Annotated in this window: 59 protein-coding genes, 5 tRNA genes, 1 rRNA gene, 1 pseudogene and 1 other annotated feature (1 of these 67 running past the window's edge); of the genes and pseudogenes, 9 read left to right on the top strand and 57 right to left on the bottom strand. The window is 35.4% G+C overall.

Features of this window, described 5'->3' with window-relative positions; all coding sequences use genetic code 11:
* From BM203_RS06310 to BM203_RS06290, 5 genes are all read right to left on the bottom strand, one after another.
* Positions 1-330: the 5' portion of a GNAT family N-acetyltransferase gene (locus BM203_RS06310; RefSeq protein WP_090093605.1), read on the bottom strand. Its footprint begins 108 nt before the window's first position; the window shows 330 of its 438 coding nt (coding positions 1-330); its start codon is at positions 328-330; its stop codon lies off the left edge, out of view.
* 28 nt (positions 331-358) lie between these two features.
* On the bottom strand, positions 359-1189 hold the full coding sequence (gene nadE / locus BM203_RS06305; RefSeq protein ID WP_090093603.1) for an ammonia-dependent NAD(+) synthetase: 831 nt from the start codon (positions 1187-1189) through the stop codon (positions 359-361).
* Positions 1186-2664, bottom strand: coding sequence for a nicotinate phosphoribosyltransferase (locus tag BM203_RS06300; protein WP_090093602.1), 1479 nt, complete (start codon positions 2662-2664; stop codon positions 1186-1188). The genes nadE and BM203_RS06300 overlap by 4 nt, the downstream gene beginning before the upstream one ends.
* 65 nt (positions 2665-2729) lie before the next feature.
* A complete protein-coding gene (locus BM203_RS06295; RefSeq protein WP_090093600.1) occupies positions 2730-3827 on the bottom strand; it encodes a glycosyltransferase in 1098 nt (365 codons plus the stop codon).
* On the bottom strand, positions 3824-4561 hold the full coding sequence (locus BM203_RS06290; protein ID WP_090093599.1) for a WecB/TagA/CpsF family glycosyltransferase: 738 nt from the start codon (positions 4559-4561) through the stop codon (positions 3824-3826). Before BM203_RS06290 ends, BM203_RS06295 begins: the two co-directional genes overlap by 4 nt.
* A gap of 120 nt (positions 4562-4681) precedes the next feature.
* On the opposite strand from BM203_RS06290, the gene tagD reads away from it, so the two are divergent.
* Complete coding sequence (tagD, locus tag BM203_RS06285; protein ID WP_090093597.1) at positions 4682-5068, top strand: glycerol-3-phosphate cytidylyltransferase; 387 nt, start codon at positions 4682-4684, stop codon at positions 5066-5068.
* Positions 5069-5104: 36 nt separating this feature from the next.
* On the opposite strand, the gene BM203_RS06280 is transcribed toward tagD, so the two are convergent.
* The 19 genes and pseudogenes from BM203_RS06280 to pfkB form a co-directional block, all read right to left on the bottom strand.
* A complete protein-coding gene (locus BM203_RS06280) occupies positions 5105-5803 on the bottom strand; it encodes a GntR family transcriptional regulator (RefSeq protein WP_090093596.1) in 699 nt (232 codons plus the stop codon).
* A gap of 60 nt (positions 5804-5863) precedes the next feature.
* On the bottom strand, positions 5864-6982 hold the full coding sequence (locus tag BM203_RS06275) for a hypothetical protein (RefSeq protein ID WP_090093594.1): 1119 nt from the start codon (positions 6980-6982) through the stop codon (positions 5864-5866).
* Positions 6983-7146: 164 nt separating this feature from the next.
* A tRNA-Gln gene (locus tag BM203_RS06270) sits at positions 7147-7218 on the bottom strand.
* A 7-nt stretch (positions 7219-7225) separates the two neighbouring features.
* Positions 7226-7307 (bottom strand) — tRNA-Tyr (locus BM203_RS06265).
* Between the two features lie 57 nt (positions 7308-7364).
* Positions 7365-8546, bottom strand: coding sequence for an aminotransferase class I/II-fold pyridoxal phosphate-dependent enzyme (locus tag BM203_RS06260; RefSeq protein WP_090093592.1), 1182 nt, complete (start codon positions 8544-8546; stop codon positions 7365-7367).
* Positions 8547-8696: 150 nt separating this feature from the next.
* Positions 8697-8768, bottom strand: a tRNA-Gln gene (locus BM203_RS06255).
* Between the two features lie 207 nt (positions 8769-8975).
* The gene (locus BM203_RS06250) at positions 8976-9494 is read right to left on the bottom strand and encodes a GNAT family N-acetyltransferase (protein WP_090093590.1); all 519 of its coding nucleotides are present in this window, start codon (positions 9492-9494) and stop codon (positions 8976-8978) included.
* 118 nt (positions 9495-9612) lie between these two features.
* Complete coding sequence (locus tag BM203_RS06245; protein ID WP_090093588.1) at positions 9613-10671, bottom strand: SEC10/PgrA surface exclusion domain-containing protein; 1059 nt, start codon at positions 10669-10671, stop codon at positions 9613-9615.
* Between the two features lie 224 nt (positions 10672-10895).
* Complete coding sequence (locus tag BM203_RS06240) at positions 10896-11600, bottom strand: GntR family transcriptional regulator (RefSeq protein ID WP_118896646.1); 705 nt, start codon at positions 11598-11600, stop codon at positions 10896-10898.
* 299 nt (positions 11601-11899) lie between these two features.
* Positions 11900-12877, bottom strand: coding sequence for an SIS domain-containing protein (locus BM203_RS06235; RefSeq protein ID WP_090093586.1), 978 nt, complete (start codon positions 12875-12877; stop codon positions 11900-11902).
* A 55-nt stretch (positions 12878-12932) separates the two neighbouring features.
* Positions 12933-13769 carry a PTS system mannose/fructose/sorbose family transporter subunit IID gene (locus BM203_RS06230; RefSeq protein WP_090093584.1) on the bottom strand — a complete coding sequence of 279 codons (837 nt, stop codon included), beginning with the start codon at positions 13767-13769 and terminating at the stop codon, positions 12933-12935.
* An 11-nt stretch (positions 13770-13780) separates the two neighbouring features.
* Positions 13781-14572 (bottom strand): PTS mannose/fructose/sorbose/N-acetylgalactosamine transporter subunit IIC, encoded by a 792-nt coding sequence (locus BM203_RS06225; protein WP_090093583.1) that lies wholly within the window; start codon positions 14570-14572, stop codon positions 13781-13783.
* 17 nt (positions 14573-14589) lie between these two features.
* Entirely contained in the window at positions 14590-15060 is a 471-nt protein-coding gene (locus BM203_RS06220) for a PTS sugar transporter subunit IIB (protein ID WP_090093581.1), read from the bottom strand.
* Complete coding sequence (locus BM203_RS06215) at positions 15057-15482, bottom strand: PTS sugar transporter subunit IIA (RefSeq protein ID WP_090093579.1); 426 nt, start codon at positions 15480-15482, stop codon at positions 15057-15059. Before BM203_RS06215 ends, BM203_RS06220 begins: the two co-directional genes overlap by 4 nt.
* A 259-nt stretch (positions 15483-15741) precedes the next feature.
* Positions 15742-16494: a phosphoheptose isomerase family protein gene (locus BM203_RS06210; protein WP_228150116.1), complete on the bottom strand. Its 753-nt coding sequence runs from the start codon at positions 16492-16494 to the stop codon at positions 15742-15744.
* Positions 16495-16538: 44 nt separating this feature from the next.
* Positions 16539-16772 carry a phosphoheptose isomerase family protein gene (locus BM203_RS08605; protein ID WP_228150117.1) on the bottom strand — a complete coding sequence of 78 codons (234 nt, stop codon included), beginning with the start codon at positions 16770-16772 and terminating at the stop codon, positions 16539-16541.
* 93 nt (positions 16773-16865) lie between these two features.
* Positions 16866-17534 carry an aggregation-promoting factor gene (gene apf, locus BM203_RS06205; protein ID WP_090093648.1) on the bottom strand — a complete coding sequence of 223 codons (669 nt, stop codon included), beginning with the start codon at positions 17532-17534 and terminating at the stop codon, positions 16866-16868.
* Between the two features lie 659 nt (positions 17535-18193).
* Positions 18194-20113, bottom strand: a pseudogene (locus BM203_RS06195) (fructose-specific PTS transporter subunit EIIC).
* 1 nt (position 20114) lies between these two features.
* Positions 20115-21044: a 1-phosphofructokinase gene (gene pfkB, locus BM203_RS06190; RefSeq protein ID WP_090093576.1), complete on the bottom strand. Its 930-nt coding sequence runs from the start codon at positions 21042-21044 to the stop codon at positions 20115-20117.
* 120 nt (positions 21045-21164) lie between these two features.
* Between pfkB and BM203_RS06185 the strand changes: the two genes are divergently transcribed.
* Complete coding sequence (locus BM203_RS06185; RefSeq protein ID WP_090093575.1) at positions 21165-21926, top strand: MurR/RpiR family transcriptional regulator; 762 nt, start codon at positions 21165-21167, stop codon at positions 21924-21926.
* Positions 21927-21969: 43 nt separating this feature from the next.
* Here the strand turns inward: BM203_RS06185 and BM203_RS06180 are convergent, their stop codons facing one another.
* Positions 21970-22962, bottom strand: coding sequence for a tagatose 1,6-diphosphate aldolase (locus BM203_RS06180; protein WP_090093573.1), 993 nt, complete (start codon positions 22960-22962; stop codon positions 21970-21972).
* A 255-nt stretch (positions 22963-23217) separates the two neighbouring features.
* On the opposite strand from BM203_RS06180, the gene BM203_RS06175 reads away from it, so the two are divergent.
* Positions 23218-25236, top strand: coding sequence for a hypothetical protein (locus tag BM203_RS06175; RefSeq protein WP_090093571.1), 2019 nt, complete (start codon positions 23218-23220; stop codon positions 25234-25236).
* Positions 25237-25296: 60 nt separating this feature from the next.
* Here the strand turns inward: BM203_RS06175 and BM203_RS06170 are convergent, their stop codons facing one another.
* The 13 genes from BM203_RS06170 to BM203_RS06110 all read right to left on the bottom strand — a co-directional run bounded on the left by BM203_RS06170 (position 25297) and on the right by BM203_RS06110 (position 34826).
* Positions 25297-25698 (bottom strand): PTS sugar transporter subunit IIA, encoded by a 402-nt coding sequence (locus BM203_RS06170; RefSeq protein WP_090093569.1) that lies wholly within the window; start codon positions 25696-25698, stop codon positions 25297-25299.
* Positions 25699-25733: 35 nt separating this feature from the next.
* A complete protein-coding gene (locus tag BM203_RS06165; protein WP_090093568.1) occupies positions 25734-26552 on the bottom strand; it encodes a PTS system mannose/fructose/sorbose family transporter subunit IID in 819 nt (272 codons plus the stop codon).
* A complete protein-coding gene (locus BM203_RS06160; RefSeq protein WP_090093566.1) occupies positions 26539-27456 on the bottom strand; it encodes a PTS mannose/fructose/sorbose/N-acetylgalactosamine transporter subunit IIC in 918 nt (305 codons plus the stop codon). The genes BM203_RS06165 and BM203_RS06160 overlap by 14 nt, the downstream gene beginning before the upstream one ends.
* An 11-nt stretch (positions 27457-27467) precedes the next feature.
* Positions 27468-27956 (bottom strand): PTS sugar transporter subunit IIB, encoded by a 489-nt coding sequence (locus BM203_RS06155; RefSeq protein ID WP_090093565.1) that lies wholly within the window; start codon positions 27954-27956, stop codon positions 27468-27470.
* A 163-nt stretch (positions 27957-28119) separates the two neighbouring features.
* Positions 28120-29283 (bottom strand): SIS domain-containing protein, encoded by a 1164-nt coding sequence (locus tag BM203_RS06150; RefSeq protein WP_090093563.1) that lies wholly within the window; start codon positions 29281-29283, stop codon positions 28120-28122.
* 23 nt (positions 29284-29306) lie between these two features.
* Entirely contained in the window at positions 29307-30023 is a 717-nt protein-coding gene (locus BM203_RS06145) for a GntR family transcriptional regulator (protein ID WP_090093561.1), read from the bottom strand.
* Between the two features lie 206 nt (positions 30024-30229).
* Positions 30230-30466, bottom strand: coding sequence for a hypothetical protein (locus BM203_RS06140; RefSeq protein WP_090093559.1), 237 nt, complete (start codon positions 30464-30466; stop codon positions 30230-30232).
* Between the two features lie 33 nt (positions 30467-30499).
* A complete protein-coding gene (locus BM203_RS06135; protein ID WP_090093557.1) occupies positions 30500-31915 on the bottom strand; it encodes a PTS transporter subunit IIC in 1416 nt (471 codons plus the stop codon).
* Between the two features lie 22 nt (positions 31916-31937).
* On the bottom strand, positions 31938-32252 hold the full coding sequence (locus tag BM203_RS06130; protein ID WP_090093555.1) for a PTS sugar transporter subunit IIB: 315 nt from the start codon (positions 32250-32252) through the stop codon (positions 31938-31940).
* 12 nt (positions 32253-32264) lie between these two features.
* Positions 32265-32750 carry a PTS sugar transporter subunit IIA gene (locus BM203_RS06125; protein ID WP_090093553.1) on the bottom strand — a complete coding sequence of 162 codons (486 nt, stop codon included), beginning with the start codon at positions 32748-32750 and terminating at the stop codon, positions 32265-32267.
* 279 nt (positions 32751-33029) lie between these two features.
* A complete protein-coding gene (gene lacB, locus BM203_RS06120; RefSeq protein ID WP_090093551.1) occupies positions 33030-33605 on the bottom strand; it encodes a galactose-6-phosphate isomerase subunit LacB in 576 nt (191 codons plus the stop codon).
* A 13-nt stretch (positions 33606-33618) separates the two neighbouring features.
* On the bottom strand, positions 33619-34047 hold the full coding sequence (gene lacA, locus BM203_RS06115) for a galactose-6-phosphate isomerase subunit LacA (RefSeq protein ID WP_090093549.1): 429 nt from the start codon (positions 34045-34047) through the stop codon (positions 33619-33621).
* A 23-nt stretch (positions 34048-34070) separates the two neighbouring features.
* Positions 34071-34826 carry a DeoR/GlpR family DNA-binding transcription regulator gene (locus BM203_RS06110; RefSeq protein ID WP_090093547.1) on the bottom strand — a complete coding sequence of 252 codons (756 nt, stop codon included), beginning with the start codon at positions 34824-34826 and terminating at the stop codon, positions 34071-34073.
* Between the two features lie 728 nt (positions 34827-35554).
* On the opposite strand from BM203_RS06110, the gene BM203_RS06105 reads away from it, so the two are divergent.
* Together BM203_RS06105 and BM203_RS06100 are read left to right on the top strand one after the other, a co-directional pair.
* Positions 35555-37141, top strand: a complete 1587-nt coding sequence (locus BM203_RS06105; protein ID WP_090093546.1) for an ATP-binding protein — start codon at positions 35555-35557, stop codon at positions 37139-37141.
* Positions 37142-37143: 2 nt separating this feature from the next.
* On the top strand, positions 37144-37830 hold the full coding sequence (locus tag BM203_RS06100; RefSeq protein ID WP_090093544.1) for a response regulator: 687 nt from the start codon (positions 37144-37146) through the stop codon (positions 37828-37830).
* Between the two features lie 43 nt (positions 37831-37873).
* Here the strand turns inward: BM203_RS06100 and BM203_RS06095 are convergent, their stop codons facing one another.
* From BM203_RS06095 to BM203_RS06080, 6 genes are all read right to left on the bottom strand, one after another.
* Positions 37874-38872, bottom strand: a complete 999-nt coding sequence (locus BM203_RS06095) for an NAD(P)-dependent oxidoreductase (RefSeq protein WP_090093543.1) — start codon at positions 38870-38872, stop codon at positions 37874-37876.
* Between the two features lie 14 nt (positions 38873-38886).
* Positions 38887-39966 carry an AEC family transporter gene (locus BM203_RS06090; RefSeq protein WP_090093541.1) on the bottom strand — a complete coding sequence of 360 codons (1080 nt, stop codon included), beginning with the start codon at positions 39964-39966 and terminating at the stop codon, positions 38887-38889.
* 268 nt (positions 39967-40234) lie between these two features.
* Positions 40235-40384 carry a hypothetical protein gene (locus BM203_RS08435; protein WP_159428291.1) on the bottom strand — a complete coding sequence of 50 codons (150 nt, stop codon included), beginning with the start codon at positions 40382-40384 and terminating at the stop codon, positions 40235-40237.
* 126 nt (positions 40385-40510) lie between these two features.
* On the bottom strand, positions 40511-40666 hold the full coding sequence (locus BM203_RS08430) for a hypothetical protein (protein ID WP_159428290.1): 156 nt from the start codon (positions 40664-40666) through the stop codon (positions 40511-40513).
* A gap of 145 nt (positions 40667-40811) precedes the next feature.
* The gene (locus BM203_RS06085; protein ID WP_090093539.1) at positions 40812-42185 is read right to left on the bottom strand and encodes a zinc ribbon domain-containing protein; all 1374 of its coding nucleotides are present in this window, start codon (positions 42183-42185) and stop codon (positions 40812-40814) included.
* 11 nt (positions 42186-42196) lie between these two features.
* The gene (locus BM203_RS06080; RefSeq protein WP_090093538.1) at positions 42197-43027 is read right to left on the bottom strand and encodes a zinc ribbon domain-containing protein; all 831 of its coding nucleotides are present in this window, start codon (positions 43025-43027) and stop codon (positions 42197-42199) included.
* 293 nt (positions 43028-43320) lie between these two features.
* Here BM203_RS06080 and BM203_RS06075 point away from each other — a divergent pair, with 293 nt between their 5' ends.
* Complete coding sequence (locus tag BM203_RS06075; protein ID WP_090093536.1) at positions 43321-44283, top strand: D-2-hydroxyacid dehydrogenase; 963 nt, start codon at positions 43321-43323, stop codon at positions 44281-44283.
* 37 nt (positions 44284-44320) lie between these two features.
* On the opposite strand, the gene BM203_RS06070 is transcribed toward BM203_RS06075, so the two are convergent.
* On the bottom strand, positions 44321-44626 hold the full coding sequence (locus BM203_RS06070) for a dihydrofolate reductase family protein (protein WP_143453049.1): 306 nt from the start codon (positions 44624-44626) through the stop codon (positions 44321-44323).
* A gap of 139 nt (positions 44627-44765) precedes the next feature.
* Here BM203_RS06070 and BM203_RS06065 point away from each other — a divergent pair, with 139 nt between their 5' ends.
* Complete coding sequence (locus BM203_RS06065; protein ID WP_090093532.1) at positions 44766-45815, top strand: IS30 family transposase; 1050 nt, start codon at positions 44766-44768, stop codon at positions 45813-45815.
* Positions 45816-45846: 31 nt separating this feature from the next.
* On the opposite strand, the gene BM203_RS06060 is transcribed toward BM203_RS06065, so the two are convergent.
* The 5 genes from BM203_RS06060 to BM203_RS06040 all read right to left on the bottom strand — a co-directional run bounded on the left by BM203_RS06060 (position 45847) and on the right by BM203_RS06040 (position 50758).
* On the bottom strand, positions 45847-46008 hold the full coding sequence (locus tag BM203_RS06060; RefSeq protein WP_090093530.1) for a CPBP family glutamic-type intramembrane protease: 162 nt from the start codon (positions 46006-46008) through the stop codon (positions 45847-45849).
* Between the two features lie 973 nt (positions 46009-46981).
* A complete protein-coding gene (locus tag BM203_RS06055) occupies positions 46982-47644 on the bottom strand; it encodes a CPBP family intramembrane glutamic endopeptidase (protein WP_090093529.1) in 663 nt (220 codons plus the stop codon).
* Positions 47645-48267: 623 nt separating this feature from the next.
* Entirely contained in the window at positions 48268-49428 is a 1161-nt protein-coding gene (locus BM203_RS06050) for a cation:proton antiporter (protein ID WP_090093527.1), read from the bottom strand.
* A gap of 39 nt (positions 49429-49467) precedes the next feature.
* Positions 49468-49516 (bottom strand) — a sequence feature (sodium ion sensor (DUF1646 type); this cis-regulatory element may regulate processes involved in with the transportation of sodium ions).
* A gap of 341 nt (positions 49517-49857) precedes the next feature.
* Positions 49858-49930 (bottom strand) — tRNA-Thr (locus BM203_RS06045).
* Between the two features lie 69 nt (positions 49931-49999).
* Positions 50000-50758, bottom strand: coding sequence for an NADPH-dependent oxidoreductase (locus BM203_RS06040; protein ID WP_090093525.1), 759 nt, complete (start codon positions 50756-50758; stop codon positions 50000-50002).
* A gap of 142 nt (positions 50759-50900) precedes the next feature.
* On the opposite strand from BM203_RS06040, the gene galE reads away from it, so the two are divergent.
* A complete protein-coding gene (gene galE, locus BM203_RS06035) occupies positions 50901-51890 on the top strand; it encodes a UDP-glucose 4-epimerase GalE (protein WP_090093524.1) in 990 nt (329 codons plus the stop codon).
* 39 nt (positions 51891-51929) lie between these two features.
* Here galE and BM203_RS06030 read toward each other — a convergent pair whose 3' ends face one another.
* Positions 51930-52478 (bottom strand): GNAT family N-acetyltransferase, encoded by a 549-nt coding sequence (locus BM203_RS06030; protein ID WP_090093522.1) that lies wholly within the window; start codon positions 52476-52478, stop codon positions 51930-51932.
* A 164-nt stretch (positions 52479-52642) separates the two neighbouring features.
* Between BM203_RS06030 and BM203_RS06025 the strand changes: the two genes are divergently transcribed.
* Positions 52643-54007 carry an amino acid permease gene (locus tag BM203_RS06025; protein WP_090093521.1) on the top strand — a complete coding sequence of 455 codons (1365 nt, stop codon included), beginning with the start codon at positions 52643-52645 and terminating at the stop codon, positions 54005-54007.
* 43 nt (positions 54008-54050) lie between these two features.
* On the opposite strand, the gene BM203_RS06020 is transcribed toward BM203_RS06025, so the two are convergent.
* The 6 genes from BM203_RS06020 to rrf all read right to left on the bottom strand — a co-directional run bounded on the left by BM203_RS06020 (position 54051) and on the right by rrf (position 57540).
* Positions 54051-54413 carry a DUF956 family protein gene (locus BM203_RS06020; RefSeq protein ID WP_090093519.1) on the bottom strand — a complete coding sequence of 121 codons (363 nt, stop codon included), beginning with the start codon at positions 54411-54413 and terminating at the stop codon, positions 54051-54053.
* Between the two features lie 4 nt (positions 54414-54417).
* Positions 54418-55332: a PTS system mannose/fructose/sorbose family transporter subunit IID gene (locus BM203_RS06015; protein ID WP_090093517.1), complete on the bottom strand. Its 915-nt coding sequence runs from the start codon at positions 55330-55332 to the stop codon at positions 54418-54420.
* A 29-nt stretch (positions 55333-55361) separates the two neighbouring features.
* A complete protein-coding gene (locus BM203_RS06010; RefSeq protein ID WP_090093515.1) occupies positions 55362-56168 on the bottom strand; it encodes a PTS mannose/fructose/sorbose transporter subunit IIC in 807 nt (268 codons plus the stop codon).
* A gap of 11 nt (positions 56169-56179) precedes the next feature.
* A complete protein-coding gene (locus BM203_RS06005; RefSeq protein WP_090093513.1) occupies positions 56180-57190 on the bottom strand; it encodes a mannose/fructose/sorbose PTS transporter subunit IIA in 1011 nt (336 codons plus the stop codon).
* Between the two features lie 149 nt (positions 57191-57339).
* Positions 57340-57412, bottom strand: a tRNA-Asn gene (locus tag BM203_RS06000).
* A gap of 11 nt (positions 57413-57423) precedes the next feature.
* A 5S ribosomal RNA gene (gene rrf, locus BM203_RS05995) occupies positions 57424-57540 on the bottom strand.
* Between the last annotated feature and the right edge of the window lie 131 nt (positions 57541-57671).

Below are 57671 nucleotides of genomic sequence, written 5' to 3'. Positions count from 1 at the left end.
TTCATTAATACCGTGACTAATTGCCCTTTTCTCAAGCTCACCCATCAGTTTAGTCCCGATGCCCTGTTGCTGATAGGAGTGGCTAACCGCTAGTGCTAGAATGTTATACATTGGATCAAAATAAATTTCTTCATATAATTCAGCATGTAAGTAAGCAACAACTTTTTTAGTAGCATTGTCTTCAAAAACCAATAGTAAGTGATGCTTAGCGTCCGACAGCAGTTTCTTTAAATTAGCCGCTGTTTTCTCTATAGCATAATCATACCCTAACTCGGCTTGATTTAATTTTTGAATAGCATCTGCATCAGTCACTTTAGCATTTCTTATCATTATTAATAAAGCTTTCCTTCAATTCAAACTACTCTTTAAAAAAGTTATCAAATATTGTAACTGGTAAATGCCTTTTATGCTCACTTTTACGCCACAATGCTTCGATTTTTTCTGCCACTTCAGTAGAAACTTCGCGTCCTTCTAAATAATCATCTATTTCCTCATAAGTCACACCTAAAGCTATTTCATCAGGTAAACTAGGTCTATTTTCCTCTAAATCAGCAGTTGGTGCTTTTAAATATAAATGCTTCGGACATCCAAGTTCTTTTAATAATTGTTTACCTTGCCGCTTATCTAAGCGAAATAACGGTGTTATATCTGCAGCACCGTCACCATATTTAGTATAAAAACCACTAAAGTTTTCAGCAGCATGATCTGTCCCCACTACAGCACCATGATTGGCCCCGGCAATAGCATATTGAATAGCCATTCGCTGACGTGCTTTAATATTGCCTTTGTTAAAATCAGTAATTTTTTGACCAGTAGCAACTAAACTAGCGACCATTGCATCAACGGCTGGTTTAATATTAACAATTAAATCTTGATCTGGATTTTGAAAAGCAACCGCATCAGCTGCATCTTGAGCATCAGCCTGCACGCCGTAAGGCAGACGTACAGCAATAAACTGATAGGAGTCATCCCCTGTTTCCTGCCGCATTTCGGTAATTGCTATTTGGCATAATTTACCAGTTAAAGTTGAATCTTGGCCTCCAGAAATTCCTAATACATAAGCTTTTAAAAAAGGATTAGCTTTTAGATATTCTTTTAAAAAATCAACTGATCGCCGTATTTCCCTTTCCGGTTCAATCTTTGGTAAAACATGCTCATAGTCAACTATCTCTTTTTGTAAGGGTCTCATTTATTTGCATCTCCTTTAGCAATTTGATGGCGAATATCTTGAATTAAATTCATTTTACTATCGTAAAGTTCTTGCGACAAATCAACGGGATATTCTTGTGGATTCAAGCTACGTTTGTATTCATCCCATAAACCATCCAAATTTGCTGCACAGAACGCCTTAATTTCATTTAATTGTGGCTGTTGATAAATTAGTTTGCCATCAATATAAATCTCTTTTAAAAGTGGCTCAGCTGTATAATCTGTTACCACTTTATTAATATAAGTATATTCTGGATGAAACATAAATAATGAATCAAATTGGCGAGGATCAACCCCGGCACGACAAACCCAGTCACCTTCATTCTTTTTCTGAGTATTAGCCGAAATACGCCATACTTGTTTTTTACCTGGAGTTGACACTTTAATTGCATTAGATGAAATTTTTATGGTATCACGCATTTGCTGATTTTCATCTTCAATTGATACTAGTTTATAAACCGCTCCTAAAGCTGGTTGATCATAAGCGGTAATATACTTCGTACCAATTCCCCAAACGTCAATCTTTGCCCCCTGCATCTTTAAACTAGTAATCGTATTTTCATCAAGGTCATTTGAAGCATATATTTTTGCATCTTTATAGCCAGCATTATCTAATTCTCGTCGCACTTGCTTAGAAATATATGCCATATCACCTGAATCAATGCGAACCCCTTGAAAATTAATTTTGCTACCCATTTCATCAGCTACACGAATCGCCGTAGGAACTCCACTTCTTACAGTATCATAGGTATCAACTAGGAATACACAATCGGTATGCGTTTCAGCGTAAGCTTTAAACGCTTCATATTCATTACCAAAAGCTTCCACCAATGAATGTGCGTGGGTACCAGAAATCGGAATACCAAATAATTTACCAGCTCGCACATTACTGGTTGAATCAAAGCCGCCAATATATGCAGCACGTGTTCCCCAAAGAGCGGCATCTGTTTCTTGGGCCCGTCTCGTCCCAAATTCCATTACCCCATCACCTTGGACAGCTAATTTAACTCGCGCTGCTTTAGTGGCTAACAAAGTTTGATAATTTATAATATTTAATATGGCTGTTTCAACTAATTGACATTGTGCTAAAGGACCTTCAATTTGCATAAGAGGTTCATTAGCAAATACGATTTCACCTTCACGCATTGAACGTAAGGTTAATTTCATTTCGAAGTGACGTAAATAATCAATAAAATCATCATCATAGCCAACTTCTTCTTTTAAATATTGTAAATCGCTTGCTTTAAATTTTAAATTTTGCAAGTATAAAATCACGTGTTCTAAACCAGCAAAGACACAATAGCCGTTACCAAAAGGCTCTTGCCGATAATAAACCTCGAAAACGGCTTTTCGCTGTGCAATTCCTTTTTTAAAATACGTATACATCATATTTAATTCATACAAATCTGTATGCAGGGTCAAAGAATCGTCTTGCCCTAGTTCTTGATAAAACATTATTTCCTCTAATTCCAACTAATTTTTGCTTTATTATAAACATTTCTAGCTTTTTAAACAATTAGTTATTCTGCCAAAAGTACTTCATAAACCTTTAAAATACTTTCAAGTTGTTTTTTTAATGAGAATCTACTGGCCGCATATTCTTTTTCGCTTAGCGCCATTTGCGATAACTGTTCTTTTGATAATTCAATTGCCTTTTTTAAATTAGCAGCAATTGAATTAATATTACCCACAGTAGCAATAAAACCATGTTGCTTATCTGGAATCATCATTTTAATATCACCAACAGCCGTCGAAAGTAGTGGTAAAAGGTTATCACTAGCTTCCAATAAAACCAAAGGGAAGCTCTCAGAATAAGAAGTTAAAACAGCTAAGTCCATTTTGCGATATAAATTTTCCAACTGTTTTTGTGAGATAAATCCCAAAAAAGTAACTTGCTTTGTCAACTCTAACTTTTGCGCCAATTTTTTCAAACTTGCAAGTTGGGTACCATTACCAGCAATATATAAATGAACATTAGGATTATTAATTATTTTTAGTGCTTTTAATAATAAATCTTGCCCCTTTACTTTTTCTGTGCGGGCAACATTTACAAGATTAAAGCACTGATGTTCTTCTTTAACAGGAATTGCACTATTAGCATGAAATTTTGTTCCGTTATATATAGCGTGTACTTTATTCGCGTCTAAGTTGGCTCTTGTTACTAAAAGTTGGGCAAATTTTTGGGTCACTGCAAAAACACATTCTGCTTGTCTAAGGGCGTATAAGTTGGCTGTTGTAAATACATGACCTAATATACCGTGATCTGCAAAATCGAGATATGGATCTGAATGGACTGTTACACACCACTTGGCCTTAATTTTATGCTTAATCAAGGCAACAAATAAATTAGCGCGCGCACCATGGGTATGCACAATGTCAAATTCTCCTTGATTAATAAAGGTACGCAAACGCTTAAGTCCAGTTAAATCATAACGATTATTCACCCCTAAAACATGCACATTTAGTTGGGCATTTACTGCAGCACTAGCTACAGGTCCTGGAGCCAAGCATAATAAGGTGAAATCTTGCCCCGCCGCTTTAGCCTGCCTAAGTAGATTAACAATATGGGTTAGCCCACCGCCATTTTCAAGACCTGCATTTACATGCAAAATTTTCATAACACTTTCTGTTCCTTTTTAGATTGGTATATTTTTTGGACAAATTTAGGTAAAACTAGCATCCGTTTAAAGCGGCTAGGATTTTTTAACAAACGATATAACCATTCTAGGTGTAACTTTTGCCAAGATTGCGGTGCTCTTTTGACTTTGCCTGAAAAGACATCAAAGCTTCCTCCCACCCCCATCATCAAAGCTGGTAACAAATTTTTGCGCAAAAGGGCTAAAAGCTGTTCCTGTTTAGGTGAGCCTAAAGCCGCAAAAACAAGGTCTGGCTCTGTTCGTTCAATTTGATAAGCAACTAACTCTAAGTCTTCTTTAAAATAGCCATCCCTTGCACCAACTAACTGAATATCAGAGTATTCTTGAATAATTTTTGCTTTAGTTGCTTCAATCACACTAGGTTCAGCCCCAATTAGGTAAACTCGTAAGTTGCGTTCATTGGCAAATGACATTAACCAAGTAAATAAGTCATAGCCAGTAACTCGTTCAATAATTGGGTTACCTAAATACTTTGCTGCCTTAACAATTCCGATCCCATCAGCCGTAATGTAATCTGCATCGTATTTTAAAATTTTCATAAATTCTGGATTTTCATTAGTAGCCATAACAATTTCCGGATTAGCAGTCACGACCAAAGTCGATTGATGAGCATTAATTTTGCCAATAAATTCATTTTGGAATTGTTGAAAAGATTTATTATCAAAGTCAACACCTAGAACATTCACTTTATCCATGACAAATTCCTCCATGTTCCATTTATTATATTTTAGCAAACTATCAAACTTTACGTGACATGTTTTACCTTTTCTATAAATATGATAATATTAATTCGTCAATTAATAGGAGCACTAAATATGAAAAAAGTTATCACCTATGGAACATTTGATTTATTGCATTATGGTCATATTCGCCTACTTCAACGAGCCAAAGAAATGGGCGATTACCTTATCGTTGGCCTTTCAACAGATAAATTTAACGAACTACAGAAGCATAAAGAATCATACAACAATTTTGCTGAACGAAAATATATTTTAGAAGCAATTCGCTACGTTGATGAAGTCATTCCCGAACAAGATTGGAATCAAAAAATTGCTGATATTCAAAAATACGATATTAGTTTATTTGTTATGGGAAGTGACTGGCAGGGTAAATTTGATTTTTTAAAGCCATACTGTCAAGTAACTTATCTATCACGAACACCGGGTATTTCAACGACCAAAATCAAAAATGACTTAAAATAAAAAGCTTTAATTACCTACGGGTTAATTAAAGCTTTTTTATTTAGAAAATGTAAATTCAAAACGATCGGCTACATAACTTGCTCTTGTATATTCAAATGGCTCTCCAGATGAAAGTTCTGTTACTTGTAAACGGGTAATTAAAGCTTCTCCTTTTTTAGCATTAAGTAAGCGCGCCGCATTTTCATTCGCAATTGCGGCAGAAATATGTTCGGTTACGCGACCAATTTCATAGCCATTTTGCTCTAACGTACGATATAAATGCGTTGATATATTTTCTTTAGACATGCCTAAAATCAATTTATGGGGAATTGTAACAACTTCATAGCAAATTGGCACATTATCGGCATAACGAATTCGTTCCATGCGTAAAATTGTTTGATCTTTAGCCAAATGTAATCGTTCCATTTCTGATAAAGAAGGCTTACCAACACGATATGAAATTAACTTACTAGAAGGAATTTGACCATTGGCATGAGTAATATCCGTAAAAGACATAATACCCGACATTTTTTCTTGCACTTTTTGATTTGCCACATAGGTGCCACTACCCAGTCTTTGTTCTAAAATTCCTTCATCCTCTAAAGTTTTTATTGCTTGGCGTAAAGTCATCCGAGAAACGCCAAATTTAAGAGCAAGTTGACGTTCAGATGGTATCCTGCTGCCAACCTTATAAATATGACTTTCAATTTCACGCTTAATTTGATTATGAATTTTAATGTACATTGGCTCTTCCATTTTGCACCCCCAACTATACCAGTATTATAAGCTAAATTAAAAATAATATAATTATTATTTTTAATTATTTTCTTTAGTAATCCACTTCATTCCCAAAAGCTTGAATTTAGCTTCATAACTACGCTCTACTGTAATTTCTTCATCACTAGTTGCAATTACACTAGCACTTAATTTGGCAGAATCTTTTACCGCTAAATGAGCTCCATTAGAATTAAAAATCAAATCTCGCCCCTCAAACTCTGCATCATCGCCCAATGCTAAAAAATACTGATATTCAAGTCCACCATTAAAGGTCGTTTGGCGTGCACTACATTTTGCTTTATCTTGAAAATCAGTATGACTAAGTATAAGTGAATTAATAATCGTTAGTTGGACCTCGTTAACACCAATTAAACGATCTATTTGACTATTTTGAATAATCACGTGTGGTTTAGAATCTAGATAAACGCAGCCCTTAAAATTGCAACCAACAATGTTAACCCAAGTTCTATCTGTAATATACAGGCAAGTATCATCTTGAAAAGAAAGTTCGCTATTTAGCATGTTTAACCAAACTTCGCCTTGAACTAATAATGAATTTGCTTGTGAATTATTAAAATTAATTTCTATATTGGAATTAGCATATGTTTCAATACTACCATTTATTTGTGAATTATTGATAATTGCCGTACCACGACCTTCAAGAGCCAAAGCCGCAACGTCTTTTACAACATTTTCAATTGTAGAATCATTCATTTCTAAACGAAAATCGGCATCAGCAAATAGAGAAACCGATCCATTTAAAATAATTGTTGAGTATAACTCTAACGTTACTTTGCCATTGCAAGCTATTACCGCTGTATCATCCCCATATCCTTTGATTATGCAATTACGTAAAGTCAAATATGTATTAGCTTTAGGAGGAATATACAAACTATTTGCTTCATCATTAGTATTGAGACAAAGATTTTCTAAATTAACAAATCGACTGTCATTGGCTACATTGATGCAGCCTAAAATAGTTGTATCTTCAGGCAAAGTTCCCGTACCTTTAATTGTAATATCAGAAAATAATATCCCCTGTGGTAAATCATAAAATCCAGGTTCCAAAAGGAGAACATCATCTGTTCTGAGATCCTTTAAAGCCTCATGCCAATTAGTTTCTTCAATACTAGCACCAACTTTAACTAGTCTAGCCATAAAAATTCTCCTTTTGATAAAAAAATCAACGTCCACTTCCTGCTATTTATGCTTACTTTATAAATTATAGTAAGTACAAGTAGTCCTTAACCTATTGCCGCATATTTTTGCATAAAAGCAAGTAAAAAGGCAACTATCACAGCTGCCTTAAATCAATTATCTTATTGGGTTAGCTGGATTCGAACCAGCGCATACTAGTACCAAAAACTAGTGCCTTACCACTTGGCTATAACCCAGTGACAATGGAGGAGGGTGGATTCGAACCGCCGAACTCAGAGAGAGCGGTTTTACAGACCGCCGCGTTTAGCCACTTCGCTACTCCTCCGTTACGCACGTAAATTATATTACCGAAAAACGTGCATAATTGCAAGCAATTTTTTGCTTAATTTTTATTTTCATTTATATATTTTTCAAGACGCTTTAGACCTTCATCAATTTGTGCCATCGAAACCGCATAAGAGAATCTAATATAACCCGCTCCTGCTTGGGCAAAACAGGAACCGCCTGTAACTGCAACATGAGCCTTGTCAACTAAATCATAGATAAATTTATTGTCATCTTGCTCAAAACTAGCAGGAATTTTAGCAAAAATATAAAAGGCTCCTTGAGGTTTAACACAAGTAAAACCTAACTTAGTCAATCCGTTATATAAAACATCGCGTCGCTTTTTAAACTCTGTCTTCATTAATTGCGCATCATTCATCCCATTTTTAAAGGCTTCTTCAGCTGCATCCTGCATTGGTGTAGGCTCAGTAGTAGCTATAAATTGATGAACTTTTGCAATTTGTGCCACAATATTTTTTGGTGCACAAATAATACCAATACGATAACCAGTCATTGCCCAAGATTTAGAAACACCATTTAGTAAAATAACTTGATCATGTAAAGTTTTTTCCATTGATGCATGATCTTGATCATAACAAAGTTCACTATAAATTTCATCACATAAGGCAAAGATTGGCTTATCGCGAATCACATTGGCTAAAGAATCTAGTTCCGCTTGACTATAAGTCACACCAGTTGGATTATTTGGATAATTCATTATTAATAAGCGCACGCGATCCCCATATTGATCAAGTACCGCTTGTAATTTATTGGGCGTCAATTTAAAGTTATCCGCTGAAGTATCGATTTCAACAATTTTAATTTGCTGACTAATCATTCTGGCATCACTCATATATAATGGAAATATTGGAGTAGGAACAACCATAATATCGCCTGGATTTAGAGTTGCAATTACTGTATCAAAAATTGCCTCAGTTACCCCATTAGTAACCAAAATTTCAGTTTCAGGATCATATTTTTGCCCATACTTTTGAGCTAAAAATGCACCCGCTGCTTGTCGTAAACCTATTGTCCCGTTTGATGGCGCATAATGTGAGTGATTTTGTACAATTGCTTTTTGGGCAGCTTCTTTAATATGCACAGGAGTGTCAAAGTCAGGTTCACCAATAGTAAACTTAACTACATCAGGAATTTTACTGGCATAATCTGAAAATTTTAAAATTAAATTTTGGGGAATATCAGTTAAACCAGACTTCATGTATTTTATCAAATCAACCATTTTTTCACCTATCCTCTTTATATTTTCATCAATTATACATTTAATTGCAATTATTTTCTACCTATTTTTTCATAATAATACCAATTATTTAAAAGCAAAAAAAATAGACAGCTAGCTGTCTATTTTCGGGTTGGGTGTTCGTATGAACAATTGGGTTAGCTGGATTCGAACCAGCGCATACTAGTACCAAAAACTAGTGCCTTACCACTTGGCTATAACCCAATTCATTTGAGCTTTTACTTGGCCGCTCAACATTTAATAGTATAGAAAAATGTCGTGCGCAAGTCAAGAGAAAAATTTATTTTTTCTGATTTGAGCTCACATGCGGTCGCATAAGCAAATATTGCATTTCCTTAATTAGTTAAAACAAAGTCCTATTTTGCCCTAATTAATTAGCGCAAATTTCTACGTAGCACGATAACTAGACTTTTAAACTAAGTTTAGCTCGTAGGCATTTCTGAGCCCATCTTTTGTTTGATCAATGCGAATAACGCCGCGATATTTAAAGCCGGTGGATTTAATCAGCGCCTGCATCCGGAGATTGACTGCATGAGTGTCAATGCGGAAATTTGATATTCCTAAAAACAGGCCACGAGAAATTAAGTTAGAAATAAATATTTGTCCTAAATGCTGTCCGCGAAATTTAGCCGAAATTGCAATCCGATGGATAGTAGCATACTGAGTGGTTTCATTTTGCCACTCGCCGTCTATCGCAGCATAGCTAGGCTCAATACTAGTTTGCAAAACAGCAATGCCGGCAACTGCTTGATCAATCATTAAACAATATGCTCGCTTTTTGACAATGTCATCCAGTAAAATTTTCTCATTCGGGCGACCATTTTGCCATTGCGGGATACCATCGCTTTTCAGCAATTGCTTTGCTTCATTAATAATTGCCATTATTTGCGTTAAATCACTTTCTTGCGCTAATCGAATATAAATTGCCATGCATAAATCCTCACTTTAATAATAAGGTTAATTTTAGCGCAATTATTTCTTTTTAGCAGTAAAAAATAGGACAAAAAAGACAGCCTCTTGCAGCTGTCTCAAAACCAAAATTATTTAATTAAGGTTTAAAACCAGTATTATACTTTTTATTCTTAGCAATATAAGTCGGTACGCTAATAAAATGCATTGAACAAATGTCATCAGTATGCGAGATACTGAAACCATAGTAATTATAATCGCCATCGTAAAGCGAATCTTGCGTATTAAACAGGTCGCCGGCATGTTCCCATTCCTGGTAATTACTGCGTTGCTTTCGTCCTTGCTCGCCACTGCCAGTATACCCGAACATCATTTGCTTTAAGCCAAAATAGACGCTCTTTTTAAGTTCAGTCATTGTCATCGTATTATTTTGATTATAAAAGCCGGCCATGTCTTCAACATAATTATCATTTAAATCTAGGCCATTAGCTTTACATGCACGAACGATGCCTGGGACATAATGACTATCGCGAATGGTCTTCTTATTTACCACATATTCAGTCGCAATATCCTGAGCCAATTTACGCACACCGATACTATCGCGCCAAGGATCTAACCCCAAGTTATTGCGAGCCTGATTGATCAGACGCAGAGAAAAGGTCGTTAAAGTATCGGTTTGTTCTGGTGTAAGCTGGCTTAAATCAATGATAGTTTGATCATCGGCCTTGGTTTCACCGTTTTTAATCCGACTAAAATCATTAGTATTCATCCCGCTCATCGAGGCATTGATAAACTTCTTAGATGGATTTCCCTGATAAGCCTGCAGCAATTCAGCTCTGGTATAACCCGCTGGCAATTTCATTGTAGCCTGAACATTGACATTTGGCTTAATCGTTTTAATAACTTTAGCATCCTTAGCTAAAAGCCAATGTGAGTTATTACCTATCTTATAAGCTGTTAGTCTCTTTTTACCAATCTTCTTTTTACTACTATATGGGTATTGAGACTTAGGACTGGCATAATAATTGGAATGCTTTCCAGAAAGCTTATAAAGCCGGACTTTTTTATTTTTCTTTGTTTTGACAAAACCTTTAACTGTAGCAGCGGAAACTGGAGTAGGTTCGTGCAGTACAAGCGCAGGAATAGTTGTCAAAAAAATAACATTAATAATAGCAATAGCTAATTTGCTTTTTTTCATTTATCTTCCCTCAAGAGTATTTACTGATTGGCTCTGATGGCTTTATATTTCATTCTAAATCTATTTAGAATTTAATGCCAATTAATTTTTCCACTCAAAATAACAAAATTAGACAATTCAACCGTTAAAGCAAATAAATTAGGTGTAGTACCAGAAACATTTGTTAGAATTTAATCATTGCTTACAATACACCCTTTAACCATATTGGTCGATTAACAAACTAATTATACGTGAAATTCATATCTGTCGGAAATAATATACTGTTCCCCAGCATGAACAACATTATTATGCTCATCTTCAATACAGACTTGCAAAAGAAGTAGCGGGAAGCCAATCGATTTCTTTAAAAATTTAGCTTCGCTTAAACTGGCTAGTGCAACACTAATAATCAAGTCGCGAGAATTCAACTTGGCAATTTGGTATTTATCTTGCAAAATTTGGTACAAAGACTGACTTAGGTCTTCTTTTGCTAACCCAGCAAAACGTGGTAATGGGAAATAATTGCATTCCAACATAATTGGTCCGTCATTGACAGAATGAACTCTTTCAATAAACAACGAATGCTTAGTTTCCAGAATTTTGCGTAACTTAGGTGGCGTTTCTACTTCCTTAACCTTGATTACCTCAACGCTTGCCTTAAAACCCTCTTTTTTGGCAATCTGAGAAAAACTTTCAGCTGCCGGTGAACTAATAATTCTTTTTACTTTTTGCGGTTTGCGGACAAACGTCCCAACTCCCTGGATTTTTTCGACTAAGCCGTCTTCAGCTAATCCCTTAATTGCTTTACGCAAAGTAACCCGACTAACTGCAAATTGTTCACTTAGCTCAAACTCATTTGGCAGTTTACTGTTAACGGGGTATTCACCAGTAATAATTTTTTGTCTGATTTTCTCCATTACCTGAGAATATAACGAACCTGTCTCTTTCAAAAGTCACCACTACCTATATCATTCTTTACTTTGCCCCAACGGCATTAGTTATCCAAAAACTTTTCTATCTATCCAGTTAAATTGTTTCTTTCTATTATGAACAGTATAAAACAAAATCAAATTAAAGTACGCTACAACTTTATGCGCAAATAGATTTCATACTAACCTTAATAGCATAGAAACTAACAATTCAGCTATTAAACTAGCGAGCCATTCCTTCATTATCAGTTAAAATAAAAAAGGATTCTACTTTTCATAGGATCCTTTTCTAATCACTTAAAATTGCTCAATTAACTTAATTAATAAGTCAACTTCCACATATAACGACGCTTAGTTAATGGATGCTTTCTTGCCTTAGCTAATTCTTCAGCAAAGACACGCATTACACCGGTATGAATCATTGGGTTGAAGTAGTCAATCACATTCTCACTAGCCACTTCATTTAAGCCGTAATCTTTGGCATCAATATTAGTGATTTGTGCATCAAATCTTTGCAAGAAGGTCAATGCGCGGGCATCTAAATGACGGGTTTTGCCATCATTCATGAACAACAAGTATGGTGCGTCTTTTTCTGTAAGTTCAAATGGTCCGTGGAAATATTCACCAGTATGAACTGTTGGGGCAGAAATCCACTGCATTTCCATGAATAAGAACGAAGCAGTTGAGTATGCTACACCAAGTGATGCACCGCTACTTAAAACATAAATTGTTTTTTCGTTTCGGTATTTTTCACCAAATTCTTTTGCCATTGGTCCAACTGACTTAACTGCATTTTCAATCAAATCTGGCATCCCTTTGAATGCGTCCAAAGCTTCATCGTAGAATTCATAGCCTTCAAATTCTTGTACAATCTCGACTGCCAAAGCCAAGCAATAGGTCATCTTTTCAGTTTTAGCAGCATAGTTTTCGTGGAAACCGTGGACTACCTTATATTCAGTTTCCTTAATAATAGGTGAATCTTCTGCCATTGATAAAGTTACGACATGGGTACCAAGCTCTCTGGCCTTCTTAGTAGCAGCAACTGATTCTGGTGTAGTACCACCAAGTGATGCTGTGATGACAATGGTATTTTCACCAACACCCTTTGGCGTATCATAGTTAAATTCGTTGGCAGTATAAATCGCAGACAACAACTTAGTGCTTTCATGAGAAATAAAGTAGTAGCCTGGATACAAATCAGCCATTGAAGCACCACAGCCAACAAACAAAACTCGGTCAATGTTAGGTTGTTTTGACTTGATATCACTAACAATTGCCTTAACTTTTTCAAAATCCATAATAATTTTTTCTCCTATCAATAAAATCAAATTTTAAATAACTGGTTACCAATATTTAGTTAAAAATTCCTAATACACTCAGCAAAATACCGCCGACAATACAGATCACCATAATCCAAGCGGTATTAACCTTTTTCTTGATTAGGTAAAACATGCCAAAGGTAAAGGCCAATGACAGCATCTGTGGGAAAATCGAATCCAACGTCGTTTGTAAAACAAAAGTCTTACCAAATTTAATTGGCGTCGTAATTCCAATCATTGTGGCAATCATGGCCCCAATTACCATCAAACCAACCACATTCATCAATGACATAATGCGGTTAATCATTCCGTTGCCAATCAGCTTTTGGATATTCTTCTTTCCTTGCAGATAACCCCATTTGCCACCCCAATAAGTAACAGCAGCAGACGGAATGATGGAAATTATCATTGCCAGGATTGGACCAAAGATATTGCCTTGCTGGGCCATATTAACTCCTAACCCAAAGGCAATAATCTTTATTGTTCCTTGGAAAAAGGAATCACCAATTCCTGACAATGGCCCCATCAATGAAGTCTTTACACTGTTGATTGACTCCGGATCAAAGGTATCAGGATTTTCCGCATATTCTTCTTCCATTGCCGAAGATAAACCTAAAATAAACGAGGTTAACTGCGGAGTACAGTTGAAGAATTCCATATGCCGGTGATAGGACTCTTTTTTCTTCTGTAATTTTTCTGGGCTATCCGGTTTTTCACCGTAAATCTCATCAATTGTTGGTGCCATGCCATACATAAAGCCCATGTTCATCTGCCGCTCATAGTTCCACGAAGTTTGAATGGCCCATGACCGCCAGAAGAATTGCCAAAATTTATGACGTAATTGCTTATTTGTATGTTTTTGTTCAGCCATAATTTTTACTCCTATAATTCTTCCAAATCATCTAGGCTGTCATCTTTGGCAGAAGAGCCAGAATCGTTATTGCCATTATTATTCATAAACTTATTCAGGATAATTACTAAAATTACTGCAAAAATAGCAACACTGATTACCGACATCTTGCCGTATGCCGCAATAAAAAAACCTAAGAATAAGTAAACAGCATTTTTCTTATCAATCATGGTTGACATTAGTAACGCAAATCCGTATGCTGGCAAAATTTTACTTGCTAAGGTCAAACCATTTGTCAACCAAGCAGGAATCATTTTTACCAATGCGGTAACTGCATCGGTTCCCAGGTAGATTGCAAAAAAGATTGGGATGAAATAAAGCAAGCCATAAATAATTGGACCATAGACGATATGGTAACTACAGGCCTTTCTAAATTTGCCATCATCAATTGCTTTTTCAACTAACGAGTTAAATGAAGAAAACAGCATTCTGACAACAATAGCAACCAATTGACCTAAAACCGCAACTGGCAAAGCCACAGTTAGTGCCGCTTGAGCACTTGTATGCGATAAAATCGCAAAAGCTGAAGCTACAACTGAGCCCAGAACCATGTCAGGAGGAGCAGCGGCTCCAACAGCCACAATCCCCATTGATACTAATTGCAGTGTGGCACCAACCATTAGTCCTTTGGCAGGATCTCCTAATGCCAACCCCACTAGGGTACTGATGATTAATGGTTGTTCAAAATTTTCACGTCCAAGAAGTCTTGAGTCGAACATGGCAAAAACACCAATTAGTCCGACGATTAATGCTTTCCAAAACATTTTTCTAGCCTTTCTTTCTAAATAACGTTATTTAGAAGCTCTTTATTGAATGAAGGAACCTGTTGCATTGAAATCTTTATTCCTTGATCACACATCTTTTTTGATAATTTAACCTCTTCAGGCGTCAAGTAAACAGCATTGCTAAAGCGCTGCGCATCAGGCTTTGCTGGAATTAAGCCATAGTTAATTTCTTCAACTGGTCCAAATTGATCAATAAATTTACTCAATTCAGTGACATTTTCAAAGATCAACATAATGTTATCTTTTAAGGCCTTGATTTGATCGATTTTAGCAATTGCAGCATCAACACTAAAAACGTTTAAGCGAACATCTTCTGGTTTAGCTAACTTTAACGACATTTTCTTAAAATCATCTTTAGCAGTGGCCGTGTCAATTACGATTAAGCGCTCAATATTTGCAAACTTGGTCCACGAAAATATTACCTGTCCGTGCAATAAACGGTGATCAACCCTAATTACCTTTATCATAATAAATCTCCTCCATCATCATCATCTTCACTCATTAACTTATTAACTGATAAAACTCCCTTCTGTCCTTCGGCAATTGCCTCCAAAATAGCATCTTCACTATCCTGCGCATTCACTGTGGTAACTAAAGTAATAATCAGAGGTAAATTCATGCCAGTCAAAAGCGTTAAGTTATGGTGGTCTTTTAACAACTGGATCATTTCATTATTAACAGATCCACCCAATACATCCGTCACAACAATAACCTTATCCTCTTTACTTGCAGCAACAGATTGTTTGACGTCGGTAATAAAACTTTCGTCTTCGGAACCACTGCCATAAGCTTCAAACGCCTCAAGATTGTCCTGCTTACCAGCAATCATCTCAACTGTATCCTTCATGCCCTTTGCAAGCTTGCCATGACTAACTAAAATTATTTTCACTTCTTTTCACCCCTAATCAAAAATCAAATATCCTAAAATGTCTTTTTTAAAAGTATAATGTATTAACACGTATACCTAAATAATATTATAATGCCTAAATTCTGTAAAGCTTTTATTTGAAAATAATTAAATTATTTTTGCATTATTATCATTTTAAAGCGGTATCATTGCTTTTTGATGAAATTTTTACTTATTGATCATCTTAAGGGTATTCTGCCAAAAGCTGCGCTCTTATTAAGGGCTACAGTAATTAGCAACATTACTTATACTCTTCTTTCCACATATAGCGCCGAGTCAGATAACTTTCATGTGTTGTATATGATAGTTCCCTCGTATAAACGTTATTTAAGATAGAAGAAAAAATTGAATGGTTAAAATATGGGGCAATCTCTTCTGGGAGATCATCTAGGCCAATTTCTTTACCATCTAATACGTATAATTTCTCCCCAGCAAATCTTTGTTCAAATCTTAAAGCACGTTCATCCTCTGGACGAGTTTTTCCTGTAGCGAGCAATTGAAAAATTGATTTTCCCTTATCGGTCACTTCAAATGGTCCGTTGAAGTACTCGTAGCTGTGAATGGTGGGTGAATTCAACTGTAGCATTTCTTCCAAATTACAAATCGAAAAGATATAAGCGGCTCCATAGGCGGGCCCGCTAGCAATAACGTAGATTATCTTTTGCTTTTTATTTAATTCTGCCCATTTTTTGGCCAAAGGAGGCGTGTATTCGACTGCCCTGTGATAAATTGGATCTAAATCGGCAAAAGCCGCCATCGCAGCAGCATAATTATCATAGCCTTCTACTTCATTTAATACATTCATAGCAATACATAGACTAATACTGCTATTAACTCGTTCAATCCTACTTTCATCAAGTGCCAAACTCTCATACTTAATTTGGTAGTCAGAGTAGTCTAATAGTGCTGATTTTTCCACATATAAGGAGACTGTGGTTGCGCCCGCATTTTGTGCAATTTGGGAAGCGACAATTGTTTCTTTGGTACCTCTCATTGAACACAAAACTACTAAGGTATTTTGGTCCAGATGTTTCGGGGCTACATAAATAAATTCACCACTGGTATACATTGCGGTAAAAATGTTTTTGCTTCTTGTTGCAAAAAATAATTAGCTACATAAAAGCCACCAAAGGAGCCACCAGCTCCTACCCACAAAATTTGTTTAATCTTGCCGTGCTTTGCTATCTTTGCTATCGCCTGCTTGACTACCTTTTTCACTTCCTCTCGCAACAAGTTTTGCGCAGTGACAAATTCACTTATGCCATTGATCATTAAAATTAACTACCAAAAAAAGGCCTAGTCGAATTGACTAGACTCTTTTTACTTATTAAGTTGTTATTTATATTTATTATCTATTTCAGGCGATTAGTACCAACCATTTGCTTGCCAAAATTGTTTAGCCGCTGCCCATGAGCCATAACGACTAGCAACATATTGATTGGCAACACGTTCTTGATTAGCAGCGGAATAATCACCATTTAAATATGCAGCTGCTAGTTGATACTTGCCAATATATTGACCATTTTGTGCACTATATGAGCTACCTGATTCACGATTAGCAATCCAAGCCTTGGCACTAGATTCTACATCATTTCCAACCATTGTCTCATTCTGTGTATTGGTAGGATTATTATTTGTAGTAACAGTAGAACTATCAGACTCTACTGCTACTTGAGATTGAGTTTCGGTTTCATTTATATTTGCTGGATAATAGCCTGAATTTACGTATTCAGCTTTTACCCATTGATTTTTGCCTAAATCATACCATTTTTCTCCATTATGGTCATAGGCAGTTTTTATGACTTTCCAAGATGAATTACTTGGTAAAATTTGTCCAGTAGCTTCAGGCTGCTCGTAACTATTCCAAACGTGAATACCATTACCTTCAACATAGTTCACAGTTACAACTGCTGCATCATTTTCAACGGTAGCCGCATGAACAGTATTAGTTTTAGTGCTGTTCATCAGCGCAACGCCTGAAACAGATAATGCTGCTACTGCTGCTGATTTAACTAAGATTGATTTTACCTTCAAAAAAATTCTCTCCTTATCAAATTTCATATCATTTCCTCATTAAATTGACAAATATGCATTAATCAATTCAATTGCTTACATACTACAGTGTTTAAATTGCAGAACTATAACAGGAATATCACTCAGTCTTTAAAAAAATATTACTTCTGTTAAAAATAATGTCATACTTGTAACATTTGCTTCACATTCATGCAAAATTGAAAATTAAGTCCTGATAAAGATTCTGAATATACTTGTCACATACAAAAATAAAAATTTACCATCGGTATATTCTAACTAAACCTCTAATTTTGCAACATAAATGAAAATATTATTTTTGCTTTTCTTCTTTAATCATGAAAAGTGCTATTATAAAAGTTAAGATTTCAAAGAAAGGGTGAATGAATTGAGTAAGTATATCGTTAAATTAAGTGAACAAGACTGGCAAATGATCAAAGATTGTCATTCTAAAAATGATTCAATCATGCAGGCCTTGGCTGAAGCCAAAAAAGTCGAAGATTAAAAATTAAAGTTGTTAACTTTTGCTTTCTCTTTGAGAAAGCTTTTTGTTTACAAAAAAGTTAATATCATTAACTCAAAAGGAAATATATGGTATAAATTATATTTATAAAAAATAATAGAGGAAAAACACTTGGATTTTTCCTCTATTAATCCATATTTTAAATTTTAGTATTTTTAAACAAGTTAAAAATATCTTGAGCCGTATTAGCAATCTTTAGCTTAGCAATAAAATCTTCATGAGTTAGCAACTTGGCTGTATTCGACAAATATTTTAGGTGCTCATTACTATCAACTTGTGGAATCAAAAATGAAATTACTATATCAATTTTCTGCCCATCTAGTGATTGCCAGTCTATTGGATGCTTTAATTTAAGAATTAGCATTGCTGATTTTTCAATTGCAGCTGATTGAGCATGTGGTATTGCAAAACCATCTGTCATCCCCGTCGAACCTTCTTGTTCACGGTTAGCATAACTGGCATAAACCTTTTTACTATCATTAGCTAAATTATTGTTAACTGCAAAATCAGCTAAATATTTTAAAGCCTCATCACGATTTGGTATATCAACATCTGTTTTAATATTTCTTATTTCTAAGATATCACTTGGATCAAATGTTTCCTCATTTATTGCTGAGGTTCCATTTTTTATTTTAGAAGAAGTAGTTATCACACTATTTTCAGCGGATACTGTATCTTTTTTTGCGAATCGTCCAGCAATTAGTGCCAATAAAACACCAGAGATAATTGAACCTATTATAATCCATAAAACCCATAAAAGGGGCTTGTTAACTAATGGTAAAACAATAAAACCGCCGTGAGGTGCAGGAACACTAATTTTAGTAATATATGTCAATACTGCTGCTACTGCTTATCCCACCATAAAAGCTGGAATATTCCATAAAGGATGTTTTGCAGCAAATGGAATAGCACCTTCAGTAATATGAGTTGATCCTAGCAAAAAGTTAACATAACCTGCTGTTTTTTCGCTCTTAGAATATGCTTTAGGATTCATTAAAACAGCGAATCCTGTAGCTAATGGGGGAGCAATACATGCGGCAGAAACACCAGCCATAAAGAAATAATTACCTTGAGCAAGTAAAACTGTTCCTGTAACATAGGCAGCTTTATTTATTGGGCCACCAAAATCAGATGCACACATTATTCCGACAATGATTCCCAGTAAAATTGGATTAGTGTTTTCAAAACCTTTGAGCCATGTCATCATACCTACATTAATCGCTTTAATCGGTGTATTTAATAAATACATGATGGAACCAGTGATTAAAACTCCTAGAACTGGAAATAGGAAAATTGATTTTAAGCCGCGAAATTTATCATCTGGTAATGGTTTAAATAATTTTTGTAATCCCCAAACCACAATTGTTGCTAAATAACCACCAACAATAGCTCCTAAGAATCCACCACCACCATTAAATGTAATAAAACCAGCAGCTAATCCAACAACAAAACCTGTTCTTTGAGCTAGTGCTTCTGCAATATATGCTCCTAAGACTGGAGCCATCAAATTCATGGTCGTACTACCGACTGTGTTTAACATAGCTGCAAATTGATTGTATTCACTACTCTTAGGATCAGCCGAATTAATTCCCCAGAAGAAGGAAATTGCAATCAAAACACCACCTGCAACAACAAATGGTAACATATGCGATACTCCATTCATTAGTGATGTATACAATTTGTTTCCTACACTTTGATTATTTTCACTAATCACATCAGAATTACCCGAATTTTGACCTTCTTTATAAATAGGAGCATTCAATGCACGATTGATCAACTCTTCAGGTTCCTTTAATCCATGAGCCACAGGAACTACAACTAACTTTTTACCTGCAAAACGATCAGTATCAACATCTATATCAGATGCAACAATTATAGCTTTAGCTTCTCTTATTTCTTCAGCTGTCAAATGATTTTCAACCCCAGTTTGTCCGTGAGTTTCAATTTTGATCGTATAGCCCAGCTTTTTCGCGGCCTTTTCCAAGGCCTCTTCGGCCATAAAAGTATGCGCAACACCAGTAGCACAACCTGTTGCACCTACCAAATCATATTTTGCCATATTAATACACCCCTTCTTTTACTGAAATCTGTGGTAATAATTCATCTAAAGCAAACTCAGTTAAGCCAATTCTGCTTGCAGTGTCGCTACCTGCCGCCACCGCCATCTTTAAAGCTTCTTCAACTGATTTATTTTTTTCTAATAGAGCAATAAAAGTTCCCAGCATTGTATCGCCTGCACAAGCTGAATTGACTACTTTGATTTTGGGCGCATTGGCAAATAAAATGCGATTATCATTAATTAATGCTGCTCCTTGTGCCCCTAAAGAAACCAAAACATTTTTACAACCACCTGCCACTAATTTTTGTGACAATTCTACGATTTTCTTTTTAGTTAATTTTTCCTTGCAGTTAAAAAGTTTTGCTAATTCTGCATCATTCGGTTTTAGCAAAAATGGTTGAAATGGCAAAGTATCAAGAATTGCGGCATAACTACTATCGATAACTAACTTAGCTTTCTTATTATTAGCAATTTGAGCAATTTCAACCAAAATATTGGGTTTAATTCCCTTGGAAAAACTTCCAGAAATCACTACAATATCATTAGTTACCAAATTAGTGGTTAGATACTGCAAAAATTTATCCTGAACGGTTTGATTAATTATAGGTCCCGGATTTACCTCTTTATATTCAGTATTTTCGTCAATGACATTTGTAAAAACATTAACTCTAGTTGGTTCCTTAACTTTAAAAAAATTAGTTTGTATACCTTTTTCCTTTAATCCAGAAACGATATAATCCAATGTAAAACCACCACCAATACCAGTAGCAACACTATCTATACCTAATTTTTTCAAAATAAATGATACGTTAACGCCTTTACCATTTGGTTGCAATTCAAATTTTTCAGTTCTATTAACTACCTTAGGTTCCAACTTTTTTGTCACAATCACTAAATCAATTGCCGGATTTAGAGTTATTGTATAAATCAAAATTTTCACTCCTTTTTATTGACTTTTACTTTATTATATAGATAATTTGTTGTAACATTTTTCTTAATGATAGCGTTTACTTTTATAATATAGAAAAAGTTTTACAAATGAGGTAAATCAATGCCAACTAAAGAACTCAGTTCTGCTGAACTCCACTTATGGAACATTGTCGAAAATAATCCTGAACAAATTGCAAAAATGTCAATAGTTAAATTAAGTCAATTCGCAAATGTATCTACTGCGACAATCGTACGCACAATGCAAAAAATGGGCTATAGCGGTTATACTTCTTACCGTGAATCTTTAAAATTAAAGAGTAAATCAAACTCTGCCTTTAGCGTCTTAAATGACGCTGACGATAAAATCCGTCATGTCATTACTAAAAACGAGATTGAAATGAATAATACCCTCCATAATCTTAGCTACAGCACGATTGAAGATAGTATTTCATTAACTAGACAAGCAAAAATTATTTATATTTTTGCCAGAGGTTTATCAGAATCAATTGCCAATGAATTAATGGTTAAGTTGCAGTTAACTGGGAAATATTGTGAATTTCATTCTGATCCAAATATTATTAAAACTATGGCTAGTAAAATTAAACCTAATGCACTTGCAATTTTTATTACTCTAAATGGCGAAACCGAAGAACTAGTTGCAGCAGCAGCCATTTTGAATAAAAATGAAATACCAACTCTAACTTTTACTACCAATCCAGCCGGAAGTATCATGCCTTATTCCACCATGTCATTTATCGGATATATGTCAAAAACAAATTACTTTCCTGAATATGAGGTGCGTTCACGCTTACCTTTACAAATTATGACACGTATTTTTAGTGATGCTTATTCTGTTAGAACTGGTTTTTATGAAAGCAAATAAAAAGGCCATCTATACAATAGATGGCTTTTCCTATACTGTTTAATTATTCTATTTTTAATTTTTCACGCCAGGATTTTGCACCGCTGAGCACTTTATTTAAATTTTCAATATTTTCCTTACCTTTAGTTGCAAGCCATTTACGTCCAGCTTCTTCATTTTCACCAGCAAACGGTTTAATCGCTGGTTTCCAGGTAGCTCGCCCGCAAAGAACGCCATTAAATTTTGCTCCCACATCCTCAGCCATTTTAATCTCAGCAATAAATTCCTCGCTTGTTACACCAGCTGATAAGAAGATATACGGTAGATCGGTTGCTTCGGATTGCTTTTTCAATAATTTTTTAGCTTCAGCTTGAGTATAAATAACGTTGTTATCGCCATTAAAGCCTTCAACATACTTAAGATTAAAGGGAATTTCCACCTTTAAAACCGTCACATTATATTGAGGTTTTGAGAACTCTTGCATGGTTGCAATAACTTTATTAGCCTTAACTTTAGCAAAATCTTCGCCTTTAGTATCATTAATTTTAGCATCGTAAGTCAATATTTCTAAGAAAAATGGCAATTCATTAGCTTTTGACTCAGCACCTACTCTTTCAACAAAAGCTTTCTTTTTATCATTGATTTCTTCTCCCTCGTCTGGATCATAATAAACTAAAAATTTGATTGCATCACCACCCTCATTCTTAATTCGTAACCCAGATTGATTCTCAATTAAATCAGGCATTCTACCAGGTACAGTTGTATCATAACCAGTTTTTTCATAAGAAAGCAGTAAACCACAATTCTTATCTCTAACTTTAGTAGCAGGAAGACCGTATTCTGGATCAGTCAATATTGATGAAGCATACGGTGTTAGTTCACTTGAAACGGCCTTTTTAAAATCAACAATTGTTGTTTCATCTGCTGGTTTATTTGCTGCATCGGCCAGCATTGTTTTAAGCGATCCACGTTGATCGATTGCTAATGCACTAATGATACCATCTTCAGTTGATAAATTTTCCATATGTTTAGCAACGGTAGAAGTAATTGTTCTCATTATATATCTCCTTTGATAAATTTATTAATCGCACACAATTATTATATACTCAAATTAACAGCTTTAAAAGCGGTTCCAATCTTTGTGTAAAGCTTTACAGATAATTTGTTATTTTAGAAAAATTTTACTCAAAACTGTATCTAATCTATTTGAATTTCAACATTTTTATTCCTAAAATTACAAGACTTAAATATTTAGTTTGTGTTAGAATTTAACTGACAAAAAGGTAACAGAAACAATATTGAGGTGTTTCTTATGACATTCACTTATACGCTGAGATACATGTTGGATCCACGCACAAATACGTCAGAAAAAAAGCAAAAACTACTAAATTTTGTTAAAAATGCAAAAATTGATGATGTTGCATTTTTTATTAATGGAGAAGAATTGAACCATAGTCACCTAACTAAAAAAGAGACTCAAATATGGCTTAATGCAATTAAGCCTGTGCAAAAAGAATTAGCTAAATTAGGCATTACAACTAGCTTAAATCCTTGGACTACAATTATGCATTCAGATAGAGGTTATCAAATTAATCCAACAATTGGTTTCAAAACCTTTGTTGATCTTAATGGCAATAAAGCAAAAGATATGGCTTGTCCTGCTGATCCTCATTGGCGCAAATATATTTGTGAAATTTACGCTCAATATGCCAGTATACATCCCCGGCGTCTTTGGCTTGAAGACGATTTTCGCCATTACAATCACTCACCACTTGGGTTAATGTGCTTTTGTCCATACCATATGAAGTTATATCAGCAAAGATTAGGTTTTGCAGAATCACGCACAGATTTTGTTAATAAACTTCTTCAAACAGGAAAAGTTTCCCAAGAGCGACAAGTTTATCTTGACCAAGCTCGCCAAGAAATGATTGAAAATGAACATTTAATTGAACAGGCAGTGCATAGAGTTAGTCCAGAAACCGATTTGGCTCAAATGACTTCCTATCCTGACTGGCATGCACTTGAAGGACGTGATTGGCAAAAACTAATTATTACACAAGCTGGCTCAGGACATACTCCAATTGCTCGTCCTCATCTGCCAGCTTATAACGAAGTAGCACCATTAAAATATGGTCGTGATTTTGAAGCATATACTAGAATTACTGCGGCTTTTTTAGGAGAAGAAACTGACCTTTATCCTGAACTAGAAAACTATATGTACTCACCACTAGTCAAATCGTTATCTTTTACAAAGTTTCAGATTATCACAGCTGTTCTTGTAGGTAGCAAAGGTATTTTGCTCAACCTATTTGACATGATGGGCAATGGTATTAACGACTCTTGGCACTATGCTGAAATGCTATCTGAAATCAAGCCGTTTCTAACTGAACTTTCAAATAATCGCTTGTTAATAAACCATTTACGTGGCATTAAGGTATTAGTCAATCAAGATTCTAGTTACAGTCTTCAAACCCCAACAGGTAAGGACATCACTGAGCTTCTGCCCCATGAAAAAAACTGGGCCAGTTTGCTTGGATCTTTTGGTTTTGCCATAACAATCACTGCTGTTAATTCAGAAGGTCAACTAAACAACGAAACTATTGCTATATCTGGACAACTGTTGCGCAACTTTTCTAATGAAAAAATTACTGATTTATTAAGCAATAACTTTGTTTTACTTGATGGGGAAAGCGTGCAAGTGCTTTTAGATCGTGGCTTAAATAGTTTATTACATATTAAAAAAGCAAAATGGCACAAATGTAGAACAGCTTATCAAACATACGAACAAGCAGATGGTTATCGAATTAATAATATTGCTAATCCACGAATCACGATGCTTCAACATACTGGTAATTACTTAAAACTTGACTATGAAAAAAATTCTCCTGTTGAAATTTACTCTAATGCATATAATTCAGTAGGAGAAAAATTGGGCAACTTTATGGCCATCGTTAACAAGCGAACAATTATTTTACCAATGGATCAAGATCCTAAATACGGTTGGGAATCTCAATATACTAGTTATAAACAAGGACTTTTACAACAAATGATTAATCAGATTCATTCCGTTGATTATTTAGTTGATATGCCCAATGTTAAATTAAATATTCAAAATGATGGTAAAATTGCGTGGTTAACTAACTTTACTTTAGACAGTTACAAGGAAATTCGATGGCACTTGTCTCAACCGTTATCCAAAGATAATGTAACTGCTATTAAGCAAAAAGGAAAATCTTTTATTCGTGAGATATTATCAATTAAAGTTAAAAATAATATTGCCACTATTTCTACCAAACTTAATCCACTCGAAACAATTCAACTATTGTTCTAATTCATGTAAAAAATAAAACCTGATTTTCTTTTCAAATCAGGTTTTATTTTATTTAACTTTTTATTTTTTCATTTTTGCTAGCATTTTTGAAACATCAACCATACCAGCTTTTCCAGCCGTAATATAATCAGAATCTATACCGTTCATTTGACTATTCAGCCATTCAATAACTAGGGGTAAATTCATTCCTGCAATCAAATGGAGCTGTTCACCTGCCATAATCAGCTGGCTAACCACATTAGCTGGTGTACCACCCATTAAATCAGCAAAAACCGTAATATTTTCTGGATTGACACCAGCAATTTCCTTTTCAAATTTTTGCTTAAAATCAGCTGGACCTTCTGATGGAAGTAAACATATAGCATGAACATGCTCTTGTTCACCCATAATTAATTCAGCACTAGCTTTTACTCCCTCGGCCATGTTTCCATGACTAATTAAAATTAATTCCTTCTCTGCCATATCTATATCTCCCATAAAATTACTTATTTAATTATTCAGACTTTAGCAATAACACCAAGTCCACCTAAGACAACACATAGCACTAATACAATTAAAATTGCCTTAGTTGAAGTCATCCCTTTCTTTCCAAGCAGCCAATATACAAAGGCTACCACTGCCGCTGGCAAAAGTTTCGGAATAATCATGTCAAGATTATTTTGAACATTCATAGTAACCTTACCTATTTGTGGCACCCAGGCAAACTTGATATTAACCATTGTAGCCACTAGCGCACCGACCATAAATACTCCCAATACGGTAGCAGAATCGGTTAAAGCATTTAAACTATCCCGCATATCAGTAACAAGAGATACTCCCTTATCATAAGCAAAATGTAGCTGTTTCCAACGGAAAATACAAATTAACAAACTGGCAACTACCCAGATAATAATACCGATAGGGTTGCCTTGTGCAGCCATTGAAGCTGCCAAAGCACCAAAGATGGTTGGAACAAGGGAAGCAAAGATCGAGTCTCCAATCGCGGCAAATGGACCCATCAAGCCAACTTTTAAACTTGTAACTGTATCCTTACCCTCTATTCCTTCATTCTCTTCTACGGCCAAGTCAATACCAGTGACAATTGTATTAAAGAAGTTGGAAGTATTGAAAAACTGCATATGCGTTTTCAACATCTCTTTCAATTCTGGACTATCATCACCATAGATTTTTCTTAGCTGCGGTAAAATTGTGTACAAATAACCACTATTTTGCATCCTTTCATAATTCCATCCCAGCTGAAAGCCGAATAATGATCGACGATTAATTTGTTTAAAATCTTTATCTGTTAATTGATACTTTGGTTTAGAGTTCATCATCAGTGATCTCTCCTTTATTATCATTAATCTTTGAATCTACATTTCCACTTGGGGCTACGACATTTTTAGCAGCCACTTTATTAATTGGAATACTCTTGTAATGAAGAATTGCTAAAGCTAATCCTATCATAGCAATTGCTAACATTGGAAGTCCATTGAAAGTCGCTGTGAATGATTTATTTGCTACAGCGACTCCAGTACCCAAAGCTTGGATGTTAGAAAAAATAACAGAGAATAAAGTTGTGACAGTAAAACCTAGTATTAAATACGCAATATGCTTTTTAACTGGAAGATAGCGTAATAAAATTGCAAATCCAACTGCTGGAAGTGTAGCACCTGCAACAGTTAACCCAGTACCTAACCACATTAAATCACCGTTTAATGCTTTAGCAATTGTTTGAACCAAACCACGTCCAAACGCCAAAGCAATAAATACTGGTACTGCCCGAGATAAGGCCCACGGGATTGCACCGTATAACAAATTTCTTTCAACCGCACTATAATTTATCTTATCTTGGTCAATCAAATGGTCAACTCTATGTGAAAAATAAGTATTAGCAAATCTTGCTAAAACATCCAACTCAACCATAATTGCTGCAACTGGTACCGCAATTGATGAAATAGCTGTTTGTGGGCTCATACCCTTAACGCTAGTTGAAAATGCAGTTGCTAAAACTGTTCCAGTTGTTGCATCTATCTTTGAAGCACCACCAAAAGTACCTACTCCTAAAACCATTAGCTGCATTGAAGCTCCAATGATTAACCCAGTTTGTAAATCTCCCATAATTATTCCTGCAATCATACCGGCACCAACAGGAGTGTTCAATGATGAATAAATTTGTAACTCATCAAGAATCTCTAAACCTGCGTATACTGTAAGCAGTAGTATTTGCCACCAAGCCATTTTCTTCCCCTCTACTTCATTTTTTCATCAATCAGTTTCATTAAGTCACGTGCATCAACGCTTGGATTAACTTGAGCTATTAAATTCACACCTTTAGTAGCAATTTGTTTAAAAATCTCAGCATCTTCTGAACTAATATTAACCTGTTTGGTTAATTCAGTAGTATCCTCTTTTTTAGACATATTCCCAACATTAATCATTTCAAGACTAACGCCCAAGTTGAGAAGATCAAGAAATTTTTGTGGCTTTTTTGCTACAATAAAAATTCGCTGATTACCATAACGATTATTATTCAAATGATCTGCCGCAACCCTAGTTGGTAAAACGCTTAATCTAGTTGTCATTGGAGTTGCCATTCTTAAGCCGCTTTTTTGAATTTCATCCTTTGCCGCTACTTCATCAAGAACGATAATTCGTTCTACTTGCAACTTAGGAGTCCAAAGATTGGCTACTTGACCATGAACCAAGCGTTCATCAACTCTTGCACCCACAATATTCATATCTGCTCCTCCATCTATATATTAAGGAAATTTAAATAATTAATAGAAACCGCTTTCACATTTACATAATAAGGTACCAACCAATTTTTGTCAACAAACAGCTCATAAATAATTAAAGCATTAATATTTTACTGTATTAAATTTTTTTACTGTCAAATACCTTTTAAAATTTATGAATTGTTACTCCCTTAACGACTCGATTAACCGTTCCAGTTGGCGATGGCGTATCTGGCTTATTACCCACTTTAATTGAGGTCAATAGTGCGAGCGTTTGACCAAACATTATATCTGGTAAGGCCAAATAGGCATTGGGTAACAAATTTTTTTCAGCAAAAGTGAATGATTTTCCGTCAAAGTTTTGGCCCTCTTTTTCTTGACCAACTGCCATCACAAGCGGCACAATTTGATCATCCTTAATCTCATTTAAGATATCCAAGTCGTATTGTCTGGTATAAAAATTATTTGAAACAAAATCAAAAACAATTGTCTTTTTGTCCAAAAATGACTTTGGACCATGACGAAGCCCCATTGACGTATCAAAGAGGGCAGCTACTTTACCAGCAGTCAATTCCAAAATCTTCAGCCTTGCTTCTTCGGCAAGACCACCAAGACTACCACTTCCTATATAAGTGATACGGTTAAAATCAGTATCAACGATCGTTTGTATTTCACTTTCCCGTTCAATGACACTTTCGCCCATTTGGGCAATCTGTTCAATTATCTTACCCTTTTGCTCATCAGCCATTTGGTCAAAAACGAGTAGAGCTGCAAGACTCATACATGAAAATGAACCAGTCATCGCAAAGCCTTGGTCGAGCGATTTTTCTGGCATTAGCAATACTAGTCCGCATGGATCACCAATCAGGTCTTGAGCTAATTGACCAGCTGGTGCACAGGTAATGGCAATTTGATACAAGTGCTTGACCATTTTTTTTGCTAATTCAACTGTTGCCACTGATTCAGGCGAATTACCACTGCGTGCAAACGAAACTAAAATCGTTGGTGTTTCTGGTTCAAGGTAATCTTCTGGCGTAGATACAATTTTAGTGGTATCGATAGCTTCGAAGTTATATTTATTGCGATCGCCATGCTTTTGCAAGTATGGCATCACGGTATTGCCAACATAGGCACTAGTTCCAGCCCCAGTGAAAATAACCCGTACCTTACTCCATTGTTGGCTAATTTTGGCTAAAAAAGCCGAGATTTCATCTTTTTTTTCCTGGTATATTTCCCATGTTTCCAGCCATAATTTAGGTTGTTGCTCAATTTCACGAGTCGTGATTTTAGCATTCATTTGTTCTAATTCTGCATCTATTTTAGTAAACATTTATTTTCTCCTTCTATTAAAAATCAAAATAACTTATTGTATTGGCGCGAACGATAAATAAACTTGTCACCGCGGGCTAGTGATATCGTAAACTCGATCGGAATATTTTTTTCATTGATAGTTTTACGGAAAATTTTCAAACACGGTGAACCAGCTTTTTCATCTAAATACCGGCCCTCTCGTTCACTTAAACTAACAGCCTGCACGTCCTCAAACGCCATTACACCAATTTGGTTGTACTTTTGTTTGAAAACGCCGTACAACTGCTGATTTTGCAAGTCGGTAATCTTAAAATCTGGAAAAAGCCTGGCTGGTAAGTAGCTTTTACTAAAAATCCGTGGTTGATTATTGGCTAAACGTATTCGTACCAACTCATAAACTTGTTCATTTTCGGCTAAATTCAGTTGTTCGATGATATGCTGATTCGGAATAACTAATTTTAAACTTCGATTTTGAGTCGAGGCTTTTTGACCAGCCCGTTTCAATTCCTCAGAAAAAGAATACATCCCGCCGATATTAGGTTGATCAAGAACAACACTCGCAACAAAAGTTCCTTTGCCATGAAGACGATAAATTAATCCGCGCTCTTCTAGATTTTGCAACGCTAATCTAATAGTATTACGACTAATACCGTATTTAATTAAAAGTTGACGCTCACTTGGTAAGCGAGCATTGGGATTCATCTTTTTGATTTGTTTTTCTAAATCAGTAATCACCCGCTGATAAAGCGGTTTTTGCATTGTCTTTCTTCCTTTCCAACTGGTTGATACCACTTATGATTTGAGTGTATCAAAGAAAGCGGTTAATTTCAATTTAATTTTAGCTTATTTTATCTTTTTTCATCAGTACTTATCTGAACTGTTACTTATTTTTAACAGCATTCGCAACATTTTAGTCATAAAAAAGACCAGTAAGATTGTTCACCTTACTGACCTTTGTCATGATTTTATTTATTTATTTTATTACCGCGCCAATCGTAATACTTTTGGCTGAGGCGATTTTTTGGGTTATCATAAACGACTACCCGATACAATGCATAAATTGTTCCTACCATTGCAACTAAACTGGTTAACCAATTTTTAAAAAGTATTTGCACAAGATTAATCACAATTACAAACACAGTCCACATAAAAAGACCATTACGTCTAGCTACTTCTTTTGGTGTAACCTTTTCTTTTTTCATTCAAATTATCCTTACCAGAATCATTGTAATTGACTATGCTTTTTTAGCTACGGTATATTCTACATTCCTCTTCTTCATTTCACGTGCATACCACCAGAATAATAGAAGATAGACTACCAAAGCAGCAATTGCATAAACAATGAACATACCGTGTTGTTTCCATGCATTACCAACTAAATAAGCCAAGAATTTTTCAACTGGGCCTTCCATCGTAGTATCAGAAACCAATGTGTGGGCCGGAATTGCTGCACCAACTGAGTGAGCCATGTTGGTAACAAATGGACCAACCATTGTGCCTGCCCAAAGGAAGATTGGTAGTTCAACCGTACCGATAATAATCATTCGAATGATTTTACCGCGAGTAACAACTAACAAAGCTGGCGTTACACCCATGGCAATAATACCACCGAGTGGCATTAATCTGTTACCTGGCAAAATCATTGCTTCAAGCATCATAATTGGTGCCAAGACATTGGCAGCTGCCCAGATTTCAGACCGACCAGCAAGAAATGGCCAGTCAAGACCGATGTTAAATGACCTGCCGGAAAATTTCTTGGTGGCGAAGTCTGCAATTCCTTGTGATAGTGGCTCAACCGAAGCAATAAACCATGAGCCAATAACGGAGAAGAGTTCAATACATGAACCACCAACAAAGGATAGCGTAAACATATCTTTCCATCCCCGTTCAGTGGCTAAGTTGTTACCTGCAAGTAAGGAAACAAAGACACCTAGGTAAACACCAATGGCAAATCTGCTGCCCCAGAAACCAATTTTTTCATTCAACTTGGTCGAGTCAAAATCGAATTTATCAAGCCACGGAAGACACTTATCAAAGAACTTGTTGAAGACCATGATAATAGGGTTCATCATGTAATTCATGTGCGTGGTCGTCATTGGATTACCTTCAGGCGCATCAAGTAAGTCATTGAAAGTTGGTTTCATCAAATCAGAGTTGATGATCTTCATTGTTCCAATAAAGATAACCAATAGAGTCGAAAGCCATAATGGTGCTCCGACATAAACACAGAATAAGCCGATAAAGGCTAAATGCCAAACGTCAAAAATATCAACATCCAAAGTGTTGGTTTTGTTCATTACTAGTAACAGAACGTTCAAAATGATTAATACTAAGAGGTAAAAAAGAGTATAAGGTGAACCCCAAGTAATTGTTGCTAATGGTGCCCAGCCCATATCCTGCATATCCATATGAATTCCAGTGTGCTTAACAAACTGCATCATTGGCTTTTGAAATGCCATAGTTAGCATATTCATAATATTACCGATTGCGGTAATCGCAATCGCTAATTTCATACCACCTTCGAGCGCTTTAGAAAATTTAACCCGAAAGAGTAAGGCAATAAATGTTAACACGATTAGCATTATCGTGGCTGCACCCATATCAATCAGTGGTTTAAAAAGTGAATTAGCGAAATTAATTATTCCGTTCATTATTAGTTCCTTTCAAATAAAACTATTCTGCATTAATTTCCTTAACTACTTTTTCCACATTGTCATAAACTGGTTTGGCCATTGTTGGTATTCGGTACAAAATAGCACCGGCATCAATCAACGGAATCTTTGGTGTAAATGAAAGATCAGTCTTGGCGATTGTTAGGTAGCCATCATAGTGTGATAATAATTCTTCATTGACATCTTTAACCATGTAGGCATCAACCTTAACGTTATAGCCGCGCTTTCTCATTTCTTCCTCAACTGCATCTTTAATTTGGTGCGATGAGTTAACCCCTGCCCCACATGCAGCAATAAATTTAACTTCTCTACTCATAAAAATACCCCCCTATTGCTCAAAATGCTCACTTAAAAACTGATAAATTTTATCAGGGTTAGTAAGACTGAATAACTCTTGTAGTTTTGAAACAGACGTAAGTCGAAGAAAGTCCATGATTTGTGCCAAGATGTTTGCCTGTCCTTCTGGATCATTATTTAAAATCATAAATAAGAATTTCACTGGTAATTCTTGATCAGGCGCAATCATATTTTTAAATCCAACCGTCGACTTCAAGGCAACCGGAATTACTAAACGCGTATTAACAAATTCCCCTTCAGTATGCGGTACTGCAATATTAGGCAGTTCTTTTGTAATCGGTGATGTGTCAATTCCAGTCGGGTAATTGGCCTCTCGTTTGGCGATTTCAGTAAAGAAATCAGCCTTAACAAGATCTTGTTGTAGCAATTTCTCTGAAACTTCCCTTAAAACCGCGGTTGAATCAATCGCATCGCTGACAAATACAGCTTTTGGTGAAAACAAGCTATCTACTTTCACAGCTCAGACTCCTTTTCCATACTAGGCAAGCTCTTTCGATTTTGTTTGAAAATGTTTTATTTTGTTTGCTTGTCTATAAATATTATATGTAACCGGATTCAAAATTGCAACCAATTTTCTTAATTTTCTACAAATTGAAATAGTGAAACTTTGTTTCTCATTCTGATTTTATTAAACAAATTTCCCTCTGCCTCACCGAGTACAAAAAAAGACCACGACAATCTCTGCATGATCTTTTGTATTTGTGTGCGATTAAATTTTGTTTTTTATTTACTTTTATTAGTCGTGGTACACGCCTTCGGCCCACTTCTTATTTTCTTCATCAAAGAAGTGAACATTATCCTTTTGATCAGGATTTGGCTTTGCAATACCATCAATTTTGGTAATTAATTTGCGGTTATCGTCAGTTGGGGCATACCTAGCATTCAAAAATGAATCTACAATATCAAAAATGAAATCACGTCCAAGGACAATACCGCCGAAGCCAATAACATTTGCATTTAATTCACGGCGGGCATATTCAGCTTGGGTAGCGTCGCCAACCATCGCTGCTCGAATACCTTCATTTTTATCAGCAGCCGTTGAAATACCGATGCCTGTCCCGCAAAGAACGATACCAAGATCAGCACGGCCATCAGCAACATCTTCCGCCACGCGTTTACCATACATTGGATAGTGAGTTCTTGTGTTGTCATGTGTACCTTCATCAATTACACGATAGCCCTCATCCTTAAGGTGATCAGAAATAGCCATTTTAATTGCAGTCACAATATGGTCATTACCCAAGGCAATCACCGTATGCTTATCAATTTTAGGATCAACAAATTCTGGTTGTGGTCGATCATTATCTAACATTTTTAGCCCTCCCTTAGATCATTTCTTCTAACATGTTTAGCCGAATCTGATGCCGTCCGCCAGCATAATCAGTATCAAGATAATGTTGCACGATCGAATAGGCTAATTTTTCACCAACAATGCCACTTCCCAAAGCGATAGCCTTGGCACCGTTGTGCATCGCTGTCATGTGGGCAGTTCTTTCCTCGTTCACATTTGCGGTAACCATCCCTTTGACCTTGTTAGAAGCCATTGCCGATCCTACACCATATTCATCAAACATGATAGCTTTTTTAATACCGTTATCCAGTACTTCACGTGTAACTAGCAAGCTAGATTCAACAAAATCTGCTGCTGCTTTTGTTGTAACGTCCAAGACCTCATAATTGTGATCCTTCAAGTACTGCTTGACTTTTTCCTTTAAGTCAAAGCCAGCCTGATCGCTACCAATAACAACTTTCATAGCTAAAACTCCTCTCAAAACAACTACTTATAAATAGTTGTAAATTGACTATAATGTTTTTCCAATTCAGGATCGATACCACGATTAGTAATCAAACCATCAACATCGCGCAAGTCATAAAATTGATGAAAATCGCTGTGATCCAATTTAGAATAATCAGCCACTATCAATTTGATTTGTGAATGGTCCAATCCAATTTTCTCGGTTTGACCCTCTTCTAAGTTAGCTGTTGTCATAGAAGTATCCTTAATACCATTAACACCTACAAAGCCGACTGAAAAAGACATTGTTGCAAGTTCACTATTAGCAAGAGCTCCTAAAAAAGCACCACTGATTCTCCGATAAGAACCGCCAATCATGATCAGATCATAATTATTAGGACTGTTTTTAGCCACTTCAAAAACTGGCAGTGAATTAGTCACTATCCTGAGATGCTTAACTTTCAGGTTGGCAACCATTAATTCTAAAGTAGTGCCCGGACCAACATAAATTGAATCATTTTCATGAATTAGATTGCAGGCGCGCTTAGCAACTTCAATCTTTTCCTTACTATGAATCTCTCTTTTTTGTTTGTAGCTTTTTTCAATACGGCTTTGGTCTGACAAAATCTGTGCGCCACCGTGAATACGCATAATCTTGTTGGACTTATGCAATTCATTTAGATCCCGCCTAATTGTCATATCAGACACCTTGAGGGCTTGAGCCAATTCATCAACTGTTACAAACTTTTGCGTGTTCACTATCTGTAAAATCGTCTTTAATCTTTCACTTTTTAACATGGTTACCTACTTTTTAAACTAGATTAAGCAACTAACTTAGTTCATCTTTTAGTATAATTGTTCTATTTTGTTTGTCAATGTTTGAACATGTTTGATAAACGAATTAAGAATAATTAGCTGCAAGTTATTTCTTCTTTCTAAATCTATTCTATATCATGTTGTTCAAAAATTATTAAATCAATGGCTTCTTTACAAAATTTTGTCTCCCGATAATTCTCGTAAAAAATCATTCAAAATTTCAGCGTATTTTCCAGAAGTAGAAACAGTAATCAATAGGGAAAATTATTTTAGAAAACGATGATTTCAAATCAATCAAACTTGAATAACCTAATTTTTCGCAAAAGTGTCTGACAACAGATTGCAAAACATTAAGCATGATTGATAATTTCATTAACAGTCACCTGGTCTAATCGGGAGAGATTTTCCACTAACAATTGCGTGATTGCCACTATCATAATGAGAATTGATTAATTCACTTAGTGAATTTAGTAACCTGAGATTATTTACATTAGTCACCTTTAAAGACTTCTATTAAAACTGCAATTTTTGACATCAATTAACTTTAAGTATAGCTGGTAACTATCAGTTATGACTGCTATTTTTAGTTTAAAAGATATTTTAGTTATTTACTTAAGCACTTGATAAAATCTTCCTTTAAGTTAAGCTTTTTTATGATTTAGTAGTTTATACTAGTAGTAATCAGTTGTAACGATATAAAAAGGAAAAACATGCTACGAAAATCACGCTTTAGCTTAAGAACTAAATCTGTTTTACTAGTTTTTTTAACAACAGTTATTTTTGTTATTACTGCTGGCAGTATCGCTTCATACCACGTCAAACAGAGTCAAAAGCAAATAATCAAAGAGAAAATTGCTGGAGTTGCTAGAATTGCTGCTCAAGATGCAACCGTTAAGGAAACTCTAAAAAAGCATCCCCAGCCCACCCAAAATAATTCATTGCAAAAATATGCCAATCAAATTACACAGGCATCTCATGTTGATTTCGTTGTCATTTTAGACCGGAAATTAATGCGCTACTCCCACCCTGATACTAGTCGGATTGGCAAAAGATTTAGTTCTCCGCAAGATGCTAAAAAATCAAGCACTGGTAAAAGCCATTATTCACATCGCAAAGGTATTTTAGGAACGGGCTATCGCATCTTTGTCCCTGTTTTCAAGAACAAACAACAAGTTGGCATTGTTTGCGTTGGTCTAACCGATAGCTCAATTAACAGGGCAATTTTATCTGCTCAAAAAGCGGTTATTCTTGGTTCATTATTTGCTTTATGTGCTGGCATAATTTTGGCACTTTTTTTAGCGCAAAGGATTAAAAAATCTCTTTTTAATATGGAACCAGATGAAATTGCTACCAAGCTGCCGGAACTACACGCTATTATTGATAGTATTGATGAAATCTTAATTGCCGTTAATGAACAAAACATCGTAATTACAACCAATTATTTAGCTAAAAAAACATTTCCAGCAGTTAAAGTGGGTACTGCACTAAATTCCAATTTAGCTAAACTAATTTTTAATCATAATCATTCACAAAATAAGACCAATGTTCCGCTCTTAATTAACGCTAAAGAATACATTGTATCCACTAATAGGCTAGTTTATCATGACAAAACTTATGGCCAAATTGCTCTACTGCAAGATCAATCCAAATACCAACAACTGTCTGAACAATTAGCTGGAAGTGAGCAATACATTCAAGCGCTTAGAGCGCAATCGCATGAATTTCGCAATAAATTACAGGCAATTTACGATATGATTGAATTAAAGCAATATGATAATGTTACTAATTTTATTGGCAAAGTTAATGCTAATTACCAGCAAGAGTTTGGCCAGCTAAACCAGCAGATTGAATCACCAGCTTTAGTCGGGTTTTTAACCGGTAAAATTAATCAGGCTAAAGAGCAAAAAGTGACTTTGACACTTACTCCTGATTCCTATTTGCCACAAGCAATTGTTTCAGACCAATTAAATCTTGATCTGATCAAGATTTTGGGTAACTTAATCGACAATGCCTTAGCCGCCATTGATACCAGTGGTGCCATTAAACTCGAACTTACTTATGATACCGAAAGTACAACCCTGATTATAGAAGTGACCGATAACGGTAGTGGTATTCCGCCTGCTGTCCGAGAACAACTTTTTAAGCAAAAATATTCTACTAAAGGTAAAGCTCATGGTTACGGCTTAATGCTGGTTAAGCAGATTATCGATAATCATCACGGCTATATTGACATTACACCTTGTAATCCACATGGTAGCAATTTTTATCTTGAATTACCGATTAACAGCGAGGAGTAAAAATGTTACAGATTCTCATTGTGGAAGATGACCCCATGGTCAATTCAATTGATAAACAGTACCTAATGAAAATAATTCCGCCTGCAAAAATGAAGCTTTATCAAGTAGATAGAGCAGATAAAGCTTTAGCCCTTGCGCAAAAAATGCAGCTTGATTTGGTCTTACTCGATATTTATTTACCCAAAATTTCAGGTACTGAGCTTCTTCAATTATTTATTGAGCACAATCTCCATCCGAATGTAATCATGTTATCAGCTGCTAAAGATAGCCAAAGCATTAACCAAGCATTAAACTATGGCGTACTCGATTACCTGGTAAAACCATTTTCTTTTGAGCGATTCCATAAGGCAATTGAGCATTTTCTAAAATATAATGAGGTATTAAACCAAGATCGACAATTATCGCAAACTGAACTCGATCAGATTTTCATTACACAAGATTTTGCTGGAGAAAAAGAAATGACCTCCTTGCCTAAAGGACTATCAAATTTTTCTCTTAACAAAATAAAGGCAATCATCGCAGAAACACCCGATTATTTTTCTAATCAGGAGATTGCCCGTAAGTCTAAACTCTCACGGATTACCACGAAAAAGTATTTAGATTATTTAGTAAAAACTAATGAATTAACAATCAAAACACATTACCTAAAAGTAGGTCGACCAATTAAACTTTATAAAGCTAATAAATAAAAAGCGAACTATCAGCTGATAGCTCGCTTTTTTGTATATTAACTTAGTCTAACTTAACGTCGTTATCAGTCTTACCTGTCTCTAAAACTTGGTGGAAGTTTTCATAGCTGACTGCAATCATATCGGTTAAAGCTGGACTAGTGTAAGAACCAATGTGCGGGGTTAGTAGAACCTTAGGATATAAATCAACTAACTGCTTAGTCAGTTCATTAGTGATATTTCCTTTAAAATCATGTCCCAGCACTTCAACTTCGTCTGGTAAAACATCACTAGCAAAACCAGCAATTTGATTTTGAGTGATTGCCTTAATAATAGCAGGATAATCAGCAAGTTGTGTTCTCGCCGTATTAACCAAAACAGCAGTTGGTTTCATTTTCTTTAAAAAGTCCGCATCGATTAAACGATCATTTTGACCTGGGAAATACGGCACGTGGATTGAAACAATATCTGATTTTGACAGCAATTCATCCTGCTCAACAAATTCAACATATTGTTTAGCGAAGTCGCTTGGATAAGGATCATAGCCCAAGACTTTGGTTCCCATTCCACTATATAGCTGCGCTTCAGTCGCCCCAATTCGACCAGTTCCGATAATTCCCACAGTACTTGAATGAACTTCCCCAGAAAAAGTGGCGGTCGAAACACTAAAGTTTCCCTGCCTGGTCATATCGACTGCCAAAGCAGTATGTCTAAAGAGCATCATTCCTAGGGTCATTGCCAATTCGGCTACAGCGTATGGTGAATATGCCGGAACACGAGCAACTTTTGTTTCATATTTGGCTGCGGCCTTAAGATCAATATGGTTAAAACCTACTGTTCTAGTAAAGACGTATTTAATGCCCCACTCATTTAATTTCGCCAAGTTTTGTGCGTCTGCCTTACAATTGGCACGTAACAAAACAGCATCTGCGCCTTTGGCAGTTTCAATATTATCATGAGTTAACAATTCAGGTTCCAATTGCACATCATAATGGTATTTATTTAATTTCTTGAAGTAATCTACTTCATTTTCACGTACGCCATAAGCAACAATTTTAAACATAAAAAACCTCCTAATTAATGAAATAATCCGCTTTGACTAAGAACACCGAGAAAGGCAATCCAAAATGGCATTGCCACTACCGCTAAAATTGTCGATACAAAGGATGCATTGGACGATAATACCGCTTCACGATCAAAGCTAATCGCATAAGACGAAGCAACGGCAGCGGTTGGCGTAGCCATCATAATAATGATTGTACCTAAAGCAACATAGCTAATCGGTAAGATGTTAGTCACATTTAAGATGACCAGTATTACCAAGTTAAGCAGTGGTACTAAGACAACCTTATTAAAACTGTAGTACCAAGAAGTCTTGTTTTCCGCAGCTTTTTTAAATGAAGTCGAACCTAAAGTAGCACCGATTGATAGCCAAGCAAGTGGTGATGCTAGGTTAGCCAGATATTGCAGTGGTTTGTACAGCCAAATTGCAGTCTGATCAATTCGGTAAAAGGCAACCTTAATTATTGGTGCACCAGGATTAATTACGCCATTAACAGCTTGTCTTACAGCTACCTGTGGCATGTAATTTTGCACTAGCCACATAATCAGTCCCAAAAAAGTAGCAATTACCACCGGATTGACAAACATTTTTTTGATATTGCTTGCATTCATTTTCAAGCCAGACATCTTAATATAAGCATAAGAATATAAAAAAATCCGGTAGCCAATATTAAAAATCGAGCTATACATTATGCCCTTGGTACCAAAGACCGCACCAACAATTGGAATTCCAAAAAAGGTAGTTGAACCAAAAGTGGTTAAAATTGCTAGAACATCCCGCTTATCTTTAGGATATTTGGCATAAGAAATTGGGGTTACCAAAATCAAAATAATATAAATTACAATTCCCCAAATTAACACATTCATCCCTTGCGAAAAAGTTTCGCCATTAATCGGTTGCATAAATGAGTTGAATGCCAAAGCCGGAAGCGCAACTGTTAAAACAATCTTAGATAAAAGCTTACCATACTTTTCTGTAAAGATATTACGCTTACGTAAATAAAAACCCAATAAAATAATAAAAATTGTTGACGTTATTGAGCTAACTATCGCAGCATTGGAAAATGTCACTTGAATTGCTTTCGCAATATTCATCTTTCTCCTCCTAATTAATTACATATTTCACAATATATTTTAGTTTTAACCTAAATTTTTGATAATAATAGTAAATTAATGTAACCTTTTGTAACTTATGTAAGCGAAATCAAGTAAATATAAACGGGTAATTTTATCAGTAAAGCGATTTGCTTTTTTCTACAAATTCAAATTAATATAATATGTGAATAAAAAGACAAAGAAAGCATTCTATTTTAATTTTCACAAAATAGAATGCTTTTATTATCATTATTTTTATATGAGCTATTTAAAATTCATCAAAGCCGTCTTCTTCTTGCTCTGCTATATGGCTCACCTTCTTATGAACTGACGGTTGCTCAAAAAAGACATACATAATTGCTGCCATTACTACAGCAAAAATCACTGCTCCAGGTGCTGCATAAGTTTGAATTGCCAAAGATATGCCAATAATTGAACTAGAAACTAAATTTACGTAAAAATCATCTGGTTGAAGCCCTGTTATTCGACAAAATTTTTAGCTAAACGCCGGAAGCCCTAAAAGTGACTATACTCGTTAATTAGTTTAATCATTAACCTTAATCCAGTAACCCAATTTATTAAGTTCAGGATAGTATTTAAGATTAAGTTTGCGCCCATTCTTTAATGAAAACATATATGCAGTATTCCAAAAAAGGAAATTTCCTTTAAAAAATAGTGGAACGATACTTGCTTTTTTCATGATAATTCTTACGCAATTTATTAATTTTAAGTTCTCCTATTATTTTGAAATTTAATAGATTGATGATCTTTTATCTTGGTCAATTTACTCATCAATGTAATTTGAAACTAAATAGGGCGCATCACATGTGATGTGCCCTATTAGTTTAGTTATTATACTTTTTATCACTGATAATCTTTCCATTACCAATTGCTTTAATTTTTTGTGAAGCATCATCGTCATCACCATTTTGGTGGAAGACACAACCAGAATACAGCATTACTTGTTTATGCTCATAATCATCATGCTCAAAAGTGTAAGTTATCTTATAGACAACATTACTACTATTATCTGGCGCAGGCGAAATGGAAACAATGCTACAATCCATATCATAAGAAATTATCTCGTCATTGTCATTAAAGTTACCAATCTGCTCATGCAGTTCTTGGTAACCCTTATTTTCCGCGCCACCAACAAATGCATCTTCAGCTGGATCTTCAAAGTTGTCTTCCAAGATATTTTTGGCATCATCCTCGCTGATTAAGCCAGGCCATTCAGGCTTAACGACATTGCTACTACTATCATCGTCATCATCAAAGCCTAAATCATCATAATCAATTACCTTTGATCTGATTGCGTTGCCGTCGACTTTCATCATGACATAAATCTTCATGTCATCCGTAGCAGGATATTCGTTAAATACTTTTTCGCCGTTCTTATCTAACGTACCAACTTTTTTCTCGTTAATATAGACATCCGCACCAGGAGAGCTTTTAACCGTAAAATTGACGGTCTTGATATTCATATTAATTGCACTATTTGAAAAAATATTGGCGCTTTTATCAGCAGTTAACTTATGACCAGCAGCAGTCGATTTAACTACAATATGATATTTTCCAGGAAAAAGTGGCTGTACCTGCTTATAATAACTTTCACCACTACCATTAACCCCGCCGATTTTTTCATCATTAACATAAATCGTCGAATTGGCATGATTAGTCTTAATATGTGGTGTAAAAGTCTTAAATTTTAACGTATATTTAGGGAAAAACAGTAAATAGCGTCCTGACTGTACTAACGAAACGTCTTCATAAGTATCACCATACTTAAAAGCTTCTGCCATCTTATCGGCATCACTACTGTGATCAAAATAATAATTTTGCGTTGGCTTCAAAGCCGCATTAGTGACATGCACACTAGGATTATCCGAGGTAACATAGTCCGCTAAATTTGCCCGCGGATTTTTTAAATACGCAGTAATCTGATCAACTTGATTTTTCCGTTGATAATGATTTGAGCCCCAAGCATAAAAAGCAATGAAAGCAACAACCAAAACGCCCACAATGCTCAAAATTATCTTAGTTTTCTTTTTCATCGGCTGGCGCAGATTATTGTCAGCAGCTTGCCGGTGCGTCTGATCCGTTCGGTATTCCTGCCGGCTTTGCTTATTATTAGACAGCTTTGCGCCACAATTGGAACAAAACTCCTCGTTTTCGTTAACTGGTTGTCCACAATTTGGACAAAATTCATTTTTATTCATCTTTACACCATCTACATTGAACCATTAAAACCCGAAATAATTTGATTAAAAATTGACCGTAAAACGGAATTATAAATAAGTGAGTTCATTATCAAACTACAAACAAAAATAATACCAAAAGCAAGCAAAGCGCCATATGCTTTATCCCGTCGAGCACCGTTATTTGCTAGCAAGGCCACTTCTTGACCAATAAAGAACAAACCAAATAATAGTAAAACTAAAAATAAAGTAAATCTGATACTATTAAGTCCTAAAACCATTAATAAAAAGAAAATGACTGTCAAAATCAAATTTAGGTTACTAGCATGGATACCGCGGTTAACAAAATCTAATAGATTAATTTGCTCATCATAAATAAATTTATATGCCACAAAGTGACTACCAATCACAATCAGTTGGAAAATCAGGACAATTAAAAATACCCGAAAGACAATGCCAAAAGAAATATCAAAATTGCCCCAACCTCTAGTATCGCCCCCAAAATGATTGACTAAGCCAATTGCACTGGTAATAACTGACTTAGCAAAGAAATATAATCCAGTAACAAATAAAACATCTTCAATTAAAATTGTTAACCAACCGTACCAGCTTTGAGCAGCTAAATTGCTAGCTGCGGGACGTTTCCATGATTCAACCAGCCATTCCCAATAATTTTGCAAATAGCTACCAGAATTAACATGTTGCTGATTAACTTCAGCCACAACTGGTGCAGTTTTTTTAGTTACAGTAGTAGCCTGCTCCGGCTCTTTTTCTAACGTAATTGAACGTAAATCGCTACCGCATTTAGTACAAAAATTAACCCCATTTTCCATCAGGGCACCACAATTAGGGCACTTTTTCATTACTTACTCCTTACATTTATAACAACATTATATGAATACTAACTACTTTCATCCGCTCCCAAAATCTGAATAGCAATATTGGATAGTAAAACATCTTCTTCCCACTTTGTCTTTTACCCAAATAACTAAACTATATATAAAAAAAGCTAAAAAGGTAGAACACTAATTCATTGTAAAATTATCTATTTTTACTGTCAAATTGTAGTATTAGCCTGGATTGAACTGTTTCATAGTTGGTGCTTTTGCAAACTGTAGTAAACTAGAAGTTAAAAATGAACAAATGAGGTTAAAAAATGAAAATTGTAAATTTAGATAGTTATGCCTTAAACCCCGGTGACCTTGATTGGACACCCCTTAAGCAGTTGGGCGAATGTACCATTTATGATCGAACACCAGTTGATGATGACGGCGAGATTTTGCGCAGAATCGGTGATGCCGAAATAGTATTAACTAATAAAACACCATTAAATCGAAGTGTTATCACCAAAGCACCTAATCTTAAATACATTGGAGTCACCGCGACTGGGTACAATGTGATTGATACTGCGGCTGCACGGACAGCTAACATCCCGGTTACTAATATTCCAACTTACGGCACCGATGCAGTAGCACAATTTACCTTTGCTCTACTCCTTGAAATCACTAGCCAAGTTGGTTTGCACAATAAACTGGTTCACGAGGGACGCTGGAGCAACAATCCTGATTTTACTTTTTGGGCAAAGCCATTAATCGAACTGCAAGGTAAAACAATGGGATTAATTGGCTTTGGCAGCATCGCTCAAAAAGTCGCTGAAATCGCCCATGCCTTTGCAATGAACGTTATTTTTTATAATCATCGGTCAAAAACTAATCTTCCAGACTACGTAAAACAGGTTAGCCTGAATAAATTATATCAACAAGCTGACATCATTAGTCTTCACGTGCCACAAGCACCCGAAACAACTGAAATGATTGACCGAGAAGCAATTACCAAGATGAAGGATGGCGTTCTATTACTTAATACAGCACGCGGGGGGTTGATTAACGAGCAAGATGTTGCTCACGCTTTGAATAATGGTAAAATTGGAGCAGCTGGTGTTGATGTTGCCGAGCAAGAACCAATTCCGGTAAACAGTCCGCTCTTAACTGCAAAAAATTGTTACATTACACCACATATTGCGTGGGCACCAAAAGAAACACGTAAGCGCCTGTTAGATATTACAATCAACAACTTATCAGCTTTCTTAAACGGAAAAGCCGTTAATGTCGTTAATTAAAAAAATAAGCTGCAAAATTAATCTTTGCAGCTTATTTTTATTCACCTTTTTTAAAAATTAAATGTAATCCGCCGTCTGGCAGTTTTTTGATAAAATCTATTTTAAATTGATCATCAATTCTGCCAATTGTTTCAAAAGCAGTCTTAATCTCGCGGTCACCATTGACATATGGCGAGATGACGAGAGAAATTTCATCGACTAAGTGCTGCTCTAAAAAGACACCATCAATTCTTGCACCGCCACAAAGAGCTAATTTTTCAATGCCAAAGTATGCTCTTAGTTTAACTAAAACTTCCTTTAAGTTAAAATTCTCCTCTCCAGAAACAATATAGGGAATTTCCATTGTACGCAGAAAGGCCAAATATTCTTTGGTAAATTGTAAAATGAAGTTGAACACTTGCCCTAATTAAAAAATGAAAAAAGTCCATTGGACTTCTTTGATAGAATGTAATTACCCAATCAATTCTAGAAAGAAGTTACCAATGAACTCGCTTAATTCTACCATATCTAATCACCAAAAGGGCCAACATCTTGCTTTGCAAGACCGCGTGATTATCCAAGTCTTGCGCCAGCAGGGCCAATCCCTGCGTCAAATTGCCGCTAGTCTTAATTGTTCGCCCGCAACCGTGAAATATGAGCTTGGACGCGGTCAGATTGCACTCTATCACGGTCAACGGCACCGCTATGATGCCCAAGCAGCGCAAAGATGCTATCAGGCAAGACGCTTAAACTGCGGTCGTAAGCAAGCCTGCTTGGCCAAAACTCGCTTTATTAAGTACGTTGAAGCGCACTTCTTCAAGCACGGCTGGTCGCTTGATGCCTGTGTGGGCCGGGCCTTAGCCAGTGGTAAATTTACCCGGGCCGAAACCGTCTGCACCAAGACGCTCTACCATTATGTGGAACGTGGTTTATTACAGATTAAGGCAACTGACTTGCCTGAGTGCTTAAGCCGTAAGACTAAAGCCAAACGGGTACGCCAGCATAAATGCAGACTGGGGCGCAGTATTAGTGAGCGACCTGCTGCTATTAACCAGCGCCGCGAGTTTGGCCACTGGGAGTGCGACTTAGTTTTAGGACATAAAACCAAAGATGACCAGGCCCTTTTAACCCTGTATGAACGCATGACCCGCAAATTCATGATTATCCCGATTAAGGATAAGACGGCTGCCAGCGTCATGACGGCCTTTAAAATCTTGCGCAGTCACTACCAAGAATACTGGAATGAGGTCTTTAAGACCATTACCACGGATAACGGTTCTGAGTTTGCGGATTTAGCCCAGTTAGAAAGAGTATCGCAGACGTTGGTCTACTATGCGCACCCTTACACTTCTTGTGAGAAGGGCGGAGTAGAGCGGCACAACCGGTTAATCAGGCGCTTCATTCCTAAAGGCAAATACATCAAGGATTATGATATGATCCAAATCTACGGCATTGAGGAATGGTGCAATAACCTGCCACGCAAAATCTTAGCCTACCACACTCCCGATGAATTATATGAGAAAAGATTAGATTGCATCTATCAAATCAAGTAGGGTGTTCAACTTAAAATTGCAATTTTTAGATTTATTTTTTTAAAAAATTAGATTGTAATATACCTCTAAATAATATTTCTTCTAATACTGGAGCTATTATTATATTTCCAAAAATAATAAACACTGCTAGTGGAGATGTTTTAAGCATTTCTATTAGGTACTCTTTTTGACCTGCATCATACCCAGTAGTCATTTATAGCTATCGCAAAATTCCCAAATAGCACTTGCAACAGTTCCTAAGCAGAAATCAAACCTACCGTCATATATGTTATTTAGTTCATCGTCTTATAATTCTTTATAATTATTATCTATTAATACATCCATTTCTAATTATCCCCTATATCTGCTATTTGTCTATCATTTAATAACTCATTGCCAAACATTTTTTCATCTTCTTCCATTGTTTTTACTTAACATCAAATAATTATTCAAACTCAGATTCGTTATCTTGAAAAAATTCCACAATAAATTTTGATGTAATATGAATTGAATGAATTCGCCGCTTAAGCTGTTCAAAGGTATATGTTTTTTCATCAACAATGAAACTTTTAAAAAATTTTGATCAGTAAAAAGCTAGATAAGGTTGCTCAACTATGTGATGCCGTATATAACCTCGACTCGATAAGTATAGAAATGAGCTAGACTATATATAAAATGGGCATTATAGCGATAATTTTATAACTTCAGTGATACTGGTTAGATGCAAATTATAGTACTTCAGTGGGACAGAAATTCATCATTTTGAAAGGGAAGCATACACATTAAAAACTAGAAATTTATCTTATTATGCTTTTTGAAAATTACCCTTGTCTAAAATTAACAGCTCTTATATAGATGATGATTTTATTTATACTTCCTTAGAAATAACAATTCAGGATAGTGAATTCATCCTATTAAATGTTATTTATAATTTAAATAATTCACTTGATAAAATGAATACTCACATCCATATTATGTTCCCCCATAACAAAAATTGAAGAAGCAAAAATTATACAAGTTTCTTCCAAACTAAAGAAAAATGCCAAATTAATAAAATTAAAAAGACATACAAAAAGCCCAGCTATAGCCAGTTAACTGAGCTTTTTGGCTTAACTTGATGAAACAGATTGTAGTATGGCTTATCATATTCTTTTAGCACTTCGATGTATAAATTTTGTTTTTTAATATTAAAAAACAAAATTTATTAAATAGACAATTAAATTTGATAAACCATGACAGAATACTACTGATCCCAAATCATCAGTCACATAATATAAAATAGCATACGAAATTCCTGAACATAATAACTCTAAAGTTTTATAGTTAAAAGAATAACCATGAGCAAATGCGAATAATACGCTCGTAATTATTATTGAAAAAAGAGGAGGTATATCTTTTAAAATACCGCCCTGTAAAATTCCTTGCCATACCATTGCCTCTAAAAGTGGAGAAATCAAAACTAACGTAATTATTAAAATTGGCGCAAGTTTTGATTGTGAAGCGGCTAGTAACTCTAAATCTCGATCGTTTCCCTTTTCAAGAACTGTAATAGCAAACTGTAAAATCTGTGAAAGTAATGCAAATAAAACTGCAAAACTATAACTTTTAATAATATTATTTTTCACAAATATTGGTTTGGAATTCAAACGATGATAAACAGTATTAACAATCAGAAATATAATTATCGTACTAAAAAATGTTATCGCAACATGTAAAAATAAATTTACATTTTTCGAACTTTCTCCCCCAAAAAAGCCTTCACTTATTGTAGGGATTTGGATAATTATAGATAATATCATAAACAAACAAAGATATAAAACTTTGTTTGTGATCTTTTTTAAACTTTTCATATTAATAATTATTCCTTCAAAATCAAAAGATTTCTCAAAACACACCAACGTGCTTGACAGCCAATCAATACTTTATATAGTCAGCTTATTATTCTTGAGTTAAAATCATTTCAAATATTTATTTCCACCTTTATAAATTCGTTTTTCGTTTATTTTCTAAAACTTTTTTTGCAGTTCTTGAGTATCAATAATTATTTTTAACCTCGCAATTAGGATCAACCTGTCTCAAAGCAAAATGTTTGTTAATTAACTAGAAAAGCCAATTTCTTTAATTTTACTATTATTATAGTACAAAACGATAGCAAAACTTATCCTATTCTAAGTTTTCTATAAAAGTTATTCGGACTGCTAGGAATTTACCGCAACCAGTCAATGGTGACACTCGCAGTAAATTCCTATAATCGTAAAGTCGCAATAGCAAAAAAGAACTTCACATCTGGACAATTACTTTTGCTTTTTGCATTTTGACTACCTCCTTTTAATTTACTAAAATTGTAATACCTAAAGCTAAATTTAAGTCAATTACTAAATATATTATTTACCATTATTCCAACAATCTATAATAAATAAAAGCTCGTAATCCACAATTAATACCACAAATTTAAACAGTGTATTATAGCAAATTAATCAACATCACTATTAGCCTTTTTAATGAAATAATTAAGGATAATTGGTGACAAAATTGTAGTTACAACAATTACTATTATTAAACTAGAATATATATTCTCAGATAATAATCGACTATTGCAACCCATTTGGGCAACGATTAAGGCTACTTCACCACGTGAAATTATTCCAGCACCCACAATATCACTACTACTCTTAGATAAACCCAAAATTCTGCTAGTATATTTACCAGCCCAAAATTTAGAAGCAATTGCTAAAATAGTCATTATCAAAATAAATCCTAATTCCTTATAAAAATTTTTGAATGTCAACATCAATCCAATATTAACAAAGAAAACGGGGATAAACATTTCATAGCCAATATTGGAAACAGCTTTATATACCTTTTTATAACTTTCCAATTGTCTAATAGCCAACCCACAAAAATACGCACCAATAATGGCTGACAAGCCCACTGCTTCAGCAATCCAGGACACAGTAAATATTAGTAATAAATAAATAATATTCACTATCTGATTATTTTTAATTCTTAAAAAAAGCACTTTTAGGTATGGTACAAATTTATAAAGTAAATAAAGAAGGAAAAAAAATAATAATTGAATTATCGTATTAACCATAATATTATTAGTTGGCTGTTTATTTCCTGTTCCTTGGCTAAAGGTAGTAAATAGGCCCAATACAATTACTGAAAGAATATCATCTACAACTGCTGCACCTAAAATAGTTGTACCAGCTATGCTATGAAGTTGATGCTTTTCTTCTAGCACAATAGCAGAAATCGATACACTTGTTGCAGAGAAAATTATTCCAATTAATATTGCTTCTAAGGGTTTTACTCCATATAAATAACTAGCTATACCCATTAAAATAATTGGCAAAATCACACCTACACTAGCAACGCAAAAGCTTACCTTAAAACATTTCTTTAATAAGTTAATGTCACTTTCCATTCCAGCTAGTGTCATTAGTAAAATAACGCCGATTTGTGAAAATACACTGATTAAGTTACTTGGTCTAACCCAATTCAACACAGCTGTTCCCAAAAGTACTCCTGCTAATAACTCTCCTATTACTGCAGGCATGTCAAAGCGGACAAATATTTGTCCTAGTACTGTTGATGCCAACAAAATTAATACTAATTCTTGAATAAATTCCATAAATATTTTTATCTCCATAAACAAAAAAACTTCCAAGTTGCTTCCTGACCCAAAGAAGCAAATCTTGAAAGTTTCAATAACTCCAACCTCAAATTATTTAATTGAACAAATTTTACATCTTTTTAATTTCTTTGTATAGTTACATGACTTTGAAATTAATTAATATGTGTTTACGTATCAAATTATTTCTAGTCACACTCAGTCACACAAAAAAGCAGGCAATTAAGCTTGCTGCATCAAAGGTTATGTTAATTCCACAAAAATTAATGACAACAAATTTCTTATTTATTTTACTTTGTGTGACCTGTAATGTGACTAACCACAACAATTCACATTAATTTACAACTATTTAAAATACTTTATAACAAACAAAAGCCCGTCATATCAAGATTAATACAACGGACTTTAATGCTATATTTGCCTTTATTATGCTGATTGCCAGAGTCGAACTGGCGACCTTTTCTTTACGAGGGAAACGCTCTACCAACTGAGCTAAATCAGCGCTTTTGATAACATTCAAATTATACCAAAACAAAAAAAGTCATGCAATCAAATGAATGACTTTTATTTATTATTTCCAGTCAAGACATAAGCCCTGCTGATGCAGCAATTGAGGTAACTGGTCGCGATCAATTTTTTTATTATCCAACTTGGCCCCGGTTATTTGTTTGGTAAAAGAATCAATGCGGTGATTAGTTGCTCGTAAATCATAATATTTTTCCACAGTTTGGTCATAGTCTTTTAACTTAGCAACATTGAAATTTTGTGGATAATTATTTTCAAACGTAGTGAATTTTAGGGGTAAACGTGGCTTTAATTGTGGGTTTTGATCGGGGACCCCTACCTGCATCCCCAGTGCAGGAAAAGTTAGTTTCGGTAAATCCAGCACCTCAAGTAGTGCTAGTGGATGGTCATTAATTGTCCCCAGTGGCACATAACCTAGTCCCATACTTTCCACCGCATTAGCCACATTTTGCCATGCAAGTAAGGTATCGTCCATTCCTTGCATAAAAAGATCAGTTGTATGCACTCGACCATCATCTTGACCTAGTTGCTGGCGAATCTGCTGATTACGATACAGATCAACTATAAAAATAAATAATTCGCCTTCTGCCCCTACATACTTTTGGTTACACAATTGCCGTATTTTTGCTCGTTTTTCCTCATCAGTAATGTGCAAGAGAGTCGTATTTTGCATAAATAGACTTGTAGCCGTATGCTGAAAAACTGTGAATAAGGTTGTTAATTGTTCGGTTGTTAACGATTGGGCTTTAAACTTTCTAATCGATCTGTGATTAATTTGCTGATCAATGGTTGAATTGTGAATCATTGGCTTACTTCCCCTCTGAATTGACTTACTTAAAATTAATGTAGTGCAAAAACTACCTGGTGTCAATTAGTAGTAATTTATATAAATAATTTACCAATTTATGCTAAAATTTATTTAAACGGTTACAAACATGGAGGCAAAAATGCGTATATTAGTTATTGGTGGAGCCGGCTACATAGGTTCAAATGCAGTTAAACAATTACTGGATAACGGGTACGAAGTGGTTGTGCTTGATGCTTTATACACAGGTCATCGTCTGGCTGTAGACAATCGCGCCAAGTTTTATCAAGGCGACCTTAAAAATAAATTTTTAGTAAGTCAAATTCTGCGTAATGAAAAAATTGATGCTGTTATGCACTTTGCAGCCTATTCACTAGTACCAGAGTCAATGAAAAATCCCCTCAAGTATTACGATAATAATGTTTGGGGAATGATTGCCCTTCTTGAGGCAATGCGGGATGCAAGGGTGAATTACCTGGTCTTTTCTTCTAGTGCTGCGACTTATGGCATCCCTAAAAAGTTACCAATTACTGAAGATTCACCATTAAATCCAATTAATCCATATGGTGATACCAAATTAATGATGGAAAAAATCATGCACTGGGCCGACAAAGCTAATGGTATAAAATCAGTTGCGCTAAGATATTTCAACGTTGCCGGGGCATCAAAGGATGGACAAACAGGTGAAGACCATGCACTTGAAACACATCTTATTCCCAATATTTTAAATAGTGCTGTTAAGGGGGATAATAAGTTCACTATTTTTGGTAATGACTACGATACACAAGATGGTACTAATGTACGTGACTACATTCAAGTAACCGATCTAATCGATGCTCATATTTTAGCACTACAATATTTAATCAAAACTAACCTATCAGATGTCTTTAATTTAGGTACTGAACACGGCTACTCTAATTTAGAAATTTTGCAAGCTGCGCGCAAGGTTACCGGAATTCAAATTCCATATAAAATCGGACCAAGACGTAGCGGTGATCCAGATAGTCTTGTTGCTGATTCTACTAAAGCTAGAACTATCTTACACTGGCAGCCCCAATTTGAAAGTGCGGAAGAGCTCATTACCAGTGCTTGGCAATGGCACCAAGCTCATCCTAATGGTTATGAAGATTAAACTAAAAAAATGTACTGGTGATAAATACCAGTCCATTTTTTAGTTTGTCGAATTAATTACGGTATACAAATCCATATCACAAAACTGTCCGTGATATTTTACTTCATCTTTCAATAATGCTACGTGATCAAATTTTAATCTTTGTGCTATTGCTCTACTAGCTTTATTTCGATGATCGGCCAAGAGGTTTAAACGATGCAAACTTAAATTACTAAATGAAATTTGTACCAAACGTTTTACCGATTCAGTCATAATTCCTTTACCCTGATATTTTTGTCCAAGCCAATAACCAATTTCCGCACTTTGATGATTTAGCTTTATATCATGCAGATCAACCATACCCGCTGGCTGGTTATTCACAAGAATCACTAATGCCAATTTTTTATATTCTGCGGTCTCACTTCGCATAAGCTTAATAAAAGCAAGTTCATCCTGAAGCGCATTTATTTCATTCGCCCAAGGCAAGAAGCGTGATAATTCTGATCGATCCTGCTCAATAAGATTATATAAACTTTGCGCATGACTTGTTTCCGGGAAAACTAACTTAATGGATAAATTGTTCAACGAAAAAGTAGCTAAAACAAACATTGATTATCTCCTTTAACAAATCCTTAATTAAACTCATCATACAATTATCAAAATAATTGTCAACTCAAAAAATTTTCATCTTTATATAAGCATGTCAATTTAATAAATGCTATAATCGACTATTGTAATATCAATGTAATATTTTATAGTTTCGGAGAAATCTAATGAATGAAAAAGATGAAGAAAACAATAATAGTGGTTATGAACGAACCCTAACTAACGCCCATATTCAATTAATTGCCTTAGGTGGAACAATCGGCACAGGCTTATTTTTAGGTGTCGGCAATAGTATCCGCCGAGCTGGTCCAAGTGTCCTCTTAATTTACGTTATTGTGGGAATTTTTTTATTTTTATTAATGCGTGCTCTAGGTGAACTAATTGTTTCAGATTTATCAAAGCATACCTACATCGACTTTATCAAAAAATACTTAGGTAAAGATATAGGTCTGATTTCAGGTTATCTTTATTGGATTAGCTGGGTCACATTGGGGATGGCGGAAATGACTGCTCTAGGAATTTATTTCCAATATTGGTTTCCTCGCCTGCCAACTTGGCTACCTGGATTAATAACAGTGGCAGTATTATTAATTATTAACTTACTGTCCGCACGTTTTTTTGGTAATTTGGAATTTAGCTTTGCAATTATTAAAATTGTAACAATTATCGCCTTCGTCATTTTGGTCTTTTACCTCTTATTAACAGGTAGCAAAACTAGTCTGGGCCCAGTTACTTTTGCCAATCTAAACAGTCACGGTGGCCTATTTGCCAAAGGTAGCATTGGCTTTTTCTCTGGCTTTCAGATGGTTATCTTTAGTTTTGTCGGCGTAGAACTAGTTGGCTTAACTGCAGCCGAAGCCCAAAATCCAGCCAAAACCATAAAAAAAGCAATTAACGAAGTACCTATGAGAATCATCTTATTTTATGTTTTAGCAATTGTGGCGATTTTAGTCGTAATTCCCTGGAATAAGGTTGCGACTAACTCCAGTCCTTTTGTCCAAACCTTGGCTGCAACTGGTATCCAAAATGCTGGCTCACTAATTAACTTTGTAGTAATTTCCGCGGCTGTTTCAGCTACTAATAGTTTTTTGTACAGTGCAGGCAGGCTACTTTTCTCGGTTACCTATCAAGGCAAAGGTAAATGGAATCATACTTTTGGCCAGTTACACCGAAAACTTCCACAAAACGCACTTATCCTATCTGCTGTTTTAATGGAATTAGCTCCCTTAGTTATCATTTTAATTGGAAATAATGCATTTAATTTTATTTCTTCGACTTCAACTAGTATGTTCTTGATTATTTGGTGTCTAATGTTGCTTACCCATATTGCATATCGTAAACAAACAAAGGAACAAGAATTAACCGATTTTAAAATGCCTTGGTTTCCTTATTTAGATTTTGCTACTCTAGTCTTCTTTATCATAATGATTATTTTATTACTCTTTTTGCCAGAAAATCGAATTGCAATGATTGCTGCACTATTAATTTTTATTATTTTATTTAGTTTAGTTAAAATTCGCCATCAAGAATAAACATAGATAACAAAAAATCTTAGATCTTTTGACCTAAGATTTTTTAATTATGTATCAACCTTTGCTTTATTTTTTGCCATAACCCCAATGCTTGCCGCATTCGATCAGCTGGAACATAATTTCTAATTGCACGTAAAGTTTTCTTATTATTTCTTGTAGAAAAAATAAATTTACCGTTTACTTTTGTTCGAATTTCAAACCTTGGAATATATCGACCACCGAAATGGACATCCGCTACAATATAAGTTACTTCTGTCCATGGAATTTGGACATAATCAGAAATATTACGATCATTATAAAATTCAAATGCTTTATTTCCAATCATGGCTTTGCCATAAGTTGAAATTCCCCGAAACCATGTTGCATTAGTAGTAAAATCAACCTTGTTGTTACTTGATTCAACCATTTTATTAGAGCACATGCAAAACGTGTAAGCCAACACCAATAATGAAAATAGCAATAATAATCACTATTGGGGATACTTTCTTCTTCAAAAGCCACATACACAAGAAGGTTAATAATAAACCAGCTAAACCAGGAATCAAGGTATCCAAATTATTTTGCAAGGTAGTCACCTTAAATTTAGTCAAGGATAAACCATTACTTTGAGCAATTAAAGCTTGTTGGATTCCTTTAGCACCTGCTGGCAGGGTATTCCAATCAATGTAACCACCCTTTTGAATTGGCGTTTGGGAAACAATTGGCGTAAATTTAATATTGACCCAGCGTTCAATTAAAGAACCTAGGACAAACATTCCCATCATGGACGCTCCACGCGTTACCTTTTGCAGTAATCCGCCTGACATATCATTAGTAATCGCTGAACCTGCCCGATAGCCAAATTCCTGTGTATACCACATAAAGGCAATTCTAATTACATTCCATATAACAAAGAATAAAACTGGTCCTAAAATGTTGCCCTGAATTGCCATTGAAGCACCTAATGCTCCAACGATAGGACGCACAGTATACCAAAAGACTGGGTCGCCAACACCGGCTAGGGGACCCATCATTCCAACCTTAACTCCTTGGACTGCTTCGTCACCAACTGGAGCACCATTAGCTTTGTCCTCTTCTAAAGCTAAGGTAACTCCTAAAATTGGCGAAACCAAATAAGGGTGTACGTTAAAGAATACTAAATGACGCTCTAGTGCTGCCGCCATGTCCTCTTGATTAGGATATAACTTTCGTAATGCTGGAATTAGGGAATAAGCAAAACCGCCATTTTGCATTCTTTCATAGTTCCATGAAGCCTGCAAAAATTGTGAATGCCACATAACTTTGAAGCGATCGGCTTTAGTTAATTTTATTTTTTGATCAGCCATAATAAACTCTCCTCCTCTTAAATATCACTTTAATAATCATCAATAATATCGCCGAGTGGATCGCCGGTACCTTCATTATTTGTACTTGAATTATTGCTATTGCCTTGAGATTCAAGTGCTAAGTACATTAAGGCCATTGCCAAACCAATTGCACCTAAAGCGATTAAAGTTAAGTCCTTAATTGCAGCTAAAGCAAACCCAATCGCAAAGAATGGCCAAACCTCACGGCTTGCCATCATGTTAATTACCATTGCATAACCCACTGCTACAACCATGGCACCACCAATTGACATACCTTCGTTAAGCCAAGTTGGCATTAAGCCTAGCCAATATTTAACCGTTGAAGCTGGAATTGCCAAAAGCAATGCAGCAGGAACAGCAATTCTTAATCCTTGTAAGCAAACTGCAATCCATTGCCACATATTAATTTTGCGCCAATTACCTTTTTTGGCATCAGCATCCATAATATGTGCAATAGCAGTTGAAATTGTTCTGACAATCATTGTTAAAAACAATCCAGCAACTGCTAAAGGCATTGCAATACCAGTTGCCATTCCAATTCCTTTAGTACCTTGTCCGCTTTGAACTAAAATAATGGCAGATGCAACCGATGCTAGGGCTGCATCTGGAGCAACAGCGGCCCCAATATTAGCCCAACCAAGGGCAATCATTTGTAATTGCCCACCTAAAATAATACCTAAATCTAAATGTCCTGTTACTAAACCAATTAGTGTACAAGCAACCAAAGGTTGATGAAATTCCCACTGGTCCAAAATACCTTCCATACCTGCAAGAAAGGCAACAAGGACCACTAAAACCATTTGAATAGTGTTCATATTATACTCCCCTATTTATTCTGCTCATTAAGCAAACTTTGCGCTTTACTCAAAATTGCATCCATGTTACCAGGTTTATCATTTGGTACTTTACGCACATCAAACTTAATACCCATTTTTTTAAGTTCATGAAAAGTGTCTACATCTTCTTGATTCATCGATAAAACGTTATTAGCATTTACATCACCAACACTATAAGACATTGAACCTACATTGATTGTTTTTATGTCGATTCCCGCCTTAACTGCTTTTAATACATCTTCTGGATTTTCAAAAAGAAGTAAAGCATGAGTATTACCAAAGCGCGGATCATTAGCAATTTCCACCATTTTTGCTAATGGTACGGTATGCGCTTTAACACCAGCAGGGGCAGCTTCGCGAATCATGCTTTTGCGCATATCATCTTTAGCAACACGATCTGATACAACAATTACACGATCTGGATGCATTGCTGGAATCCAACCTGTGGCAACTTGTCCGTGTAATAAACGTGAATCAATTCTAGCCAATACATATTTTATATGACCATCACCAACTACTGTTCCTTCTGGAATAGATTTATTCTTAATTTCTTCAGATTTATCTGATGAAGCAACTGTTTGTGTTTGCATCTCAGACATCAAATTAGTCGGCTTGGTCTTAATGCCATCCTTTGCTGGAGCAATGATTGCTGTTGCAATTTCATGAGCACTAGCCTCTGGATTAGTCATTCTTTGTGTTAAAGCCTCAACAACCATTGGTAAATTCATTCCAGAAACCACTGCCCAGGATGGATGACTTTCAAGTAATCCGCTAGCCTGATTAAACGGAGTACCACCCCATAAATCAACTAATAGCAGTACCTCATCTTGGCTATCGAATGAAGAAATCGACTCTTCCATTTTTCCTCTAATATCATCGGGTCCTTCATCAGGTCTCAAAATGACATGAGCAAAATTGGATTGCTCGCCAAAGAGCATTTCTGCAGACTGGGCAATTCCATCCGCAAATCCACCATGGCTTGCCAATACAATCCCTACCATGAAAATTCCTCCTTTAAATAAAATATATATATACTTATATTGTACCTTTTAAAAGCGTTTAAGTCACGCTCTCACTAAACTTTTAGTGCCACTAATTTAATTTTCATAAACAAAAAAAGAAGGTCATTAGACCTTCTTTTTTAACCTTGCTCCGGCTGTCAGACTCGAACTGACGACATCTTGATTAACAGTCAAGCGCTCTACCAACTGAGCTAAGCCGGAATATTAAAAAAGCACGGCAACGTCCTACCCTCGCAGGCAGTCTCCCACCAACTACTCTCGGCGTTAAGAAGCTTAACTTCTGTGTTCGGCATGGTTACAGGTGTTTCCTTCTTGCTCTTGCCACCGTACTTCTTTTTGAGCTTTTACACTCAAAACTAAATATTATCCTTCGAAAAAACCGTTCCACTCTCTTCTTTGACTGCCTTCGCTTTTGGTCAAGTCCTCGACTGATTAGTACTAGTCCGCTCCAAACCTCACG

The organism is Lactobacillus bombicola (assembly GCF_900112665.1).
Lineage (GTDB): Bacteria > Bacillota > Bacilli > Lactobacillales > Lactobacillaceae > Lactobacillus > Lactobacillus bombicola.
This window is presented reverse-complemented; position numbering and strand designations above follow the sequence as displayed.

Excerpts from the sequence above, each read along its gene's own strand:
- BM203_RS06295 (WP_090093600.1), bottom strand. The coding sequence starts at position 3,827 with ATGAAAATTTTGCATGTAAATGCAGGTCTTGAAAATGGCGGTGGGCTA.
- BM203_RS06050 (WP_090093527.1), bottom strand. The coding sequence starts at position 49,428 with ATGGAATTTATTCAAGAATTAGTATTAATTTTGTTGGCATCAACAGTA.
- BM203_RS06020 (WP_090093519.1), bottom strand. The coding sequence starts at position 54,413 with ATGGTTGAATCAAGTAACAACAAGGTTGATTTTACTACTAATGCAACA.
- BM203_RS06220 (WP_090093581.1), bottom strand. The coding sequence starts at position 15,060 with ATGATAAAGGTAATTAGGGTTGATCACCGTTTATTGCACGGACAGGTA.
- BM203_RS06040 (WP_090093525.1), bottom strand. The coding sequence starts at position 50,758 with ATGATTCACAATTCAACCATTGATCAGCAAATTAATCACAGATCGATT.
- BM203_RS06155 (WP_090093565.1), bottom strand. The coding sequence starts at position 27,956 with ATGAATATTGTGGGTGCAAGAGTTGATGAACGCTTGGTTCATGGTCAA.
- BM203_RS06140 (WP_090093559.1), bottom strand. The coding sequence starts at position 30,466 with ATGAAAAAAGAAAAGGTTACACCAAAAGAAGTAGCTAGACGTAATGGT.
- lacA (WP_090093549.1), bottom strand. The coding sequence starts at position 34,047 with ATGAAAGTTGTTATTGGTAGCGATCAGGCTGGCTTTGACTTAAAGGAA.
- BM203_RS06170 (WP_090093569.1), bottom strand. The coding sequence starts at position 25,698 with ATGGCAGAGAAGGAATTAATTTTAATTAGTCATGGAAACATGGCCGAG.
- BM203_RS06160 (WP_090093566.1), bottom strand. The coding sequence starts at position 27,456 with ATGGCTTGGTGGCAAATACTACTGCTTACAGTATACGCAGGTTTAGAG.
- BM203_RS06230 (WP_090093584.1), bottom strand. The coding sequence starts at position 13,769 with ATGGCTGAACAAAAACATACAAATAAGCAATTACGTCATAAATTTTGG.
- BM203_RS06085 (WP_090093539.1), bottom strand. The coding sequence starts at position 42,185 with ATGAATAAAAATGAATTTTGTCCAAATTGTGGACAACCAGTTAACGAA.
- BM203_RS06060 (WP_090093530.1), bottom strand. The coding sequence starts at position 46,008 with ATGACTACTGGGTATGATGCAGGTCAAAAAGAGTACCTAATAGAAATG.
- BM203_RS06260 (WP_090093592.1), bottom strand. The coding sequence starts at position 8,546 with ATGGTTGATTTGATAAAATACATGAAGTCTGGTTTAACTGATATTCCC.
- BM203_RS08605 (WP_228150117.1), bottom strand. The coding sequence starts at position 16,772 with ATGATCAATGGCATAAGTGAATTTGTCACTGCGCAAAACTTGTTGCGA.
- BM203_RS06150 (WP_090093563.1), bottom strand. The coding sequence starts at position 29,283 with ATGTTTACTAAAATAGATGCAGAATTAGAACAAATGAATGCTAAAATC.
- BM203_RS06100 (WP_090093544.1), top strand. The coding sequence starts at position 37,144 with ATGTTACAGATTCTCATTGTGGAAGATGACCCCATGGTCAATTCAATT.
- BM203_RS08430 (WP_159428290.1), bottom strand. The coding sequence starts at position 40,666 with ATGAAAAAAGCAAGTATCGTTCCACTATTTTTTAAAGGAAATTTCCTT.
- BM203_RS06065 (WP_090093532.1), top strand. The coding sequence starts at position 44,766 with ATGAACTCGCTTAATTCTACCATATCTAATCACCAAAAGGGCCAACAT.
- BM203_RS06095 (WP_090093543.1), bottom strand. The coding sequence starts at position 38,872 with ATGTTTAAAATTGTTGCTTATGGCGTACGTGAAAATGAAGTAGATTAC.
- BM203_RS06165 (WP_090093568.1), bottom strand. The coding sequence starts at position 26,552 with ATGATGAACTCTAAACCAAAGTATCAATTAACAGATAAAGATTTTAAA.
- BM203_RS06280 (WP_090093596.1), bottom strand. The coding sequence starts at position 5,803 with ATGGAAGAGCCAATGTACATTAAAATTCATAATCAAATTAAGCGTGAA.
- BM203_RS06180 (WP_090093573.1), bottom strand. The coding sequence starts at position 22,962 with ATGAGAACAATTACTTCTACCGTTGCTAAACATATGGAAAATTTATCA.
- BM203_RS06210 (WP_228150116.1), bottom strand. The coding sequence starts at position 16,494 with ATGAGAGGTACCAAAGAAACAATTGTCGCTTCCCAAATTGCACAAAAT.
- BM203_RS06010 (WP_090093515.1), bottom strand. The coding sequence starts at position 56,168 with ATGAACACTATTCAAATGGTTTTAGTGGTCCTTGTTGCCTTTCTTGCA.
- nadE (WP_090093603.1), bottom strand. The coding sequence starts at position 1,189 with ATGAGACCCTTACAAAAAGAGATAGTTGACTATGAGCATGTTTTACCA.
- BM203_RS06105 (WP_090093546.1), top strand. The coding sequence starts at position 35,555 with ATGCTACGAAAATCACGCTTTAGCTTAAGAACTAAATCTGTTTTACTA.
- BM203_RS06175 (WP_090093571.1), top strand. The coding sequence starts at position 23,218 with ATGACATTCACTTATACGCTGAGATACATGTTGGATCCACGCACAAAT.
- BM203_RS06130 (WP_090093555.1), bottom strand. The coding sequence starts at position 32,252 with ATGAGTAGAGAAGTTAAATTTATTGCTGCATGTGGGGCAGGGGTTAAC.
- BM203_RS06300 (WP_090093602.1), bottom strand. The coding sequence starts at position 2,664 with ATGTTTTATCAAGAACTAGGGCAAGACGATTCTTTGACCCTGCATACA.
- BM203_RS06290 (WP_090093599.1), bottom strand. The coding sequence starts at position 4,561 with ATGGATAAAGTGAATGTTCTAGGTGTTGACTTTGATAATAAATCTTTT.
- BM203_RS06275 (WP_090093594.1), bottom strand. The coding sequence starts at position 6,982 with ATGGCTAGACTAGTTAAAGTTGGTGCTAGTATTGAAGAAACTAATTGG.
- BM203_RS06015 (WP_090093517.1), bottom strand. The coding sequence starts at position 55,332 with ATGGCTGATCAAAAAATAAAATTAACTAAAGCCGATCGCTTCAAAGTT.
- BM203_RS06135 (WP_090093557.1), bottom strand. The coding sequence starts at position 31,915 with ATGAACGGAATAATTAATTTCGCTAATTCACTTTTTAAACCACTGATT.
- BM203_RS06110 (WP_090093547.1), bottom strand. The coding sequence starts at position 34,826 with ATGTTAAAAAGTGAAAGATTAAAGACGATTTTACAGATAGTGAACACG.
- lacB (WP_090093551.1), bottom strand. The coding sequence starts at position 33,605 with ATGTTAGATAATGATCGACCACAACCAGAATTTGTTGATCCTAAAATT.
- BM203_RS06225 (WP_090093583.1), bottom strand. The coding sequence starts at position 14,572 with ATGTTTTGGAAAGCATTAATCGTCGGACTAATTGGTGTTTTTGCCATG.
- BM203_RS06145 (WP_090093561.1), bottom strand. The coding sequence starts at position 30,023 with ATGCAAAAACCGCTTTATCAGCGGGTGATTACTGATTTAGAAAAACAA.
- BM203_RS06080 (WP_090093538.1), bottom strand. The coding sequence starts at position 43,027 with ATGAAAAAGTGCCCTAATTGTGGTGCCCTGATGGAAAATGGGGTTAAT.
- BM203_RS06185 (WP_090093575.1), top strand. The coding sequence starts at position 21,165 with ATGCCAACTAAAGAACTCAGTTCTGCTGAACTCCACTTATGGAACATT.
- BM203_RS06005 (WP_090093513.1), bottom strand. The coding sequence starts at position 57,190 with ATGGTAGGGATTGTATTGGCAAGCCATGGTGGATTTGCGGATGGAATT.
- BM203_RS06245 (WP_090093588.1), bottom strand. The coding sequence starts at position 10,671 with ATGAAAAAAAGCAAATTAGCTATTGCTATTATTAATGTTATTTTTTTG.
- BM203_RS06090 (WP_090093541.1), bottom strand. The coding sequence starts at position 39,966 with ATGAATATTGCGAAAGCAATTCAAGTGACATTTTCCAATGCTGCGATA.
- BM203_RS06055 (WP_090093529.1), bottom strand. The coding sequence starts at position 47,644 with ATGAAAAGTTTAAAAAAGATCACAAACAAAGTTTTATATCTTTGTTTG.
- galE (WP_090093524.1), top strand. The coding sequence starts at position 50,901 with ATGCGTATATTAGTTATTGGTGGAGCCGGCTACATAGGTTCAAATGCA.
- BM203_RS06250 (WP_090093590.1), bottom strand. The coding sequence starts at position 9,494 with ATGGCAATTTATATTCGATTAGCGCAAGAAAGTGATTTAACGCAAATA.
- BM203_RS06075 (WP_090093536.1), top strand. The coding sequence starts at position 43,321 with ATGAAAATTGTAAATTTAGATAGTTATGCCTTAAACCCCGGTGACCTT.
- BM203_RS06030 (WP_090093522.1), bottom strand. The coding sequence starts at position 52,478 with ATGTTTGTTTTAGCTACTTTTTCGTTGAACAATTTATCCATTAAGTTA.
- BM203_RS06235 (WP_090093586.1), bottom strand. The coding sequence starts at position 12,877 with ATGGATTTTGAAAAAGTTAAGGCAATTGTTAGTGATATCAAGTCAAAA.
- BM203_RS06070 (WP_143453049.1), bottom strand. The coding sequence starts at position 44,626 with ATGGAAATTCCCTATATTGTTTCTGGAGAGGAGAATTTTAACTTAAAG.
- tagD (WP_090093597.1), top strand. The coding sequence starts at position 4,682 with ATGAAAAAAGTTATCACCTATGGAACATTTGATTTATTGCATTATGGT.
- BM203_RS06025 (WP_090093521.1), top strand. The coding sequence starts at position 52,643 with ATGAATGAAAAAGATGAAGAAAACAATAATAGTGGTTATGAACGAACC.